At 38.7% G+C, this 47,233-nt stretch carries 47 protein-coding genes and 2 pseudogenes; 37 read left to right on the top strand and 12 right to left on the bottom strand.

Annotated elements, in window-relative coordinates:
* The first annotated feature begins 645 nt into the window (after positions 1 to 645).
* Both C3945_RS08600 and C3945_RS08605 read left to right on the top strand, forming a co-directional pair.
* Complete coding sequence (locus C3945_RS08600; RefSeq protein WP_161879292.1) at positions 646 to 975, top strand: type II toxin-antitoxin system Phd/YefM family antitoxin; 330 nt, start codon at positions 646 to 648, stop codon at positions 973 to 975.
* Entirely contained in the window at positions 962 to 1,261 is a 300-nt protein-coding gene (locus tag C3945_RS08605; RefSeq protein WP_161879293.1) for a type II toxin-antitoxin system RelE family toxin, read from the top strand. The genes C3945_RS08600 and C3945_RS08605 overlap by 14 nt, the downstream gene beginning before the upstream one ends.
* A gap of 74 nt (positions 1,262 to 1,335) precedes the next feature.
* Here C3945_RS08605 and C3945_RS08610 read toward each other — a convergent pair whose 3' ends face one another.
* Entirely contained in the window at positions 1,336 to 1,704 is a 369-nt protein-coding gene (locus C3945_RS08610; protein ID WP_161879294.1) for a type II toxin-antitoxin system PemK/MazF family toxin, read from the bottom strand.
* Entirely contained in the window at positions 1,704 to 1,925 is a 222-nt protein-coding gene (mazE, locus tag C3945_RS08615) for a type II toxin-antitoxin system PemI/MazE family antitoxin (RefSeq protein ID WP_161879295.1), read from the bottom strand. Before mazE ends, C3945_RS08610 begins: the two co-directional genes overlap by 1 nt.
* Before the next feature lie 285 nt (positions 1,926 to 2,210).
* Between mazE and C3945_RS08620 the strand changes: the two genes are divergently transcribed.
* The 6 genes from C3945_RS08620 to C3945_RS08645 all read left to right on the top strand — a co-directional run bounded on the left by C3945_RS08620 (position 2,211) and on the right by C3945_RS08645 (position 9,785).
* Entirely contained in the window at positions 2,211 to 3,332 is a 1,122-nt protein-coding gene (locus C3945_RS08620; protein WP_161879296.1) for a plasmid pRiA4b ORF-3 family protein, read from the top strand.
* 817 nt (positions 3,333 to 4,149) lie between these two features.
* Positions 4,150 to 5,175 carry an ABC transporter ATP-binding protein gene (locus C3945_RS08625; protein WP_442862172.1) on the top strand — a complete coding sequence of 342 codons (1,026 nt, stop codon included), beginning with the start codon at positions 4,150 to 4,152 and terminating at the stop codon, positions 5,173 to 5,175.
* Positions 5,168 to 6,058, top strand: a complete 891-nt coding sequence (locus C3945_RS08630; RefSeq protein ID WP_161879298.1) for a carbohydrate ABC transporter permease — start codon at positions 5,168 to 5,170, stop codon at positions 6,056 to 6,058. The genes C3945_RS08625 and C3945_RS08630 overlap by 8 nt, the downstream gene beginning before the upstream one ends.
* A gap of 159 nt (positions 6,059 to 6,217) precedes the next feature.
* The gene (locus C3945_RS08635; protein ID WP_237585526.1) at positions 6,218 to 6,979 is read left to right on the top strand and encodes a carbohydrate ABC transporter permease; all 762 of its coding nucleotides are present in this window, start codon (positions 6,218 to 6,220) and stop codon (positions 6,977 to 6,979) included.
* A gap of 66 nt (positions 6,980 to 7,045) precedes the next feature.
* Positions 7,046 to 8,425, top strand: a complete 1,380-nt coding sequence (locus C3945_RS08640) for an ABC transporter substrate-binding protein (protein WP_161879300.1) — start codon at positions 7,046 to 7,048, stop codon at positions 8,423 to 8,425.
* Positions 8,426 to 8,450: 25 nt separating this feature from the next.
* Entirely contained in the window at positions 8,451 to 9,785 is a 1,335-nt protein-coding gene (locus tag C3945_RS08645) for an MBL fold metallo-hydrolase (RefSeq protein WP_161879301.1), read from the top strand.
* 111 nt (positions 9,786 to 9,896) lie between these two features.
* On the opposite strand, the gene C3945_RS08650 is transcribed toward C3945_RS08645, so the two are convergent.
* A complete protein-coding gene (locus C3945_RS08650) occupies positions 9,897 to 10,694 on the bottom strand; it encodes an SDR family NAD(P)-dependent oxidoreductase (protein ID WP_161879302.1) in 798 nt (265 codons plus the stop codon).
* Between the two features lie 399 nt (positions 10,695 to 11,093).
* On the opposite strand from C3945_RS08650, the gene C3945_RS08655 reads away from it, so the two are divergent.
* From C3945_RS08655 to C3945_RS08665, 3 genes are all read left to right on the top strand, one after another.
* The gene (locus tag C3945_RS08655; protein ID WP_161879303.1) at positions 11,094 to 11,984 is read left to right on the top strand and encodes a metallophosphoesterase; all 891 of its coding nucleotides are present in this window, start codon (positions 11,094 to 11,096) and stop codon (positions 11,982 to 11,984) included.
* Between the two features lie 208 nt (positions 11,985 to 12,192).
* Entirely contained in the window at positions 12,193 to 12,855 is a 663-nt protein-coding gene (locus C3945_RS08660; RefSeq protein WP_161879304.1) for a CpsD/CapB family tyrosine-protein kinase, read from the top strand.
* A gap of 256 nt (positions 12,856 to 13,111) precedes the next feature.
* Positions 13,112 to 14,017 (top strand): nuclease-related domain-containing protein, encoded by a 906-nt coding sequence (locus tag C3945_RS08665; RefSeq protein ID WP_161879305.1) that lies wholly within the window; start codon positions 13,112 to 13,114, stop codon positions 14,015 to 14,017.
* Between the two features lie 217 nt (positions 14,018 to 14,234).
* Here C3945_RS08665 and C3945_RS08670 read toward each other — a convergent pair whose 3' ends face one another.
* Complete coding sequence (locus tag C3945_RS08670) at positions 14,235 to 15,344, bottom strand: CdaR family transcriptional regulator (protein ID WP_161879306.1); 1,110 nt, start codon at positions 15,342 to 15,344, stop codon at positions 14,235 to 14,237.
* Positions 15,345 to 15,502: 158 nt separating this feature from the next.
* Between C3945_RS08670 and C3945_RS08675 the strand changes: the two genes are divergently transcribed.
* From C3945_RS08675 to C3945_RS08690, 4 genes are all read left to right on the top strand, one after another.
* Positions 15,503 to 16,774 (top strand): GntP family permease, encoded by a 1,272-nt coding sequence (locus C3945_RS08675; protein ID WP_161879307.1) that lies wholly within the window; start codon positions 15,503 to 15,505, stop codon positions 16,772 to 16,774.
* A 34-nt stretch (positions 16,775 to 16,808) separates the two neighbouring features.
* Positions 16,809 to 17,945 carry a glycerate kinase gene (locus C3945_RS08680; protein WP_161879308.1) on the top strand — a complete coding sequence of 379 codons (1,137 nt, stop codon included), beginning with the start codon at positions 16,809 to 16,811 and terminating at the stop codon, positions 17,943 to 17,945.
* Between the two features lie 96 nt (positions 17,946 to 18,041).
* A complete protein-coding gene (locus C3945_RS08685) occupies positions 18,042 to 18,554 on the top strand; it encodes a ribonuclease domain-containing protein (RefSeq protein WP_161879309.1) in 513 nt (170 codons plus the stop codon).
* 3 nt (positions 18,555 to 18,557) lie between these two features.
* A complete protein-coding gene (locus tag C3945_RS08690; RefSeq protein WP_161879310.1) occupies positions 18,558 to 18,827 on the top strand; it encodes a barstar family protein in 270 nt (89 codons plus the stop codon).
* Between the two features lie 212 nt (positions 18,828 to 19,039).
* Here the strand turns inward: C3945_RS08690 and C3945_RS08695 are convergent, their stop codons facing one another.
* Positions 19,040 to 19,912 carry an acetamidase/formamidase family protein gene (locus tag C3945_RS08695; protein WP_161879311.1) on the bottom strand — a complete coding sequence of 291 codons (873 nt, stop codon included), beginning with the start codon at positions 19,910 to 19,912 and terminating at the stop codon, positions 19,040 to 19,042.
* Positions 19,913 to 20,137: 225 nt separating this feature from the next.
* On the opposite strand from C3945_RS08695, the gene C3945_RS08700 reads away from it, so the two are divergent.
* The 14 genes and pseudogenes from C3945_RS08700 (at position 20,138) to C3945_RS08765 (ending at position 33,941) form a co-directional block, all read left to right on the top strand.
* Positions 20,138 to 21,472 (top strand): ABC transporter substrate-binding protein, encoded by a 1,335-nt coding sequence (locus C3945_RS08700; RefSeq protein WP_161879312.1) that lies wholly within the window; start codon positions 20,138 to 20,140, stop codon positions 21,470 to 21,472.
* Positions 21,473 to 21,560: 88 nt separating this feature from the next.
* The gene (locus tag C3945_RS08705) at positions 21,561 to 22,421 is read left to right on the top strand and encodes a carbohydrate ABC transporter permease (RefSeq protein ID WP_161879313.1); all 861 of its coding nucleotides are present in this window, start codon (positions 21,561 to 21,563) and stop codon (positions 22,419 to 22,421) included.
* Complete coding sequence (locus tag C3945_RS08710; RefSeq protein WP_161879314.1) at positions 22,421 to 23,236, top strand: carbohydrate ABC transporter permease; 816 nt, start codon at positions 22,421 to 22,423, stop codon at positions 23,234 to 23,236. Before C3945_RS08705 ends, C3945_RS08710 begins: the two co-directional genes overlap by 1 nt.
* 24 nt (positions 23,237 to 23,260) lie before the next feature.
* Positions 23,261 to 23,974 carry a DUF624 domain-containing protein gene (locus C3945_RS08715; protein ID WP_161879315.1) on the top strand — a complete coding sequence of 238 codons (714 nt, stop codon included), beginning with the start codon at positions 23,261 to 23,263 and terminating at the stop codon, positions 23,972 to 23,974.
* Positions 23,974 to 26,298 (top strand): glycoside hydrolase family 31 protein, encoded by a 2,325-nt coding sequence (locus C3945_RS08720; protein ID WP_161879316.1) that lies wholly within the window; start codon positions 23,974 to 23,976, stop codon positions 26,296 to 26,298. Before C3945_RS08715 ends, C3945_RS08720 begins: the two co-directional genes overlap by 1 nt.
* 207 nt (positions 26,299 to 26,505) lie before the next feature.
* A complete protein-coding gene (locus tag C3945_RS08725; RefSeq protein WP_161879317.1) occupies positions 26,506 to 27,474 on the top strand; it encodes a hypothetical protein in 969 nt (322 codons plus the stop codon).
* A gap of 140 nt (positions 27,475 to 27,614) precedes the next feature.
* On the top strand, positions 27,615 to 28,628 hold the full coding sequence (locus C3945_RS08730) for an ATP-binding protein (protein ID WP_161879318.1): 1,014 nt from the start codon (positions 27,615 to 27,617) through the stop codon (positions 28,626 to 28,628).
* Between the two features lie 121 nt (positions 28,629 to 28,749).
* On the top strand, positions 28,750 to 29,439 hold the full coding sequence (locus C3945_RS08735; RefSeq protein ID WP_161879319.1) for an ATP-binding protein: 690 nt from the start codon (positions 28,750 to 28,752) through the stop codon (positions 29,437 to 29,439).
* Positions 29,436 to 29,789 (top strand): hypothetical protein, encoded by a 354-nt coding sequence (locus C3945_RS08740; RefSeq protein WP_161879320.1) that lies wholly within the window; start codon positions 29,436 to 29,438, stop codon positions 29,787 to 29,789. The genes C3945_RS08735 and C3945_RS08740 overlap by 4 nt, the downstream gene beginning before the upstream one ends.
* A 103-nt stretch (positions 29,790 to 29,892) precedes the next feature.
* Complete coding sequence (locus C3945_RS08745) at positions 29,893 to 31,119, top strand: MFS transporter (RefSeq protein ID WP_161879321.1); 1,227 nt, start codon at positions 29,893 to 29,895, stop codon at positions 31,117 to 31,119.
* Between the two features lie 42 nt (positions 31,120 to 31,161).
* A pseudogene (locus tag C3945_RS08750) lies at positions 31,162 to 32,007 on the top strand (aldo/keto reductase).
* Positions 32,008 to 32,140: 133 nt separating this feature from the next.
* Entirely contained in the window at positions 32,141 to 32,764 is a 624-nt protein-coding gene (locus C3945_RS11970) for a DUF6933 domain-containing protein (protein WP_237585525.1), read from the top strand.
* A gap of 22 nt (positions 32,765 to 32,786) precedes the next feature.
* Positions 32,787 to 33,002, top strand: coding sequence for a hypothetical protein (locus C3945_RS08760; RefSeq protein ID WP_161879322.1), 216 nt, complete (start codon positions 32,787 to 32,789; stop codon positions 33,000 to 33,002).
* Between the two features lie 114 nt (positions 33,003 to 33,116).
* Positions 33,117 to 33,941, top strand: coding sequence for a class I SAM-dependent methyltransferase (locus C3945_RS08765; protein WP_161879323.1), 825 nt, complete (start codon positions 33,117 to 33,119; stop codon positions 33,939 to 33,941).
* 316 nt (positions 33,942 to 34,257) lie between these two features.
* Here the strand turns inward: C3945_RS08765 and C3945_RS08770 are convergent, their stop codons facing one another.
* Positions 34,258 to 34,446: a hypothetical protein gene (locus C3945_RS08770; RefSeq protein WP_161879324.1), complete on the bottom strand. Its 189-nt coding sequence runs from the start codon at positions 34,444 to 34,446 to the stop codon at positions 34,258 to 34,260.
* 251 nt (positions 34,447 to 34,697) lie between these two features.
* Here C3945_RS08770 and mobV point away from each other — a divergent pair, with 251 nt between their 5' ends.
* Positions 34,698 to 35,474, top strand: coding sequence for a MobV family relaxase (mobV, locus tag C3945_RS08775; RefSeq protein ID WP_442862170.1), 777 nt, complete (start codon positions 34,698 to 34,700; stop codon positions 35,472 to 35,474).
* A 63-nt stretch (positions 35,475 to 35,537) separates the two neighbouring features.
* Complete coding sequence (locus C3945_RS12135) at positions 35,538 to 35,915, top strand: hypothetical protein (protein WP_442862171.1); 378 nt, start codon at positions 35,538 to 35,540, stop codon at positions 35,913 to 35,915.
* A gap of 468 nt (positions 35,916 to 36,383) precedes the next feature.
* On the opposite strand, the gene C3945_RS08780 is transcribed toward C3945_RS12135, so the two are convergent.
* Together C3945_RS08780 and C3945_RS08785 are read right to left on the bottom strand one after the other, a co-directional pair.
* Positions 36,384 to 37,205, bottom strand: a complete 822-nt coding sequence (locus C3945_RS08780; protein WP_161879335.1) for a DDE-type integrase/transposase/recombinase — start codon at positions 37,203 to 37,205, stop codon at positions 36,384 to 36,386.
* Between the two features lie 98 nt (positions 37,206 to 37,303).
* Positions 37,304 to 37,825 (bottom strand): hypothetical protein, encoded by a 522-nt coding sequence (locus C3945_RS08785; RefSeq protein ID WP_161879325.1) that lies wholly within the window; start codon positions 37,823 to 37,825, stop codon positions 37,304 to 37,306.
* A gap of 175 nt (positions 37,826 to 38,000) precedes the next feature.
* On the opposite strand from C3945_RS08785, the gene C3945_RS08790 reads away from it, so the two are divergent.
* Both C3945_RS08790 and C3945_RS08795 read left to right on the top strand, forming a co-directional pair.
* Positions 38,001 to 38,150, top strand: a complete 150-nt coding sequence (locus C3945_RS08790) for a CopG family transcriptional regulator (protein WP_061385309.1) — start codon at positions 38,001 to 38,003, stop codon at positions 38,148 to 38,150.
* 31 nt (positions 38,151 to 38,181) lie between these two features.
* Entirely contained in the window at positions 38,182 to 39,324 is a 1,143-nt protein-coding gene (locus C3945_RS08795; RefSeq protein WP_161879326.1) for a plasmid pRiA4b ORF-3 family protein, read from the top strand.
* A gap of 920 nt (positions 39,325 to 40,244) precedes the next feature.
* Here the strand turns inward: C3945_RS08795 and C3945_RS08800 are convergent.
* Positions 40,245 to 40,961: a GntR family transcriptional regulator gene (locus C3945_RS08800; protein WP_161879327.1), complete on the bottom strand. Its 717-nt coding sequence runs from the start codon at positions 40,959 to 40,961 to the stop codon at positions 40,245 to 40,247.
* 238 nt (positions 40,962 to 41,199) lie between these two features.
* Between C3945_RS08800 and C3945_RS08805 the strand changes: the two genes are divergently transcribed.
* From C3945_RS08805 to C3945_RS08815, 3 genes are read left to right on the top strand one after another with little or no spacing between them, the layout of a single operon-like run.
* Positions 41,200 to 41,553, top strand: a complete 354-nt coding sequence (locus C3945_RS08805; protein WP_161879328.1) for an SDR family NAD(P)-dependent oxidoreductase — start codon at positions 41,200 to 41,202, stop codon at positions 41,551 to 41,553.
* 12 nt (positions 41,554 to 41,565) lie between these two features.
* Positions 41,566 to 41,748, top strand: coding sequence for a hypothetical protein (locus tag C3945_RS08810; RefSeq protein ID WP_161879329.1), 183 nt, complete (start codon positions 41,566 to 41,568; stop codon positions 41,746 to 41,748).
* 54 nt (positions 41,749 to 41,802) lie between these two features.
* Positions 41,803 to 42,054: a hypothetical protein gene (locus tag C3945_RS08815; RefSeq protein WP_161879330.1), complete on the top strand. Its 252-nt coding sequence runs from the start codon at positions 41,803 to 41,805 to the stop codon at positions 42,052 to 42,054.
* 105 nt (positions 42,055 to 42,159) lie between these two features.
* On the opposite strand, the gene C3945_RS08820 is transcribed toward C3945_RS08815, so the two are convergent.
* From C3945_RS08820 to C3945_RS08830, 3 genes and pseudogenes are all read right to left on the bottom strand, one after another.
* Positions 42,160 to 42,972, bottom strand: coding sequence for an aldo/keto reductase (locus C3945_RS08820; RefSeq protein ID WP_161879331.1), 813 nt, complete (start codon positions 42,970 to 42,972; stop codon positions 42,160 to 42,162).
* A 79-nt stretch (positions 42,973 to 43,051) separates the two neighbouring features.
* Positions 43,052 to 44,821 carry a DUF4153 domain-containing protein gene (locus C3945_RS08825; protein WP_161879332.1) on the bottom strand — a complete coding sequence of 590 codons (1,770 nt, stop codon included), beginning with the start codon at positions 44,819 to 44,821 and terminating at the stop codon, positions 43,052 to 43,054.
* Positions 44,822 to 45,046: 225 nt separating this feature from the next.
* Positions 45,047 to 45,583 (bottom strand): annotated as a pseudogene (locus tag C3945_RS08830) (SDR family NAD(P)-dependent oxidoreductase); the annotation flags it as partial.
* A gap of 294 nt (positions 45,584 to 45,877) precedes the next feature.
* On the opposite strand from C3945_RS08830, the gene C3945_RS08835 reads away from it, so the two are divergent.
* On the top strand, positions 45,878 to 46,972 hold the full coding sequence (locus tag C3945_RS08835; RefSeq protein ID WP_161879333.1) for a glycerol dehydrogenase: 1,095 nt from the start codon (positions 45,878 to 45,880) through the stop codon (positions 46,970 to 46,972).
* Positions 46,973 to 47,233: the final 261 nt, after the last annotated feature.

The raw sequence follows: 47,233 nt of genomic DNA on the forward strand, positions 1-47,233 counted from the left end.
TAATGCCAGTAAGAACTTACTCAATTTAGTAAGGTAAAAAACAACGGGGAGGGTTCACCCCTTTGAGCTTGGTATATTTGGTCAGCTAGTAAAAGTGACTACGACCCAAGAAGCCCGTCACTTTAGTGATGGGAGGTTCACAATGAGTAATGAAATAGAAGAGTGGTTCGAGAACGAAGAATATGACTATGAATGAACTACCCCCACTTCAAGCTTGGATAAGTTAGGGTAGTTTAGCAACTTAATCTATACTATTAGTTGAGAGTTCAAAAATATCCTCTATGAAATGTAACACTTTAAACAACTCTATATCTTGAAGCTCTTCCGCAAAAGTGACCTTTCTGGCAGAATCAACAAAATCAAATCTTTTTTTGGACAAAGGATAGCAAAGGTAGCGATGGCATTACTCACCATTAAATCTTTTCTCTTCCAGTCGGTTGATTACCCCACCCCAAACTTTTTAGGTATTGCTATTACCACCGAATTCTCTTGTTTTCTTGCTTTCATAAGAAAAACTTCCTTGTCGTATGACTATAATTTTATTGTGATAAACAAAAGTGGATTAGATTAAAAAACCTTACAAAAACTTGAAAAAGACTTTTAAAAGAATTATAATGAAATAAAGATAGAATAGGAGTTGATACTATGAGTACTCATATGATTGGTAATATACCTACCAGCTCAATAACAGAAATGAAGAAGAATCCAATGCATATAATAGAGGAGTCAAGAGAATTAAACGAGCCGATTTATTTGCTCAACAGAAACCGTCCAGTAGCAGTCGTAATGGATAAAGAGAGGTATGAAGCAATGCAATATTTAATTGAAGAGTTAGAAGATAAATTGCTTGAAGCCAAAGCTTTAAAAAGAATAAATGACATTGATTCAGGGATAGCGACTCTCATACCTGATAAAGATGTTCGTAGCGAAGAATCCAGAAATGTGGAATGGTCTCTAGACGATGGATGGGAATAGATATGCATTAGATTGGCACGAACAAGCTAAAAAAGAATACGATAAATTAGACGGATCAAGTAGAAATTTGATTGATAAGTCCCTAAACAGAATCGAAAAAATTGGGATGGAGGCAGGAGAAGCTCTCAGAGGAAACTTAGTGGGCTGTCGAAAATTGAAGCACAGAAAAGCAGGACTCAGAGTGATTTTTAGAGAATCAGAAAAAGGGATAGAAATTGTCGAAATAATTGCGATTGGAAAAAGAAGCGACTTGGAAGTTTATAAAGATGCTGAAAAAAGGATATAATTTTTGCCTCTAGGAGTTGTAAAAGCTCTTAGAGGCATTTGATTGTCAGTATTCAAGATTGCACTCTTAACAACTTAATCTATACTACTAGTTGAGAGTTCAAAAATATCCTCAATGACTTGTAACACTTTAAATAACTCTACATCTTGAAGCTCTTCCGCAAAAGTTACCTTTCTGGCAGGATCAACAAAATCAAATCCTTTTATTTGAAGTGGATTGATATATCCTTTAATTTTCTGATTTTCTTCAAGTTCTAGAAATTCTTTTCTATGTGTAGAAGTTATCGGACAAACAATAACAAATCCAGTGGTGGCGTTATACTTATAAGAACTTAATACGACTGAAGGTTTAATCTTTTTAATTTCTCTACCGATGGATGGGTCAAATTCTATCCAAATAATATCCCCTTGTTTAGGTGTATATCCCTTAGTGTTATACACCATTAAATCATCTCTCTTCCAGTTGGCTGATCACCTTCAAAAGCATCTTCGAATCTTAAACTTTCTCCTTTTTCCAAAGCTTCCTCAAAGATGTTCCTTTCTTTAGGCAGAAAAATGATTGCGCCGTCTCTACCTCGATACGCACGGAACTCTTGCCCCTCTCTTACTTCAAACTTTTTAGGTATTGTTATCGCCATCGAATTTCCTTGCTTTCTAGCTTTCATAAGAAAAACCTCCTTGTAGTGTTACTCAAATTATACCATAAATGAATACGCGGTAATAACATATTGTATTTTTTATGTGTGCTAGTAGCTTTTTGATTTAAAATTTTATTATTTTTAGTTAAGCAGCAAAATGATCTAATCCATCGAATGGGTAACGGATAGTGTCCTTCCTATTAAATAAAGTTACTGAAAAATTAGAAAAAGACAACAAACTATCCATTTTTTGCAAACTATTATTGATGACTGTGTTATGCTGAATAAAATTAAACCGTTGGGGGACTGCATATGTTCGTTTTTGGAACAGATAAATTCATTACTGATATTGCTAAAGCTAAAGAATCGCCATTTCCATTATCACCAGTAGAACCGAGTGAAGGAGACAGTCGTTGGTTTGCTGATTCAGTTATATTAAACAGGCGGAAAGCTGTTGTACTCATACATGAAGAAAGTCTATTGACTTTAGTCATGTGGCCACTTAAAAAGCAGGAACTGAGTCAAGTCGAAAATATTATTCAATATGCTAAACAGAATTATTATAACTACTTGGGACTTAACTGGATGAAACAAATGGAAATTGAGAAAAAAGTAGAAGAAAGAGAGGTTCATTTAAAAAGAGCAGTTGGTTCTTCACCTGTTGAGGAACTGATTGATGACACCATCAGTTATTTGAAATGGCGAGTGAGAGGTTACGATGAAGAGGACATTGTTCAGCTAAAAGTTATGGAAAAAGTGAATAATCGGCTGATTCACTATAGTGATGGTTCTAAGCAAACGCCTTTGACTAAGTGGGAAGATTATTTAAATGAAAAAGGACTGGGCAAGAACTTAATATTTACGCCACCGGTCGCTGAATTAAAGGTGACATTGAATCTTGATTTGGAAAATGATGTGAGTCGAACGATTCAAGTCCCACTGACTTATACGTTTAACCAGCTTCACGATATCCTTCAACGTGCGTTCATGTGGGATAATTATCACCTTCACCAGTTTACCTTTGAAAAGAGCAAAGGTATGACTGTCCGACTAGTGGATGATGAAGAATCCCTTTTTTATAAAGAGGCCAATGAAATCATTAAGTTTGATAGAGAGGTACAATTGATTGAATACCTTAATCAGGGAGATACCTTTACCTATGAATATGATTTTGGAGATGACTGGACTCATACGATTGAAGTGACAAACATTTTGGAAAATTCGATGCTCCGTTCAGCCAAGCTAATGAATATGACAGGGGATCCGGTCCCAGAAGATGTGGGTGGTCCAAATGGGTTCGCAGAATTTAAGAACGTTATGAATGACCCATCACATGAAAATTACGAACACTTTGCTAGTTGGAGTGAAAAGTACCGATACCGACTCAAACATTACACAAAAGACTGGATAAATCAGAGGTTAGATGATTTATAAGAATGTTGGAAAATTGGCAGGCTAGTGATTAATGATAAAAGGAAATAATATCTGGATTAACTTTGACCAGCCTGCGGAAAAAAGAATCAAAATAGATGACTTAGACTAGTTGTATCTTCCTACTGCTTCTCAGTAAACCAATCGCTAAATAAGCTCTCACTAACTGACCCAATCAGTTACGTGAGAGCTTATTTATTAGATTAGAAACCTCTTTTTAAGAAGGACAAATCTGGCCTGGCCAGATTTTACCCCTTTTAAAAAGAATTTTAGAAGGTAGACACGTTTATTAGTCTAATGAAGTATAAATTTTTATTCTACAGACTAATAAACTGTCTTTAATAGTCTAATCAACCAGTTACATGCATTGTAAAAACTAATAAACCAGATTTATTAGTTTAATCGAGACTGTTCTCGCCCTGTACAGACTAATAAATGGAGTCCACCTGAACAAATCCTTACAAATAGTATGGAAATCTGATATTTCTTCGGAGCATATCATTAGTTTTAAATATGAGAGCGCTTAAAGACATGAAAAAAATTGTGAAAATGTAATAAACACGAACATTAGAAAACTCTAATGTCTATTTGTAACTGTTTTTATATCCTAAAAGATTAATTTGAATTATACTTCTTCTATAAGAAAGCAAGTAGCGTATTTCTTTGATAAGAGAGGGCGATGCAAAACATTTACATTATCTTTACACAAGCTTGATAGATGGCCATGTCTTTATCATGCTATACTCAAAAAGTGGTCAAGTTTAGTAATTAAATTAAACAAGGAGTGACTATTGTGCAGGTTAAGTTTCAGGATGTAACAATGTCTTATGGAGATAAAAATGTACTGAATAATATAGATTTTGAGATACCAGAAGGTAAATTAGTTTCAATATTAGGGCCTAGTGGATGTGGAAAGTCAACGACGCTTATGCTGATTTCTGGTTTAACATTTCCTTCCGGCGGGAAAATTTTCTTTGGAGATGAAGAAGTCACGAAGTCAGATGCTGTAAAACGTAAAGTAGGAATGGTTTTTCAAAATTATGCTTTATACCCGCACTTATCTGTACTAGAAAACATCATGTTTCCATTGAAGATGGAAAAGAGACCGAAGAAAGAGCGGGAGCGTCGCGCCCTTGAATTAGCAAGACTCGTTCAAATCGAGGAACACATACATAAAAAACCGAAGCAATTATCTGGTGGTCAACAACAGCGTGTGGCGATTGCTCGTGCCTTAGCTAAAGAGCCGTCAATCCTTCTGATGGATGAACCTTTATCAAACTTGGATGCTAGGCTGCGTATTGAAATGCGTGAAGAAATTAGACGTATCCAACAAGAAACAGGTGTAACCACTGTATTTGTAACCCACGATCAGGAAGAAGCCTTAAGTATTTCTGATGAAGTTATGGTGTTAAATGATGGAGCCATTCAGCAATACAGTGACCCTATTACCCTATATAAGAAGCCAGACAATTTGTTTGTAGCGAAATTCTTAGGCACACCGGTCATCAATGAAATTAAGGTCACGAGAGACTCACTTATTCAAAATAGATTACCTATTCCAGAAGCACTTAAAGAAGATATCACAACAATAGGGTTACGAGCAGAGGATATAATAGTCACTTCCGTTCCCGAAGAAGCGTTGTTTACTGGCATTGTCAGTCATGTGGCCAGAGTTGGGAAGGATACAACTGTTCATGTGGTTAATGGGGACGCTGAATGTGTGGCGACCGATTTGGCGATGATTCCTCAAGAGGGAGAAGACATTTATTTGACGGCAGCGATGGAGGACATCCACTTCTTTAACAAACAAAACGACGTGATCAGAATGGAGGCCACTCATGCTTGAAAAGCCGACATTGAAAAGCAGTGTTAAAGCTTTTTTGTATATGGCGCCGATGCTGCTGATTATTTTAACATTCAACATTTATCCGATAGTCAGGTCTTTTGCAATGAGTTTTTATGCTGAATATAATTTTTTTCAAGATATTGTCGGTCGATATGGAATAGATAATTTCCAACAGATTTTTTCGGATTCAGAATTTTGGCTGGCGATTAGAAACACCTTTGTTTTCGTATTAGGCGTCGTTCCGGCATCTATTGTTATCTCATTGTTTATCGCTATTTTATTGAACAAAATTAAATTCATGTCAGGCTTTTTCCGTTCGATTTACTTTCTTCCGTTTGTAACGAGTACAGTTGCTATTTCCATTGTTTGGAACTGGATTTATCACAGTCGATACGGTTTAATGAACTACGCCTTAGGTCAAATTGGATTTGATCCGATTGCCTTTATTACCGATCCTGACTATGCGATGCTGGCACTTGTCATCATGGCAATCTGGAGAGGCTTAGGCTTTAATATTATTTTGTTTTTAGTTGGCTTAAATAATATCGATGACAGTTATTACTCAGCCGCAAAAATAGATGGTGCCAAAGAGTGGAATAGATTTACTCATATCACGTTGCCACTCTTGGGACCAACGATGTTCCTCGTCTCAGTTATGGGCGTAATTAACAGCTTCAAAGTCTTTGACGAAGTGTACGCATTGTTCCAGAGTCGGCCGGGACCAGCCCGTGAAGCATTAACCGTTGTGTACTATATCTTCCAGAAGTTTTATGAAGAACACCAGTATGGTGTCGCTGCAGCTGCCGGTATTGTCTTGTTCTTGATTATCTTAGTGTTTACTTTAATTCAAATGGCGTTCAATAAAAAATTCGTTCACCACTAGGAAAGGAGAGAGTAAAAAATGGAAGAAATTCGCGAAAGGGATATTCCCTTCATTCTTAAAAAATCTGAAAAAGATAAGCCGCAAAAAGAAATCACGTCAACTGGAGAGAAAGTGTTGCGCGGGATAGCTTATGTGCTTTTGACTATTGGAGCGGTAACTATGCTCATCCCCTTTATTTGGATGGTGATGACGTCACTCAAATCTCCTGCAGAAGCTGTGGCGATGCCTCCTGTTTGGTGGCCAAGTGTCTTACGCTTTGAAAACTATGCTCGTGCATTTGAAGTGGCCCCTTTTGGCCGATATTTCCTGAACAGTGTACTCATCACCTCGCTATCGACTTTAGGAGAGCTGATTACTACTATACTGGCTGCTTTCGCTTTTGCTAGGCTAAATTTTTATGGCAAAAATATCTTATTTACTATTTTAATTGCGACTATGATGGTGCCGAGTGAATTATTAATTATTCCAAACTACTTAACTATATCTAATTTTGGACTGATTAATACATATTCAGCCATGATTGTGCCTTATTTAGCGAGTGTATTCTCAGTCTTTATGTTAAAACAGAACTTTGAATCTGTTCCCAATGAATTATATTATGCGGCAAAAGTGGATGGCAGTAGTGACTGGAACTTTTTGTGGAGAATTATGGTTCCTCTTTCCAAATCAGCAATCGTTGCGGTGACGATTTTGAAAATTATCGGGAGCTGGAATGCTTTTATGTGGCCGTTAATCGTAACGAATGATCGGTTGCTTCGTCCATTACCAGTCGGACTACAAGCTTTTACAACTGAAGCAGGCACGCAATTTGAATTGCTCATGGCGGCTTCAACCATTGTGGTTGCGCCTATGATTATTATTTACCTATTCCTCCAGCGCTACATCATTATGGGCGTATCCAAAGCAGGTATTAAAGGATAAGAGAGTGTTTAGGCAAGCATTAAGTCAGGTGTTAAACTTTATAGATAAAAAGGAGAAGATTGACTAATGGACATGCAAAGCAAATGGGTAAGATTTGGTACAGGACTGTTAACTGCAAGTGCGTTATTTTTAGCAGCTTGTGGAAACGGTGAGGAAACTGAAGACGAAACGGCTGATCAGACACCAGAACAAGCTACTGAACAAGATGATACGTCAAGCGAAGAAACCACAGACGATGAAACAGCCAGTGGTGAAACGGTTGAAATCACGTTTTGGCATGCGATGAATGGCCCACACCAGGAAGCAATCACTGCTTTAACTGAAGCTTTTAACGAATCACAAGATCAATATGTTGTAAATGAACAAGGGCAAGGTGGCTACCCAGAATTACGTCAGTCCATTATGGGAGCGGCTGTATCGGGTGATTTGCCAACGATGTCTCAGCTAACGGCCACAGATGTTCCAGAATTAGCTTCAAACGATTTGCTAGCTCCTTTATCTGAGGAATTCTTAGTAGCAAATGGCTTTGATGAAGATGCGCTGAACGATATTTATGAAGGCTTCTTATCCAGTTCTACTTATGAAGGCGAGATGTACGCCATGCCTTTCTCAAAATCAACCCGAGTGATGTATTATAATCAAGGCGTATTGGATGAGTTTGGTGTAGAATTACCAACTACTTGGGATGAAGTCGAATCGTTAGGCGAATTAATGGTAGAAGCTGGAGATGACCGTGTCGCAATGGGTCTTGAAAACGGCTTTGAAATGGAATTCGAAACAATGGCTCGACAAAATGGTGCCGACTTTATTAACGCCGACACGTTGGAAGCCAGTATTAATGCACCAGAAAGTGTTGAAGCTTTAGAGTTTCTAACGAATCTATTTGAATCAGGTTATGCTCGTACAGCAGGCGAAGACGGTTTCTTCTCAGGACCATTCGGTAGAGGCGAGTCTGCTTTATATATCGGATCTTCTGCAGGGGTTGCCCACGTTGAACCTGTCGCTGAAGAAAACGGCTTGGACTGGGGAACAGCTCCAATCCCAACATTTAATGATACTGAATTAACTCTATTTGCTGGAAATGATTTAGGATTATTCTCGTCTGCCTCAGAAGAAGAACAAAGAGGCTTTGTTGAATACATTAATTTCTTATTGCAACCTGAAAATACAGCTGAATGGGCTATGCTTTCTGGTTATGTTCCGATTCGTGAGTCAGCTCTTGAAGATCCTGATTACGTTGCCTTCTTAGAAGAAAACCCTCAACAAGAAGCTGCTACGACTATGTTGAGTTACGGCATGTCTTCACCCACTTTTGTAGGTTACGGAGAATTTAGAAATGCTTTAATCGATGCAATGGATGACGTCGCTGTTTCAGGAATGGCACCACAAGAGGTTCTTGATAATTTACAAGCAGAGGCTGAATCGATTATTGAATCAAATAACTAAACAGGATTGTAGAAAGGATTAGTATATGACGACTTACCGCATTTGGAGTGGCATCACAACCATTGGCGGGAATATTGTCGAAGTACGTACAGAAAAAGCCAGAGTCTATTGTGACTTTGGCTTATCTGTTGCTTCCGACCTTCCCGAAGACGAACAAACGCAATCGGAATTGGAAAACTTAATTCTGATCCAGGCGTTTCCTGCTATTCCTGAATTGCTAGAAACGGATGATTTTGAAAAATTAGACTTACCGGGTTTTCATTTGAACACATTAAAAACAGCTGTTTTCATTTCCCATCTTCATTTGGATCACATGGGGGCTTTGAAGTTTTTGCCAAAAGAAGTGGACGTGTATTTATCGGAAGACTCTTTAAAACTCTATCATTTACTCTTAGAAGTGGGAGAAGAAGAGCCGGTGAAATGCCAGCTACATGCGTATAAACCGAATGAAAAAGTTGTCGTTGGTGACATTACAGTCGAAGCTCAAGAAAGTGATCACGATGAAAAAGGTGCTCACGCATTATTTATCCAAACTGAAGACTTGAAGCTAATCCATTCAGGGGACTTCCGCTTCAATGGGTATAAGCCTGAAAAGGTAAAGGCTTGGGCTGAAAAAGCACGAATGTGGGAGACTGATGTTCTTTTGATTGAAGGAACGAGTTACAGTTTCGACGATGTAGAGTCTGAACAAATGGAATTGTTGGATAATGAATTTGTAGAAGAAGTCGAAGCACCGTTGACAGAAGAGATGTTGCTGGACGAATTAACTTATTTGTTTAGAGCAAACGAAACAGAACTGCTTATCTATAATCCCTATATCAGAAACGTCGAAAGAATAGTCCAGGTTGACAAAGTTGCCAAAGATAGTGGACGGACGATGGTATGGGAAGAGGCCTATGCCTATGTATTAGCAGCCTTTTATCCAGAAAAACAGTTTACTGTTTTAGAAGAAACCTTCAACGGAAAACTCTCTGATTCTGCTTTGAAGGAGCTGGTGTCTCTTGACCAGTTAAAAGAAGAGCCTGGCAAATACGTTTTGCAAAGTAGCTATAAAAATATAGCATTCTTGGAAGACTTTGGAATTGGTATTTATATTCACAGCAATGGCGAACCATTGGGAGATTACGATTTAAGGTATGGTTTACTGTTGGACAGCTTAGACGAATATGGGTTTGATTTTTTGTCACTAGGCCCAAGCGGACATGCCGGCCGAGATGACATCATCGAAGTCGCAAAAACAGTTTCAGCAAAGAATACCTTGCCATGGCACTCATTTAAACCAGAAGCCCTGCATAAAGCGTTGACTGAAAACGGCGTTCAATCCTTCTTACCGGAGCTGGGTAAAGAATACAGAGGTTAATCTTAGTTATTAGTCTAATGGACCAGGAAAAAGCGGCTACAAATGAATAACCCTACCAACAAAATAAGCTCTCACTAACTGACTTAATCAGTTGAGTGAGAGCTTTATTTATTACATTACAGATCCACCGGATAGCTTCACAGATTCTCCAACAATATTCTCAGCGGCGTCTGACAGTAAAAACGCAATCGTATTAGCGACTTCCTTGGCAGTCGTAATTCGACCAGAAGGTAACTTGTCGCTTTCAATTTTATACTGTTCTTCAAAGGTGCTGTTCTCGCGTTCAGCTTTCCTTCCAATCGAATCTAGTCCCATCTTCGTTTCAACATAACCTGGGCAGACGGCATTCACTCGGATATTGTGCTGAATAGCTTCTAAGGCAAATGATTGTGTAAAGCCATTTAGCGCAAACTTCGATCCGACGTAGGCAGTGCCAGCGAAGGTTCCTCTTATCCCAGAAAGAGAAGAGACATTGACAATAGCGCCATCTTTATTGTCCTTCATCGATTCATATAGGCGTTGCGTCAACAGGATGGGAACAGTGAAGTTCAGATGCATAATGCGTTCTAGTTCATCTTGAGTCAAGTCCTCTATCACACCGCCACCGGTTATACCCGCTGAGTTGACGAGTAAAGAGACGGGACCCATTTTTTCTTCAGAGGCTTGAATGAGTTGTTCCCTTTCATCAGCATTCGCTAAGTCAGCCAGGTAATAAAATACCTTCGCATGTGGCGTTTCATTTTCAATGTCAGCTTTCAATTCTTTTAACACATTTTCTTTCCGCCCGGTTATCGTGACCGCTGCACCCATAGAAGCGACAACCTTAGCTGTTTCATAGCCGATACCACCAGTCGCACCCGTGATTAAAGCGCGTTTCCCTTTTAACGTCGTTGATGAAAAAATAGACATGCTAATCCTCCTTGATAATCGTTGATTAGGTAAATTGTTCCATAAACATTACTTATAATCCACTGATTCACACTGATATAAGGACAAATCTGGCCTAGCCAGATTTTACATCACGAAGAGCTTGACTGAGTTGCATAGAAGGTGCTTCTCTACGGAACTCGCTACAATAATATGCTTCGAGTTGCTTAGAGACTGGCTCTCTACGGATTTTAAATAAAAATGAGTAGCAGAGCTGCTTAGACGAAGGCTCTCTAAGCAACTCGCCCAAAACATTCACCAGGAATAGGAGGAGAATCATGTAGTTTGTTTCGTTTCTCTTACACTATGACTATCCGCTTTATCAATGGGATTAATCGTGCTACACTAATCACTAGTTTAGATGACAGGAGAGACAGAAGCATGAAAAATAATCGAGTTAAAAAGAATACAAATAGAAATAAACCAGGTAAAAAGTTAGCTATCGGGTTGGTCATTTTGCTACTCATCGCTGGGTGGTTGTACTGGGGAAATAATTCCATTGAAACGACTCATCACACCTACCAGCACGAAGCGATTCCTGATTCCTTTGATGGGTATACCATTGTTCAAGTGTCTGATTTGCACAATAAAGAGTATAACGGGAGGCTGACAAGTGAAGTACAGGAGCAAGATCCGGATTTGATTGTGGTGACGGGAGATCAAGTTGACCGTAACCGAACGAATATAGAAGTAGCTGTCAAAGCGCTTGAAGAGTTAGTAGACATTGCGCCTGTTTATTTTGTGTCTGGGAATCATGAAATTGCTTCTCAGCAATACGATACCTTAGCTGAGGAACTCGATAATATTGGAGTCATCAATCTCGATAATGAGACAGCTGTGATTACGGAAAACGGAGAAGAGTTGGGCATGATAGGGATTGAAGATCCATTATTGATGCTCTTAGATGACGTGGAAGAAGCGGGATCAGCTGAATTGTATCTAGAAGGAGTCATTAATGAGTTGATTGAAGAAGTCAACACAGACTTTGTTCTGCTCCTCTCACACCGAGTGGAGTTATTCGATGTGTATAAAGAAACAGAGGTTGATTTGGCATTAACCGGTCATGCACATGGGGGACAGATTCGCTTGCCATTTACAGATGGGTTGTATGCTCCGTCTCAAGGCTTTTTCCCTGAGGTAACCAGTGGCGTGACAGAAGAAAACGGCACGACGATGATTGCAAGTCGCGGCTTAGGAAACAGTATTTTTCCCTTTCGTATAAATAATCGTCCGGAATTAGTCGTTATTACATTACGGTCGGGGGGTGAGTAAGGATAGCTTTACAGACTAAATCAACCCTTCAACCGCCTTCCGTAACAAATGTAACAATGTGTAGTGAGAACGTAAACTTGAAAGAATTATCAATGTCGACAATGTATCGATTTTATCACCTGCTAAAGAAGTCAGTGACCCCATTTCTCCACGACTAACTATCAATTTAGTTATCGGTTTGTTATTTGGACTCATATCCGGTATTCTCTTGGCGTTATTAATTTATGTCTTTGATAAGAAAGTTAACGAAGAAGAAGACGTAACAGAATTGATGCAGTGGAATAATATTGGCTCAACCATTATGGTCACCTCTTCTGTACAAGGAGAAGGCAAGTCTGTCATTGCTTCTAATTTGGCCTTAGTCTTTGCTTCTCAAGGGAAACGGGTGCTCTTGGTGGATGCGGATTTAAGAAGACCCACGCTACACAAGAAGTTTAATTTACCAAATAATAACGGACTCAGTTCTTTCCTAATAGGAACTATACCGGCTCTATCAGTTATCTTAGATAAGCCATACAATAAGAATTTATATATATTGACAAGTGGCGTCATCCCGCCTAACCCAGCAGAACTACTAGCTTCTCAAAGAATGGAAGACTTGATGGTGAAATTGAAAGCCCAATTCGACTTGATTATTATTGATTCACCGCCCGTCACAGCCGTCTCTGATGCACAAATACTAGCGAGTCGAGTGGACGGCACCTTGTTTGTTGTTAGAAAAGGAGTTGCCAAAAAACACAATCTTCTGAGATCAAAGGAACTCATGGAAAATGTTCAAGCGAGAGTCATAGGCACTGTCTTTAACGGTAAAAAATCCGAAAAAGAAAGTGACTATACCTTATACAGAGAGAAGCAGCACACGTATTCGTAGAAACACAGGTGAGTGGTTTTTGGATGAGTTGCGTAGAGAGGCGCTCTCTACGCAGTTCAGTTAAATAGTTAGAGTCGAGTTGCTTAGAGACTGAATGTCTAAGCAACTCGACTCTTTTTTGTGTGCTGAGTTAGGTAGAGAGGGCGTCGCTAAGCAGTTCGAATAATTTTTTTCAAATAGTCAAAAGAAAATAGTTCTTTTCGCACTTAAAAAGACAATATATATAGTATAGGGATTTTTAAAGGAGGATATTAAAATGAATGCAAACACGAGAGAACGATCAACAGTGAGTAACATTATGAGGAGCTTGCATAATCGGTCAAGGTTAACGTTAGCCGATAGATATTATCACGAGGCATTGGAGAAAGGGTATAGAGGCGAGCTGCAATTCGATGCATTAGTGGAATCCTTGACGTGCGACCATATTTATTTAAAAGATTTACGACTGAAGTATTACCGTAAGACCTTTCAAATTGATTCGCTCTTACTCGTCGGAAATAAGGCTTACATATATGAGGTTAAAAATTATGAAGGGGAATATGAAATCAAGGGTGATCGACTGTTGCTGAGTTCGACAAAGGTGGAAGTTCCAGATCCGATGGTTCAGTTGCAACGAAGCATGTCCCTATTTCGTCAATTATTACACCATTTCCAATTGCCTATAGACGTCGAGGGGTACGTCATCTTTATAAATGAAAAAATGGCATTGCATAACATGCCCAAATCACAATACTTGCTAAAAAGTATGACCGTGAAGCAATTAGGGGCTATCAATAAGACGACTGAAAAAGTAAGTCAAAAGAATAAACGGTTGGCTAAACATTTACTTGCTAGTTTACAGGAAGAAAAACCTTATGACGATTTACCTGACTATTCATTTGAAACCATGAAAAAAGGCATGTTATGTAAGCATTGTTTTGGCCACCTTGAAAGGTTGTCAATGAGACGGTCTTTTTGTCAAAGGTGTCGCCAAACGGAAGACTTATCTGAAAGTATTTATAGAAGCATAGTGGAATTTAGAGACTTATTTCCAGAGAAGAAACTAACCACTAAGATCATTCATGAGTGGTGTGGGTCTATCCCATCAACTTATATGGTCACCCAAGTCCTGAAAAAGCACTACAATAGGCATAAACGTCATCGATGGACCTACTTTGAGTAATTTTAGGCAGAGTATTCTGGCTGAAGCCAGAATATCCCCTTATTCAGATCCTTGAAAGAGGGGTTGATTTGATGAGTTGCTTAGAGAAGGCCTCTGTGAGCAACTCAGCGACGATTCAGGTAACGAGTTGCTTAGAGAAAGCGCCTCTAAGCAAGTCAGCTCGACTAATTGACTTGAGTTGCCTAGATAGACCTCTTCTACGCAACTCGTTATATGTCTACAAGTCATGAACGTCCTTTATCAAAAAAGCCATATAAAGGAGAAGGTAATCCGTCACTTGAAGAGGATCATAGCCAGTGTACTTTTTTAGTTTGTTTAAATTATATTGGATGGAGTTTTTATGAATGAATAACTTATCAGCAGCCTTCGATATACTTTTGTTCATATTCCCATAAGTCAGGCAAATGTCTTTAAGAACACCGTACTCATTTTGAGGAATACCGCTTAAAATTTTCTCGACAAAAACGGAAGCATGACTCTTTTTCATTCCGGAAGCTAAAATGCTATAGTCCATGTTCTCAAATGTGTCGACAGGCACTTTAGAAAAGCGAGTATTCCAGTCCAGCGTTTCCAAAGCGAAAACAAAGGCATGTCTTGCTTCTGCTTCCGATTGACTGAGTGGACCCGTCGCAAAGTAAAAGGATTCTCCGAAAGCCTCTTTGATTTTCTCGGCTAACACATGTAGATAGTGACTAACGACATTTACAGATGAATGCTGCATAAAGACATAAAGCTTGTCGTCCACTATCATATAAAAGACATCAGAGGAAGGAAAGGAAAAATAATCCAGAATAGTGTATAACTCGTCTGAGTTTAACTCAATGCCATCTTTGAACTGTCCAACTGCACACAGGTGATTAGCGTCATAGTTATAATTGAAGCTAGTTAATTGCGCGTAATCACTATGATTTCCACCAAAAGGCAAGATGTGTTCCAAAATATATCTCGATCGGTTTCTTCGTTTCATACTAATATCTTTGGTAACATTTTCTTTAATCAGTATTTCAGTCATTTTCTTAATAATTTGACCATACTTTCCAACTGATTCAATGGTTCCAGTAATACCAATGACTCCCACAACGTCGTCTTCCAGTTGAATCGGCATATTTATGCCCTTTTTACTTCCTATGAATTGATCGTCGTATTCGATGATAAATGGCTTTTTATTCTTAATGACTTTTTCAGCACCGCCATGGAAATCACCAATACGTGTCTTATCCGTGCTGGCAATGATCACCGCTTGCTTATTCATAAAGTTAATCTCTTGAAAAATAATATCTTTCATTTGAACAACTATTTCTTGTGCAGTCGTCGCTGTTATATCCATATGCATACTCCTTCATGACCCTTAGTCTTCAAAACTTATTATAGTTGGTCTGTAGACCAAAAACAATAGAGTCATAATTGGTTTCCACGTCATGGAAAACGCATTCAATAACTAGTAATATAATAGATGCAAACACCAATAATTAGAGGAGGAAAAACATGGAGATTCAAGTGTCCGCTTTAGGAGCAGTTATAGGTTTACTTATATCAATCGGTCTTATTTTTATCAAAACGCCGCCATTTTACGGTTTATTAGTCGGTGCATTAGCAGGAGGACTAATCGGTGGAGCCAACTTGGCAGAAACGATTCAGTTAATGATCGGCGGAGCGCAAGGCATGATGACAGCTATTTTAAGAATATTAGCTGCCGGAATATTAGCGGGGGTCCTGATTGAGTCAGGTGCTGCCGAATCCATAGCCAGAACAATTATTAGTAAAATAGGAGAGACGCGAGCTTTATTTGCTTTAGCATTGGCTACCTTATTATTAACAGCTGTTGGTGTATTTATTGATATCGCTGTTATTACTGTAGCACCGATCGCTTTAATTATTGCTAAAAACGCAAAAATCAGCAAGACGGCAATTCTTTTAGCTATGATCGGTGGAGGTAAGGCAGGAAACATCATGTCACCTAACCCGAATGCTATTGCTGTGTCAGATGCATTCTCAGTCCCTTTGACATCTGTCATGTTAGCAGGAGTCATACCGGGTATTGTAGCCCTCTTTGTTACTTATTTTCTAGCCAAACGACTATCTTCAAAAGGGGTATTCATTGAAACAGATGATTTATCAGTCAGTGAAGATGTTGAAAAAGACTTACCAAGTTTCTTGACTTCAATAGCAGGACCGTTAGTTGCAGTGATCTTACTGTCATTGAGACCATTATTTGATATCGTCATTGATCCGATGGTTGCTTTACCAGTTGGTGGGATTTTAGGATCCATTATTATGGGCAAAGGGAAAGACATTATTAATCAAGTGAATTTCGGTTTAAGTAAAATGTCTAATGTTGCTGTGTTATTAATTGGTACCGGTTTAATTGCAGGTATTATTACAAATTCAACATTGGGTGACGTACTCATTGATGCTATTTCTGCATCTGGTTTGCCCGTTTATTTACTCGCTCCTATTTCAGGTATCGTGATGTCAGCTGCTACAGCTTCAACAACATCAGGATCCATTGTAGCTAGTTCAGTATTCAGCTCAGCTTTAATCGAATCGGGAACTGCAGCTTTAGGCGGAGCAGCTATGATTCACGCGGGAGCGACTGTACTCGATCACTTACCACACGGTTCGTTTTACCACGCAACAGGTGGAAGTGTGTTGATGGACTTTAAAGACAGACTGAAAATCATTCCTTATGAATCTTTAGTTGGTTTAGTCATTACGATTGTATCGGTTATTATTTTCGGCTTGTTCAATATAGGGTAAACACTTATTAATTGTTTCATGAAAGGATGTTAGTATGAATATTGTGATTGCTCCAGATTCATTTAAAGAAAGCATGACAGCGCTAGAAGCAGCGAACGCTATTGAAGAAGGGTTTAAAGCTATTTTGCCAGAAGCCACCTACGTCAAAGTACCTATGGCGGATGGGGGAGAAGGTACCGTTCAGTCGATTATTGATGCGACGGGAGGAGAAATGAAAAAAATGACGGTTACTGGGCCACTAAATACACCAGTCGAAGCCTTTTACGGTTTGTCAGGAGACAAAAAAATAGCCGTTATTGAAATGGCAGCATCTTCTGGTCTGGATAAAGTGAACCCGACCGATCGAAATCCGCTTAAAACAACAACCCTTGGATTTGGAGAATTAATTAAAGGCGCCCTAGATGAAGGGGTAAACGAAATTCTTTTAGGCATTGGAGGCAGTGCAACCAATGATGCAGGTGCTGGAATGATTATCAGTCTTGGCGGCAAATTATTGGATAAAAATGGTGAGTCAATCGAACCAACCGGTGAAGGTTTAGCAGAGTTAGAAACCATTGATGTCAGCGGCATGCATCCACGGATTAAAGAGGTTTCTTTCCGAGTGGCTTGTGATGTGGATAATCCATTAACAGGAGAAAACGGTGCATCATACATTTATGGCCCTCAAAAAGGCGGAACAGAAGAACAATTGGAACACCTTGATCAAAACTTGGCTCATTTTGCAAAAAAAGTGACGGAGTATTTAGAAAAAGATATTGAAAACGTACCTGGTGCAGGAGCAGCAGGTGGACTCGGTGGAGGCTTAATGGCCTTCTTGGATGCTCAACTTCAAAGAGGGGGAGACCTACTTGTTGAGATGCTCGACTTGGAAAACAAAATTAAAGAAGCCGATCTCGTCATTACTGGAGAAGGCGGCATCAATCACCAAACGATATTTGGGAAAACGCCCATCGCCGTCTCGAGAGTATCGAAGAAATATTCGGTACCCACTATAGCTCTGGCCGGTTGTCTAAATCAGGGATACGAAAACATCTATAATGAAGGGATTGCCGCTGCGTTTAGTATCATACCAGAATTCACACCCTTAGAAACAGCTTTGGAAAACGGCTATGAAAATTTAAGAGCAGTGGCGAAAAACGTTGCTTCGGTATATAAGTTATCGCATAACTAACTGTATATAACTCCCCTTTAACTGATTAAAGGGGAGTTTTTATGATAGAATGAGTCGAGAAATATGGAGTAGAATATAACGCAATGGAGAGTGAGTATGAATAAAAGTAAATGTGTTAGATTGTTGATGTTGATTTTTGCACTGACTTTAACAGGGTGTACGGCATTAGATGTTTTGCTTGAAGAAAATGTAAGCAACCAGGATAGTTACACTGAAGAACCTATATATAATGAAGAAAGTCAACAAGATGTCAAAGAAATAGAAGAAGATGAATTCTACTTTACACCTGAGGACGTCGCTCTTTATTTGTATACTTTTGATGAGCTGCCTTTGAATTACTTAACGAAAGAGGAAGCTAGAGAACTAGGTTGGGTAGCGAGCGAAGGGAATTTATGGGATGTCGCTGATGGCATGGTTATTGGAGGAGACTATTTTGGTAATAGAGAAGGTCTACTGCCAGAAGAACAAGGCAGAGATTACTATGAAGCTGACGTCAACTACTTTGGTGGATTCAGAGGTGCTGAGCGATTAGTCTATTCCGATGATGGCTTGATTTATTATACGGATGATCATTATGACAGCTTTACTTTGTTGTATGGGGAGGAGTAGAGAATGAGACTCATTAGATTAGATGGTAGTCAGATGACTGATAAAAAAGCCGCTCACACGTATTTACAGAAGCAATTGAATCTTAAGGGCTATGTCGGGCATAATTTGGATGCCTTGTTTGATGTACTGACAACGGTTAACGAACCAATGGAAATCATGATCATTCATAAAAAAGACATGACCAAGCAGTTGGGTGGGTATGCTGATAAAGTAATCAGAACATTTAAAGAGGCTACTACTCAAAACAGTTTGATTGTTTTCAAAATAATTTAAAAAGATCAATCATTCATTGGAGTGAATGATTGATCTTTTTTACTAACTCGCGTTGTTTAATCGGCTGAGTTGATAAACAAATGGATTTCTTTACTAACTCGCATTAATTAATCGACGGAGTTGGTAAACAAATGGTTTTCTATATCTACTTACCGACAATTATATATTGAGTTGGCAATAAAATAGCCTTAAGATTCTGATTTATCTGTCTCTTATTGGAGTATTTTTTTACTGAGTTCCATACGCATGGTTTTATTCGGATTTACCACTTGGCAAGTGTGTAAATCGCCAGCTAGCGACAATAACATGCCCGCTTGATTCATCGTTAAGGATGATGATTGAGTAATTAACTCCACCATGTTGTCTATAGCGACTTGGCTCGCATCTTCCATAGTTTCTCGTGAACCGAGCGTGACCCACAAGTCGTCGGTTTCAATTAAAGGTGTTGGAAAATTAAACTGTTTCACGACGTCTACGGTAACCTCGATTTCTCCAGCGACTTCCAAACCACTCCCCATGATTTCACCGTCGCCCATGGCAGCGTGCATATCGCCCATCGCCAAAAGAGCACCTTCTACATTGACCGGTAAATATAAAGTAGCGCCTTCTGTGACGCGAAGACAGTCCATATTTCCCCCGTGATCATGTGGTGTCCCGGTATTCACCCCTTCTCCAGGAGCTGCCGTCCCAATGACTCCGATCATTTTTTTCAAAGGTAGGGTGAGCCCTTTATAGGTTACCGAATCGTCGTGAATATCACATATAACCGTTTCTTCTTTTTCGATTCTATCAGATAACATGCCCAAACCAGGAGCAGTAACCACGACCCCCGTTTTTTCTAACGTTATCTTATTAATGGTGACCTTTAGTGTATCGCCAGGCTGAGCCCCTTTGACAAAAAGAGGACCGGTAGCCGGGTTGACTTTACTGAAGTCAATTGAACTAACCACGTCTTCACTTGATTTAACTGTATTGGAAAAACAATCCATTGTTTCAAAGACAACGGTTGACCCACTGTCAACGGTTAATACCGGCTCGTTCTTTCCGCTCATATTAAAAACAACTTTATCTTTTGCTAATCTCATCTTCTCTTTCTCCCCTCATGATTGATTAATTTCAATTATGGCCTTAAATAGTATGGATGTCAAAGGGTGGCTTTCGGGCCTTTTCAAGAGAATATAAAAGCTTCGATAAAATGATACCGTTAACATCGCTGTAAGATTTGAAAGATTTGAAATATTTGGCAATTTGGAATATAGTGAGAGTGTAACCACTTACAAGTGGTCTACATATTAAAAGGAGGAAGAAAAATGTCTGATAAGAAAAACTTTTTCTACAAAGGTTTACTGATGGTTTCTGCAGCAGGGTTACTGGCAGCTTGTGGTAATGAGGGCGATATACCGGGAACAGATGGGACAGCGGACAACGGTGGCGACACAAACGGTAACGGCGGCAGAGAAGAGGTCAACTTATCGATTATGCAGGGTAAAGTTGAATTTAACAGTCAATTTAATGATTTGGCTCAAATGTATATGGACGAGAATCCTAATGTTAATATCGAAATTACCTCAGTAGGTGGGGGAACGGATTACTTTACACAATTAACAACACGTTTTGGTGCAGGCGATGAACCAGCCATTTTTAGTGTGGCTGGACCGAATGAGATGGAACAAATGTCTGAATACATGGCGGACTTATCTGATACGGATGCGGCCGAAGCTGCACTTGAAGGGATGCTTGACTCCGTTACTCAAGACGATGGATCAGTATCTGCTTTACCATATAACTTAGAAGGTTACGGCTATATTTATAATAAAGAAGTTTTTGATGCTGCTGGCATCGACGCAGAGGCGATTTCAACCTACGAAGATTTGGAAGAAGCGGTTCAAACAATTGATAGCCAACTGGATGATTTAGGTATTCGAGCCGTCTTTGCTTTACCAGGAGCAGAAGGTTGGGTTATGGGTGACCATTTAGCTAACGTCTATTTAACGACTGAATTTAATGAAGATGTTATGGAAGCATACCAAGCAGAAACATTAACATTTGAAAACGGGGATGAATTCCAAAGAATGCTTGATTTACAGGCAGAGTACTCTATTACGCCTATTTTGAGTTTGGATTATTCTCAACAAGTTGAAGAATACTTCTCACTTGGACAAGTGGCGATGATTCAGCAGGGGAACTGGGTGTATCCAACCTTGGAACAAATGGATCCAGAATTTGCTGAAAATGGTGTGGGTATGATTCCTATTCCACTTGAAGGCCATGAAGGCAAACTACCTGTTGGTATCCCTAATTACTGGGCAGTCAATAGCAACAATGATGATGCAACCGTACAGGCTGCTAAAGACTTCTTAGACTGGATGTATCTTTCAGATGAAGGAAAAGAGTTCGTTATTAATGAATTCAACTTCATTCCTGCTTATGAAGGGTATGAAGATATGGAAATCGGTGACCCATTATCTCAAGTGGTCTATGACTACTCTCAAAGTGGAGACACACTAGGATGGGTATTTAACGGTTATCCAACAGGCTTTACAAATAATGAATTTGGACCTAATCTCCAAGCTTACTTGGGTGGAGAAATGACTTGGGATGAAATGATTGAAAATTCCATTCAAGCATGGGAATCACTTCAATAATAATGTCTAAGGAACAGGGCCCTATTCAGTTAGATGAAAAGGCCCTGTTTTATCTTTTAAATAGGTCTAATAGAAAGGAAAGAGGTTTATGAAGAACAAAGAATTGAGTTTCTGGTTGTTTATCACGCCAGTTCTCCTCAGTTTAGCCATTGTTGTTTTAATTCCGGGCGTCATGGGATTATTCTATTCTTTCACTGACTGGAACGGTTTAACTTTTAACAACTTTATCGGTTTAGAGCATTACAGACGCATCTTTCAGGACACGCAATTTGGGCGATCCTTACTCTTTACATTTGTTTTCGCTTTAGTCTGTATTGTGGCATTAAACGTTATCGGACTAGGACTCGCATTACTCGTGACCAGCAAATTAAAGTCTAGAAATATTTTGCGGACCATTTTCTTCATGCCTAACTTAATTGGTGGGTTGATTCTTGGGTTCATTTGGCAGTTTATTTTTATTCGAGTGTTCTCCAACTTAGGAACCTTAATTGGTGTGGAAGCATTGATGGGATGGCTGTCGACTCCTGCGACAGGCTTTTGGGGCTTAGTTATCTTAACGGTTTGGCAGCAAGCCGGTTACATTATGATTATTTACATCGCTTATTTACAAGGGATTCCAAAAGAATTATTGGAGTCGGCAGATATTGACGGGGCAACACCTGGTCAAAAATTCCGACACATTATTTTCCCTTTGTTAGCGCCGGGCTTTACGGTGTCTATGTTCTTGACCTTGTCTAGTTCGTTTAAAATTTACGATCAGAACTTGTCATTAACTGGTGGCGGACCCTATAATTCCACGCAAATGGTTGCGATGAATATTGTGGATACAGCCTTCTCAAGTAACCAGATGGCTTATGGTCAATCGAAAGCCGTTATATTCTTTATCATCGTCGCCACATTCTCGCTTTCACAAGTGTATTTTAATAAGAAAAGAGAGGTGGATTTATAATGAAACGTAACAAATCCACTATTGTTTTAGAAATATTTGCCATTTTACTCGCTTTATTTTGGCTATCTCCTTTTTACTTGATGTTGGTGAACAGTTTTAAAACGCCACGTGAGATTTTTGCCAGCGTGTTAACTCCTCCGACTCAATTGAACTGGGCCAACTACCAACAGGCTTTTGAAGATTTGAACTTCATACGGTCATTTTTTAACTCAATCATTATTACGTTGGCCAGTGTGTTAATTATTATTTTATTTTCATCCATGGCCGGTTATGCTTTAGCTAGAAATAAGAGTCGATTGAGTAACTTCTTACTCTTATTATTCGTGGCAGCCATGTTGATTCCCTTCCAGTCAGTTATGATTCCAGTGACCTCCTTATTCGGACAGGCCCAAATGCTGAACCGAATTGGCTTGATGATTATGTATTTAGGATTCGGCTGTAGTTTGGCTATCTTCCTTTATCATGGAGCGATGACGAGGGTATCGATTTCGATGGATGAAGCGGCGATTATGGATGGAGCCAACAAGTTCCAAATCTTTTGGAAAATTGTCTTCCCATTATTAAGTCCGATTTCAGTGACTGTAGCTATTTTAAACGTCATTTGGATTTGGAATGACTACTTGCTGCCGTCACTTGTGTTAAGCAGACGTAGCGAAACGATTCCTATTCGTATGTTTTATTTCTTCGGGCAATACACGCGTCAATGGCACTTGGCTTTGGCAGGCTTGACCATTGCCATTATTCCGGTTATCATTTTCTACTTTAGTGCCCAAAAGAGTATTGTAGAAGGGGTAACGGAAGGTGCGGTTAAATAAATGTAGTAAAGGAGAGTCACAAGGGTGAGTGAAAAACTGTATACCTATTTAATAGACGGATCTAAAATCATTCTTAACTTTCTACTATTTAATGCCTTGTGGCTCTTATTAACTAGTCCAGTGCTTGTAGTCGGATTGCAAATCATACTTTCTGAATCTTTTGATAGTTTATACGTACTGCTTCCGCTATTCATACTAGTGTTACCATTATTCTTCTTTCCAGCTACGCAAGCGCTGTTTAATACGATGAGAGAATTAATCGTACAGGACGAATGGATGCCAGTCTCCTTGTTTTTCAAGGAATATAAAAGTCGTTTTAAAGACAGTCTGCTGTCAGGTGTGCTAGCGACAGGATGGTTCGTTGGTCTAGGCTTATTGCTGTATGTCTGTTGGCAAATGAGTCTGATATTCAGCGTGGTCGTTTTAGTATTCATTTTATATTGTCTACTTGTTCTGATGTGTTATTTCTTTATAGCAGCTCACTACCGGATGAATTTGAAATGGATTTGGAAGCAGTCCTTTGTCTTTTGTGCAGCTCATCCAGTTCTCAGCTTCGTAATATTTATGACTAATGTGCTTTTACTCTATATCATTTGGGATATACAACCACTACTATTTACTTTATTTGCAGCTACTGTCAGCACCTATGTGACTGTTTATGTCTTAATCAAAAAAGTGAATCAACTGAAAAAGAAGAGAACAGCCTACAAACCAGTAAAGGATAAGGATGGGATCTGATGAAACAGAATGGGAATTGTATCCAAGGTGACCGTTACCGATTTATAGTGATAAAAGAGTCAATTTTAAGAATGGAATATTCAGAGACTGGTCACTTTGAAGATAGACCAACTCGAGTCATAAAAAATAGAGACCTTGGAGAAACGGCATTTGAGATAAAAGAAACGGCAGATACCGTAGAAATTATAACAGATACCTTTCATATGCTTTATACGAAGGAAGAACCTTTTTCACCAAAGACCCTTCATATAGATGTTAGATACAACTTTTCAAATTACACTAACCGATGGTACTTTGGGCAACACATTGATACGTTGAAAGGGTCGTTAAGAACATTGGATAGAGTGAATGGGGAGGCGCCGCTCGAAGAAAGTATCATCTCCCGATTTGGCTATGCCACTTTAAATGACTCGAAATCCTTTGTATTTGATGAAGAAGACAACATTATAGTGAAAGAAGACACCCATACAGATGTTTACTTTTTTGCTCACGGGCGTAACTATAGGGAAGCAATCAAAGATTTTTATCGACTATCTGGTTTCCCGCCGAAACTGCCTCGATTTGCTTTAGGAAATTGGTGGAGCCGTTATTGGGCTTATACTGAGGAAAGCTACTTGACTCTCATGGACCGATTCAAGCAGGAAAATCTTCCACTCGCAGTCAGTGTTATTGATATGGATTGGCACTTAACTAATATTCCGTCCACTTATGGTAGTGGGTGGACCGGTTATACATGGAACCGTGATCTCTTTCCTGACCCGAAAAGTTTCTTGAAACAGTTAGAGGAACGAGGACTAGCTATTACATTAAATGTCCACCCAGCTGATGGGATTCGTGGTTTTGAAGAGCAGTACGAAAGGGTAGCAGAACGGTTGAATCTGAATCAGAATATTGAAGAGCCTGCGCAATTTGATTTGATGAATACAGCGTTTCGTGAGGCGTACTTTGAAGAGGTCCATCACCCGCTTGAAGAGATGGGCGTTGACTTCTGGTGGATTGACTGGCAACAAGGTGAATTTAGTCGAAGTGACATTGATTCCTTGTGGTTACTCAATCACTATCATTTTAAAGATAATGAAAAACGACATACGGATGGTTTAATTTTATCAAGATATGCTGGACCAGGAAGTCACCGCTACCCCATAGGCTTTTCTGGGGACGCCATGACTACATGGGAATCCTTAGCATTTCAACCTTATTTGACAGCGACTTCATCTAATATAGGCTACACTTGGTGGAGCCATGATATAGGTGGGCATTATAAAGGCAGTAAAGATGAAGAATTGGTTTTACGCTGGTTTCAGTTTGGCGTATTTAGTCCAATCAATCGCTTGCACAGTACGAAAAACTCGTTTTCCAGTAAAGAACCTTGGCTTTATAGTGATTCAATAAGGAAAAATATGGGGGACTTCTTAAGATTGAGACATGCGCTAATCCCTTACTTGTATACGGCAAATATATTGACTCACGAAGAAGGCATCCCATTGGTACAGCCAATCTATTACGAGCATCCTTTTGAGGAGAAGGCTTACGAAATAAGGAACGAATATTACTTTGGTAATGAATTACTCGTTCTACCTATTACTAGAAAAAAAGACAATGAAACCTTATATGGGAGTGAATTGATTTACTTACCAGAAGGGAATTGGTTTGATGTGTTCACTAATTTCCGTTATAAAGGCGGATCGGTCCTTCAAATTTTCAGAGAAGAAACGGCTATGCCTGTTTTTGCAAAAGAAGGAAGTATTATTCCTTTAGATGCTCAACCAACTAAGACGAAGGCAACTGAATTACCAGAAGTTTTGGAGTGGCATCTTTATCCAGGAGCCTCTCATTCTTATGACTTGATAGAAGATAGAGGAGAAGATAGGGTAACGACAACGTTAACCATCGATAGAGATAATAAAAAAGTGTCGATAAAACTAGATGGGGATAAGAGTGTCTTACCTGAGAACCGAAGTCACATCATTCATTTTGATGCATCGACTCTAGTAAAATTGACGGATACTAACAATGTAACCATTGTAGATGAAGTATTTGACCCGTCTCTCAACCGAACCAGCATCACTCTTCAACCCAAACAGTCAGTTGAAACGATTAGCTTGGAGTTTGATAACTTTGATATCATCGAAAAACAAGATATCACTCAAGAAGTATTTAAGAGGTTGGATAAAGCGCAAGTCGAGTATGAATTAAAAGAAGATATATTTGCAACTTTTATCAGATCAAAATCTGAACTCAGTTTGATGGCTATGATTAATGAATTAAATGTCGAACAATTAAGTCGCTCACTGTTTGAACTGCTTTATATCAAGCATAGTTAAAGGTTTTCAGACACCTGTCAGGAACTCGATGATAGGTGTCTTTATTTTGTTCAAATTTAGAGTAAAAATAGTCGTTATTTTAAAAGTTTTAATGTCAAGTCAGTCGTCCTTTGGTATAATTGCCTTAGAATGTATAAATATTAAATTAAATCAACATAATAGTGACTTTATTAAATGAGGATAATAGTCTGATGGAGAGGACAACGTATGAAAGCAGATAAGAATATTAGTCGCAAATGGACACTGTTTCTGAGTTTTTTGCTTGTTATCGTTGTTCTGTCTGGATGCTCAGTGGAAACAGATGAGGAGTATTCTGAGACGATTCAAAGTGGATTAGAAGCAATAGTGAATGAAGACTATGCTGAAGCAAAAGAGTATTTTGAATTAGCTGTTGAACAGTGGCCGGATAGAGATGAAGCTCATTTACTTTTGGAGCAATCAAAAACATTTAACAAAGCATTTGTCTTACATAAAATCGGTGATTTTACCGAAGCCAGACAAGAAGCAGAGCTGGCAGCCAAGTTTAAAGGTGGAACAGAATTGTTAAAAGATAGGGCTTGGGAATTGATGGTCACTATAGAAACGACCTATCAAGAGGCCAGCTATTATCAAGAACTTTATAATGAAGCTAAACAACTCTTAGAACAGAATAATGTAGAAGAAGCACAAGAACGTGTGTCAGAATTACTAGCAAATAAACAGTTAAATCACCCTTTTTTCACTAGCTTGAAAGAAGCAACCGCCTCTTTACAGACATCTATCGAAAACTCTCTGGGCGTGTCTTCTATGACTGTATCAGTTATGGACGAGGAATTAAGTGGATCCGTTGAAGAGGACTCATCTATCTTAAATACCTCACCGGCAGATAGAATGATTATTCCTCCTTTAACGATGAGCATCAATGAATACCGCGAGCAAGCCTGGTTTGGGAAGGACGAGGATCCTGATTATTCATATGAGAAGGCCTTATCTATCCTATCTGAAGTGGTTGGGCCGGAAACAGAAGCCTTCGTTTATAGTGGAGATGGCCATGTGTATATCGATGAACATGCTCGGCGTTATTATGTCGTCTGGAGAGAAAGTAGCGCCAACACTTTCGAAACAACGAATGCATCGGACGAGAAACAGACTGCTTATTTAGTATTTGATGACTTCACTGTAGAAGAACAAGATTAAGAGAGTACCTAAAAAGGGTACTCTTTTTTGTTATTTAGTGTGCCTAACATGACTTAAAAGCTTAAATACCATGGCAGATGGTTAACTATGTTAAACTAAACGTAGTATTTAGGTTAATTAACGATGGAGGGTGAATAGGTATGAAGGAAGAATGGACGGAATTTGAAAAAAGGGAAGGGTTAAAATCTCAATTGTTAGAAGAAGAGGCTCGTAAAAGAGGGTACCCTGTTGAGCGATTGACTTTCGATAAACTAATCGTCATTATAAAAGGGAAACCGATGATGTTTAAAGATATGAATGGACCCTTTTCTTCTATAGCTATCAATGAGATTGTGGATGATAAACACTTAACGAGACAGTTACTTAAACAAACAGATGTCTCTGTTCCTGATTCAAAGTACATTAAGATTGATGACGTTGATTCGTTTATAACATTTGCCAACACCATAGTTTATCCGGTTGTATTGAAGCCAAATAACCTCTCCAGAGGACAAGGGGTCTATACTCATATTGATAGTGATGAAACATTAAAAGAAAAGTTAGCGTTACTAGAAGCGTTAATCGGAGACTCAAAAGCCAAACTACTAATAGAAAAGCAGTTTATCGGTTTTGACTTCCGTTTTTTCATCGTTGACGGTCAGGTTTTAGCTGTAACAAAACGAGCTAGAGCAAATGTTACAGGAGATGGTAAGAAAACGGTACTAGAATTAATTCATGAAAAAAATGAATTAAGAAAAAAAGATCGCGATCTTCAATTCTTCTTAATTCCCACCGATCCATCATCGCTAAAAAAATTATACAGAGAAGGCAATTCATTAGAATACGTTCCTGAAGCCGGTCAACAGCTTGACATTCGGGATGAGTCTAATATTGCTAGCGGGGGAGAAGGTATTGATTTTACTGATACGGCTCATGAAGAGTACAAACAATTAGCCATTAAAGCAGTAAATGCCATTCCGGGCATACATTATGCAGGGGTCGATGTCATCGCAAAAGATATTACTCAAAAACCAACTAAGGATAATTATGTTATCACCGAAGTGGAATTCAGCCCTGGACCGGTTAGTATGTTTCCTTGGAAAGGCCAACCACGAGATATGGCAGGACCCATTCTTGACTTTTACGAGAAACACTTAAACCGACTTGATTTTTAACTAGAGAAGCTATCCAAATGGGTAGCTTTTTTGCTTTTAATGAGGGACTTAGCACCCTCCTTCAAACTGACAGTATGATAAAATTAATTAACGTTTAATCAAAAGGTGGGAGGTAGTCAATATGTTTGAAGAAAAAGTAGTGAGTGTAGAGGAATTTGAAGCAAAAAAACAAGCTTGGGAAGAAATAGAAGGATTGAAGTCCCGTGTCATCGAAGCAGAGGCAGAAAAAAGAGGGTATCAAACAAGACGCCTCAGTTTTGATACAATGATTATAACGATTAATAACAAAGACTTGTTGTTTCGAGATATGAATGGTCCCTTATCCTCTTCTGCCATGAACCTGCTTATAGATGACAAACACTTATGCCGTGTGTTAGTTAAAGAAGCGGGCCTTTCTGTTCCAGAATCCAAAGATACTCGACTCACAGAAGTGGCGCAATTCTTAGCGTTTGCCGAAACAGTGGGTTATCCCATTGTATTAAAACCAAATGACTTGTCCCGTGGCATGGGCGTCTTTACAAACATATTCAATGAAAAAGATTTAAGGAATCGTTTAAGAAAACTGACTAACCTCATTGGCATAGATACCGAAAAAGTATTGGTGGAAAAACAATTTATAGGTGAAGACTATCGCTTTTTCGTGGTAGATGAACAAGTTGTTGCCTGCACCAAACGTGCACGGGCCAATGTCGTTGGGGATGGCAAGCAGACGATTCGTCAACTCATAGACGAGAAAAATAAAGGCCGTTTAAAGAATATGGCAATGAAAATTACCCAATCCCTACTGATGTTAAGAGTCTTAATCGATTGACTCCTCAAGGGCTTACGTTAGAAGATGTGCCAAAAAAAGGAGTGAAAGTGATCTTAAGAGAGGAATCAAATATTGCTAATGGTGGAGAAAGTATTGATTACACGGAGAGTTGTCACCCAGGATTCAAAGACATTGCTTTAAAAGCAATAAAAGCCATCCCGGGCTTGCGTTACGCCGGACTCGATATAATTGCTGAAGATATTACGCAGGCACCTACTAATGACAACTATGTTCCTACGGAAATAGAGTTTAGTCCAGGACCAGTAAGCATGTTTCCTTGGATAGGGGAGCCTATCGACATGGCGGGTCCTATTTTAGATTTTTACAAGCAAGAATTAAAATACTTATGAGCAGCCTTACAATCGTCTGAGTAAAGCCGTATAATAGATATATTGATAAATAGAGTTTGCTTCAGTAAATATTTAGCTAAAAAGACAGTTAGGAGAATGAGTGTTGCAAAATAGGAGTAAGATGCACTGGATTGTTATGCTGACCTTGTGCGGGGTGGCAATTAGTGCAGTAGGTTTACCCGTTATGACCAATGGTGTTTTTATTCAACCCATAGCAGATGATCTAGGCGTTTACCGTGGAACGGTATCTATGCACAATACATTGACTTTGTTGCTCAAGGCAATTATGTCTTTATATGTCCCTGCGCTAATTAGACGGTTTACCTTTAAAAAGCTGATGACGGTAGGGGTTATCCTTGCTGGTGTGTCCAACTATTTACTTGGATGGACCGATCAGATATGGGTATTTAATATACTAGGGATCCTCCGAGGTATCGGAGCAGGTATGTTAGCCTGGGTCCCTTTAACGATTGTCATTAATGAGTGGTTCAGAGAAAAGCATGGGTTAGTCACTAGTATTGTATTAAGTTTCAGTAGTATTGCTGGAGCTGTTTTCTCTCCACTATTTACATCACTTATCCAAACAATGGGCTGGGCACCCGTTTATAGATTAATGGGAATCTTAATGATTCTTTTCTCACTGCCCATTATTTTGATTCCTTTTTCATTAGATCCAAGAGAAAGTGGCTATTTGCCTTATGGCGCACCAGATGAATCATCGGGGACCACAGAGAAGCAGCGTCAGGTGATTTCAAGACAAGAGGCGAAAGACGTTTCAGGATGGCTTTTCTCCCTTTTATTTATCTTCACTTTATTCCAAACGATGCTGATCGGCGTCCCTCAACATTTCCCTGGGTTTGCGGCTACTCTATCTCAACCAGCTGAAGTGGGAGCAACCATGTTATCCATTGCTATGGTAAGCAGTATTATCTTTAAATTAGGCCTAGGTTATATTAGTGACAAAGTAGGACCAGTCAAAAGTTCAATCATTATTTTATCATTAATAGGCTTGTCTAGTATTATTTTAGTAGCGACGACAAACGTCCCTATTTTATACGTGGGATCGGGTCTCTTTGGAGCTATTTATGCTATTCCATCCGTTAGTGTCACCTTACTAACGAAAGAGTTCTTTGGTCGTTATCATTTTATTCGTTTGTATCCGATACTGGCCTTCTCAACGAGTTTAGGCGGTGCCGTGTCACTATCGGTTGTTGGTTTCATTTACGACTTTACAGGCTCATATGTCCCAGCCTTTATCAGTGCCCTTATCATCAATGTGGCAAATATTATCATTTTACTTTATATGAAAAAGAAACTAGGTAGTCGTTAAGTTAACAAGTGTTTAAAAAGAAATAAAGAAGGAGCTATTCCAATGAAGAACAATCATTATTTTACAGCCAATGATGGATCCTTGTTGCCAGCCATTGCTTTGGGAACGGTCGGAATGAAAGGTGCAGCAGGAGTGAATGGTGTGCTGTAAGCTGTTCACAATGGTTACCGTTTAATTGATACGTCAACCAATTATAATAATGAAGGGATGGTAGGAGAAGCGATTAGGCGATCGTCTCTTCCCCGTGAGGAATTTCTTGTTAGTACAAAATTACCTGGTGCTGCTCATCAATATGATAAAACCATTTTAATGATTCAAGAATCTCTTTACCGTATGGGTCTTGACTACTTTGACAAGTATCTTATTCACTAGCCACTTCCAAAACAGGATCAATACGTTGAGGCTTGGCAGGCACTAGTCGATGCACAAAAATTTGGACTGATTAAAACAATTGGTGTGTCCAACTTTTTAGAAGAGCATTTAACACGCATCATTGATGAAACGGGCGTAACGCCGGCGACGAATCAAATCGAACGCCATCCATACTTTAACAACAAAGAGTTAGTGAAAACCAACCAAGAACTGGGAATCATTACGGAAGCATGGAGTCCTTTCGGTCGAAAAATTAACGACGTGATTAGTCATGAGACGATTCAAGAGATAGCCAACACGCACGGAAAAACTCCTGCACAAGTTATTTTAAGGTGGAATATCGAAAATGATGTCTTGAGTGTGGTGAAATCCTCAACGCCTAAACATCAAATAGACAATCTAAATGTATTTGACTTCGAGTTAACACAGGAAGATAGAGAACGAATCGATGCACTAGACAAACCAGATGGTCGTATTCAAGACCAACACCCGAATGAGTATGAAGAATTTGATTGATATTTAATAGACGTGAGATGAAGAAGGGAAGAGGTCGTACTAAAAATGACTTCAAACCAATCTTCATCTTTTCTTTTTTGTAGGGTATACTAAATGTACATAAAAAAGTGTGAGAGATGAAAGGTGTGAAGGAATGGATTTTTATTTAACCCAAAAGTTACGAAAAAGATTTATTAAAACTGAAAAAGTGATGGGGCAGTCAATTGAGGATGCTCAGTTAATTGAAAAGACTGAAACAAAGACAGATCCATTTTATCACTGGCATGGAACGCTATCAGAAATAGGGCACGATGAACTATTTATCTTTACGCACAACACGACAGGGATGACTCTCACGTTTTTAAATCTGGTTGAAGATGAATTAATTGAATTTATTGACTTATTCGAAGAAGGGTTGACCCAGTTGCTGTCGCGATTTGGTTTCCCTGAACACGCCATCAATCAATACACTCAATCGATTGCTGGTCATAGACTGACTAAAGCAACAGATATGAAAAAAATCGGGAAAAAATCAATCGTTCACGCTACATTAGGTCGGTTTACTCATCTGATTGATGAACATGGACTAGCAAACATTCGTGAGTTAAGGAGATTTGTCAGAACTCGTGGGGCTGAACATAATTTGCCTAGCATGAAGATAATAAACTCTGTTTTGCGGTCGCATACTGGATTGATTAGATTGTATTTCGATGCTGTTTATCAAGAAAGGAAATATGGTCGAGGCGATTTTGACAAAGAAACAGGCGAATTAAAATGACAAAAAAAAGGAGGTAGATTGAATGATTACTAGAGAAGATGAGGCGAATTTCCCCGATTTTAAAACAGTGTTGGAAGCAAAACAATATTTTAGAAAACGCTATGGTAAAAGTTATCGTGAAGGTGACCGTGAGCGATTAGACGAAAATCATATTTGCTATTTTGACGAAGTTGATTATCAACCCGTTCAAATTTCTGTTTTTGATGATGGATCGGTTTTAGTTCATGTGGTTTATTGAGATAAAAAAGATATTCAACAAACGGGCCATTTAGTTGAAGATGGAGATCTCTTAACTTAAATTAAGATAGTCTTGAAACATATTAAGGATAACCGTAAATCTGGAGGTATAACATTGAAACCAATAAAGTTAAACGATTCTACAACAACATTTTTATCTACCTATAAGCTTTTTGAAGGAGATGAAATTCAGCAAGTCCAATTACAGCATCGATTAGACTTAGTAAAGGAATTCGGGATAAAGAAAGGTATGAGTATATTAGAAATTGGCTGTGGTCAAGGCGATACAACGGTAGCATTAGCGGACGCAGTGGGGGAAGATGGAAAGGTTGTCGGAATTGATATTGCCAGTCGAAATTATGGAGAACCTTTGACTTTGGGACAGGCAACAGACTTGATTAAAAAGTCTGTATTGGGAGAACGCATTACATTTAATTTTGAAACGGATTTTGACGCATTTGATTCAAACGAAGTATTTGATATAGCAGTGTTATCCCACAGTTCTTGGTATTTCAAAAGTTCCGAGGAGTTATTCCGTTATTTTAAGAAACTGCGAAAAGTGGCTAAACGTATATGCTTTGCGGAATGGGATCTTGACTTTATAGACATAACCCAGCGTGCCCATTTTTGTGCAGCTTCCATTTTGGCCTTGTACTCTAACTTCGTAAACAATGATGGAAATATTCAAACCTTGTTTCACAAAGTACAAATTCAAGAGTTGCTTGAAAAGGCAAATTTCCATATCGAAAAGCAAAGTACCGTCAATGCTATGTATTTGCAGGATGCAGAGTGGGAAAAAGGTTATGCGAATAGTATTCGTAAAGAGTTCAACGAATCTCCCCAAAGAATACAATCAATGGTCAACTGTTACTATGAACTGATGAATGGCTCAAATGACAATGTGCAATCATTAAATAGTTTCATCATATGTGCAAGATGATTTAATTAATAAAAGCCTGTAAACTCAGGATTGATGCGACATTAAGTTGACTTCTACCTATTACACAAAAGGGCGCGATTGCGGAAGATCGGAAGGAGCTGGGAATAAACTATTAGGAGTACCTAAATAATCATAAAAACACGAACAGTCATCCTTAAAGAGCGGTGGGACCGTTCTGAGCCAAGGTCTCAGAACTAGCTTTACTACTCTCTTAGTACGCATCATAGATGCTACAAAGAGATGTACGTAAAGTCGTCCTTTTACACCGCTAATGATGATTGTTCGTGTTTTTTTAGCCTACTTGATTTAATGAGACTTATTTCCCAGTCCCTTTTTTATTTTTTCTTCGGCCAAAAGTGAAACTTGCTGCAGAAGAAAAAACGTGGCAATTGTCAACGGTAAATGTCTGACTGGAGCGCCAGCGGAAGGAATTTAAGGAGTTGACAATTTCGCTATACCCGAACCCTCTTGGCTCGTCAAAAGGCAACACCTTTTGACCTGCCAACCGGCGAGGGAGCCCCCTCAAAAAGTGAGGGGGTTGGGGGAGCTTTTTGGAGGGGGTTAAGGGAGAACTTCTCCCTTGCGGTGTGGCAGCGCCACGGTCTTTTCTTTTCATGCGAAAGCATGCGGCGGTAGCCGAATAGCCCCCTGGCAAGGCACACCTTTACGCATGTAAAGTATAGCGTGTTATACTTTACATGGAAGTTGACCGAAAACAGGTACACCTTTGTACCCGAAAAATTGGGGCTGATATAGATGAGTTTTGCTATCTGCAGAATGCAAAAAATGAAATCACATGACTTAAAAGGAATCCAATTTCACAATCAAAGAGAACGTGAAAGTAAAACGAATTCCGATATTGATAAAGAGCGTTCACATGAAAATTATGATTTCGTAAACGATGAAAATATTGATTATAACGAGCGAGTAAAAGAGATTATTGAATCGCAAAAAACAGGATCGAGGAAAACCCGAAAAGATGCAGTGCTGGTAAATGAGTTGCTCGTAACGTCGGACCGAGATTTTTTTGAGCGACTAGATCCAGTTGAGCAAAAACGATTTTTTGAAGAAAGTTTTAAATTATTTTCAGAGAGATATGGTGAGCAAAATATTGCTTATGCGACTGTTCATAATGACGAAAAAACGCCCCATTTACATATCGGAGTCGTGCCAATGCGTGACGGCAAACTTCAAGGGAAAAACGTTTTTAATCGTGCTGAATTACTTTGGATGCAGGATAAATTTCCAGAGCATATGCAGAAGCTTGGCTTTGATTTGGAACGTGGGGAAAAAGGTTCTGACCGTCAACATATCGAAACCACCAAATATAAAAAGCAGACATTGGAAAAAGAAATTGATTTTCTAGAAAAAAATATTGTGACCAAAAAAGATGAATTGACTGCATTCATCGGGAAAGTGGAATCTGATTTAACCGTTCCAGCGAAGCGGCAAACGAAAAATGTTGAAGTGTCAACTGGTAAAAAAAAATTTATTTGGCAAGGAAAAAACAAAAACGGTAAAAAAACCAACTGAAAATGTTATTATTTCGCGAACTGATTATAAAAATTTGTCGCTGCTGCACAGGATAATGAAAAGTTGAAAATCCATTTAAAACAGGTACTGAATACTGATATGGCTAAAGAAAATAGGGGTTTACGTGAAAACCATGAAGTGCTGAGAGGAAAATACAATGATCTTGTTCACCGATTCAATGGAATGGTGGAGGATCATAACGAGTTGGTTCAAGAAAATAAATCGTTAAAAGCTCGTGTGAGCGATTTGAAGCGAGAAATCGGTTTTGTATATAAAAGTGCTAAAGATTTTTTAGAAGAGCGTATAAGCGGTCTGAGCGCCTTCAGAAGCGCTTTTAAAGATTTAGTAGATAAAGTAAAGGAGAAAACTCCTGGAAGCGAATTTGAGCGGTTACACAAGCGTGAGCGACGTCTTGAACAGAATCGGGAAATGGAAAGATGAAAAATGCCTGTAAAGGTGTTTTTCATCTTTTTGTTTTGGGTTTTATTTTTGGGTTTTTGGGTCTTGGTTTTTGGGTGGGAGCGGAAAAAAGGGGGGACTACTACGACCCCCCCTTTAAGTGCCGAGTGCCAATTTCGGCGGAAAAGTCGCACGAAGCCAGGTGGGGCAAGGGTTTGTGGCGGCGAGTTTTCGGGTTTTGTATGGTTTTTGTTGCATTCAATGCGTAGTTTAGTTACACTCAAATTAAGCGATTGGGTAACTCCCAATAATCTATGAAAAACTATGTTTTTCAAAACTCTCGTTGCTCTTCTGATGATTCCTGTCGATCAAGGTAATATAATCCAATCAATGTCTGGATTAAATAGCTTTATAACAGACCCAGTAAAGCAACGAGAAGTATAAGAAGGCATGTTTAAAAAACTTCGTTTTTTGAAGTTTTTCGAGATATGTAAAATCAGTTATACAATATTAGTCCTGGTACTGTAGAACACTGTTCCCGAAAGATAATAAACGGATCCACTTGTCGGGCATTGTTTTCGCATCATCATGGACAAATGGGATCCTCACAGGAACTTCGCCATCTAATGACTGATGCGGACGCAGAAAGTTGAAACAGGCAGTAAAGCAGGCAACGTGAGCACGTGCACCGTTTTGCGATTTAAATCCATGGGTTCCACGGTAATTCCCTTTATAAGTCCGGTTCAAGCGTTCAATAATTTGTTTAAGTGGGCGATACTGTCTAGAGATCTCATCTTGGTTGGTTAAGCCTATGACCTGAGTGATATCGAAGTTCAAATCATGTTGGGCTAGGAAATGCTGCGCCAGTTTATAAATGGGGTTCCCATCAACGATGAGGTTCAAATCCTCAGGGATTTCACTGGCTATATAGTGGTCAAGCACATCATGAATGGCCCTGATTGCTAATTCAGTATTGCGTTTGTCAGACACTCTTTGGGATAAGATGATTTTATTCTTTGCATCGAAGAAGTAACAGATATAGTGCCATTTTTTCCCGACACGGATGTAGGTCTCGTCTCCACAAATCTGATCAGAAAGATCATAGGGGTAATGTTGCGTAAGGGTATAAAGTTGAGCCCCTGCTGCTGCCGCATAGTTTAATATCGTCTGTCTTCCAATCTTTACTCCATGTATGTCGTAGATTAACGCGGCTACCTTGGGTGCAGGCAGTCCGTAATTAACGTGGTAGGTCAGAATCTCACCTAATAATCGAGGTGAGGCATGAATGCGATTTAAGTCAACTGGCGATTCAATCAGTCCATAGGACTTGATGTCTTCGAGGTTAAGATGAAACTGGCGGTAGACATATCGTAACTTTAAGTAATACGGAGCGACGTTTTAAAGTTCCTTTTGCTCATCGCTCAACTGATTTAATGCCTGAAGATAATAAGGACAGGTGTTGTTTTTACACTTATAGATGTCGAATTCGGACCGTTGTTTAATCTTCTCAAGACACTTTTCACAGTGAGGACATTTGAGAATGACATCTTTAGAATAACGATTTTTTTCGCTAAATAAAGTAGAACAAATCTTACACTGGTACTGTCCGAGAGTCCCGTTATTCTTATAGAGATAGTCTTGGGGCGCATTACATTTGGCACAACGTATATTTTTGAAGAAGACTTGTATCGCCGAATGGGCTTGATCGGTTTACCTGAGTTTAAAGCTTGTTTTAGCAGACTTTTATAGTCCACCCGTTCAACTTTTACAACTTTCGGTGGATCATCAAGGGTCAATTTGTTGTAATCAAGATCTGTGATATCGGTCCCTTTAGATGGTCGATCTCCCTCATCTTCCAGCCAGGCAATATAATCATTCAAAAGTTGAATTAAATTGTTCTGCCACTTGATTTTATTAACTAAATACATGATAATCTGAAGTAGATTAGGCATCTCTTTTCACTCCTTAAGTGATGAATGTTTGTTTTGGTGAACTTCATTTTATCAGATTAAGGGGGGAAGAGGTGCCTTTTTGCATTTCAATTGATAGAGCAACGATAGTTGCATTAAAATAGCACGAAAAAACAAAAAAATTGGTAAGTACTAGCGATTGTTAGGAGGTTATGAAATGGAAAAAAAGAAAAAAAGATTAACGATTACTTTGGCGGAATCTGTACTAGATGACCTAGAAAAAATGGCTAAAGAAAAAGGTCTATCTAAATCCGCATTAATCACAATTGCTCTAGGAGAATATAAGAAAGGGCAAAAATGGGCATAAAAAAAGCGCGAGAGATGAGAGGTGTGAGGGAATGGATTTTTATTTAACCCAAAAGTTACGAAAAAGATTTTTTAAAACTGAAAAAGTGATGGGGCAGTCAATTGAAGATGCTCAGTTAATTGAAAAGACTGAAACAAAGACAGATCCATTTTATCACTGGCATGGAACGCTATCAGAAATAGGGCACGATGAACTATTTATCTTTACGCACAACACGACAGGGATGACTCTCACGTTTTTAAATCTGGTTGAAGATGAATTAATTGAATTTATTGACTTATTCGAAGAAGGGTTGACCCAGTTGCTGTCGCGATTTGGTTTCCCTGAACATATTATTAGTCAATATACTCAGTCGGTTAATGGCCATAGATTAACTAAAGCGACAGACATGAAAAAAATCGGAAAAAATTCAATTGTTCAAGCTGCATTAGGTCGTTTCACTGATTTGATTGATGAAGACTATCTTACTCAAGAGGCGTTATCTTATGCACTCTCTTCTCTAAAAAGCCATGCGGATGGTCACGATGAGTCAAGGTTAACTCATTTTTATAATGAATGGGTGAAGACATTTGGCCCTATACAGTTAACTATTCCAATGGCTGAATGTGAAATAAGATTGAAATTAGAGCATCAAAAAGACAGTATTCGATTAATCCACACGCCATTAAATCTTCCATTTGGAGCGTTACATGAGATTATTCAAACCGTATTTCTGTGGGAAAACAGTCATTTTTATCAATTTGTTTTAGACGATGGTTCGAGACTCACTAGTTCTAGGCAGATTGCCGAGATGGAATACTATGCCATAAGCGAGGACAGGCAGTTGTTTTCAGGAGACACGACCTTTCTCTCAGACGTTTTATCGACTGAAGATAATAGAAAACTGACTTATGTATATGACTTTGGCGATAATTGGGAACATTCGATTACCATTCGAAAAGTTTGGGTATCCTCTGAAGCCGTGCCTCCTAAATTACTTATGATGATGGGTAATCCGGTTCCAGAAAATAGTGGCGGACCTGATGGTTATAAGTATATGATGGACGTCATAAATGATCCAGAGCATGAGAATCATGAGCAATTAAAAGAATGGCTCAGCGACTACATTCCTCGCTTATACAGTCAGAATACTGTTGAAGCGATTAATTTGCAGCTTGACTATAAATTTAAATAAGAGTCAACCTTACTTTTTGACGGTAATGTCATTAAGTAAGGTTTTTTCTATTCCCACTATTTTAACTAAGCAATGATAGAGAAGTAATGTGTACACCCTTTAAAGTACCTGCTAAATGAAAGCATAAACGGGGAAACAATAGCTTGTATCCGATATTTATAAAGCATAAAATCTATTCTTTATGTCAATAATGGATATTCTATATTTTTATTCATTTAGAGAAACTAGAGGCTACATTTTTTAAACATTAGAGTAAATAAAATGCTAAATTTAGGTTAGTTTAAGCTGTACCAATGTAATATTAGTTATAATACGTAACGAAATTGTAAGATTTACCTTTTGAAGGGTCAGATTTAACTTTATATAGTTAAATAATATTTATATGATGTAAAATAATAGTGGAATATCGAAGTGAAGCGTTGATATTAAAGGGTTTAGTTAATATTAGAGTAATATCTTTACTTGATTAAAAATGAGATTCGGCTTAGAATGTCATTAATCAAAGATTATTTCACAAAGGTATCGATTATTTCTCAGTTAGGAGAATGCCAAATGGAGCCACCTTTTATAACTTTAATTCTGTATAATTTTATTTTTCCAAAAGCAGCATAAGAGGTCTTGTATAAAAATTGGACCTTATTAAACTTTATTCGCTTCACTAACCCTCTTGTTCAACAAGAATCAAGGTACCTCAATTGAGGATTAGCGACGATTGTCACGGTATTATTATTTCGATGATAGTCCTTGCATACTCTCATCCTCCACTCCTAAAGAAAAAGTCTCAGACCTTGTTTACTGGTAAGAGTCCTCTTTCATGCAAGGTCCCTTTTTCACCTGTTTTTAGCATGTATCAATAAAAAAAGTCACAGATTAGTCGGGAGACCATCCCAATTAATCTGTGACTTTTATTCGCTTGTTAATTATCGAGTGACAATCATTTCCGCTCTAAATTTATCATGACGGAAAAGAGAGAGTGAGTATTCCATTGCTTCCCCATCATCCAGGAAAACAATTTGCTCAGAGACCGCCACTGGAGCACCTACTGATATGTTTAACTTATCAGCTTCTTCCTCCTCGGCTGTCTTCACTGAGAAATAGCGGTGGGCACTTTGAAGATTAAGACTTAATTCATTTGTAATGTAATCATATATTGAACCTTTTACATGACTTTCTTCAAGTCCAGGAACAATATCAATCGGGTAATACGTTTTTTCAATAACGATAGGTTCGTTGTCAGTCGAGCGTAAACGCTGAATGTCGTAAACAAAACTACCAACATTAATATTTAACTTATCAGCTACATTGGCATCTGCCTGAACCACGCTAAAGTTTAAAAGTTCAGTGGAAACATTGTCACCCCATGATTGATAAAGGGATGTGAATCCTGGAGTAGGAGACGTTTGTGCGATACGCTGAATTTCACTCTTGCTTAAATCTTTCACGAATGTGCCAGAACCACGACGTTTGATAATTAAACCATCTTCGACAAGCATATCTAAGGCACGCTTAACTGTCATTTTACTTGTGTTGAATGTCTCACAAAGATCTTTCTCGAAGGGAAGCTGTTGCTTCGCTTTATAATCTTGAGTCAATATTTTTTCTTTAATCGTTTGATAAATTTCTTCGTACTTTTTCATCTTTATCCCACATTTCTATAATGACATTTTTACTCTTTATAAAATATAGTATAACATACTTTATTTTATAAAGAGAAGCAAAGAATACAAAAAAAAGGTAATTTATATCAAAAAGCATTTATATTAACTAATATTATAATACAGCAAATAAGAAGAATATACTACATGAATGTGAGTTGATGTGTGAGCAATCTTAAACGTTATTAAGTGATACAAGAGAGGGTAAAAGGGAGCAGAAGTGGTCTACATTAAAGCTGATATTTCCAATGAAGAAGACATTGCTTTGATAGAAGAGAAAGCGATTGAAGCGTTTGGTGGGTATGATACATGGGTGAATAATGCATCGGTTGCTTTATATAGTTATGCTGATGATGTGCCAATTGAAGACGTCAGACAGCTATTTGAGATTAACTTTTGGGGAACAGTGTATGGGACTCGTAAGGCCGTCGCTTACTTTAAGGAAAAAGTGGAACCTGGAACCATCATTACTATTGGTAGTGTGACAGGGAACCGAGCGTTTCCTCTACAGACCTTTTATTCAGCCGCAAAAATGGCCATTCACGGATTCATAGATGGGTTACGAATGGAATAAGAAAAAGCTCATGTGCCTATTGTCATTACTCAAATTCACCCAGCTCGAATCGATACACCCTATACGGATCACGCTACGAGTTATATTGAAAGACATCCGGCTCACAACGTCATCGTCTACCCACCGGAAAGTGTGGCGGAAGCCATTTTATTGGCTACAGAAAAACCGAAGCGGGATAACTATGTGGGCACTTAATCAAAATTCTTCTCCATTGTCGGCCGAGCGTTGCCACGTCTAGTTGATTATATGATGGAAATAGACACGTTTAAAACAAACTATGATACGGATAGAAAGGCGAAAGCGCCAGAAGCAGGAATTTTATATGAGCCTAAAGAAGACCTGATGGAGCGAGGGAGCAATTTAGGGTGGAAACGACCACCTAGTTTAATGGTAAAAGCTAAAAAACGACCCGTACTATCCATCCTTGCGACAGCTGGGATTGGCTTAGCCGTATACAAAGCTTTAAAAAAAGTAAGCTCACCACAAAAGTGCCTCGAATGAGGCACTTTTTCTTTTAGATAAGGCGAATGTGAATCGACTAAGCGACTAGAATAAGCATAAAAAAACAGACCCAGAAGTTAATTCTGAGCCTGTCTATTAGATGAATTAGCCTCTTACATCATCAAAGCTATTCAATGTAGCCATATCTTCTTCAGAAATACTAAAGTCTACTTGGCTATTTTGAATAATGCGCTCTTCGTGTGTTGATTTAGGAAGAGGTAAGGTTCCTCTTTCTAAACAGTAGCGAATCAATAGTTGTGCTGGTGTCACGTCGTATTTATCGGCCATTGCTTTAATGTCTTCATTATCCAATAACTGTCCAGTCGCTAAAGGAGAGTATGCCTCAACTAAAATGTTGTGCTCTTTACAGAAGGCAAGCAAGTCTTCTTGATCTCGTCCAACATAAAATGGAATTTGGTTAGCCATTGGAACAATATCACAATTGTCTAGAAGAGCTTGAATATCAGAGATTTCAAAGTTAGACACGCCGATTGTTCTAATTTTACCATCATTGTACAATTTCTCCATGGCTTTCCAAGACTGAATATTTCCCTCAGTATGGTCTTCGCCTTTTTTATCCCAAGGCCAAGGTGCATGAATGAGGTATAAATCTAAATAGTCGACACCCAAGTTGGTAATGGTCTCGTTAAATGCATCAAGGGATTCTTGATACCCTTTAATTTGAGCAGGCAACTTGCTCGTGATGAAAATCTCTTCACGAGGTAAATCAAAATCTTTAACCGCTTTACCAACATTTTCTTCATTTCGATAAGCTAAGGCTGTGTCAATGTGCGTGTAACCATTTTTCAAGGCCATCATGGTTGAGTCGTAAGCTTCTTCATTTGGAATCTGCCATGTACCAAAACCGATAGCTGGTATAGTTACCCCATTGTGAAACGTAAACGTGTCTTTAATCATGTATAAAGTCCTCCTTAAAATATACTACTTCTCTAGTGTACACCACTATCTATGAAAATGCTTTAATTTTGTCTGAACCTTACTTTATCGTTATTAATACAAAGAAGTCACCACTAAAGTAACTGCCTTGTTCCATTTCAAATCGTTTAACCATAATAGTCAAATCTACCTGGTCGTTTTCTTTATGAAAAGTGAGGTCGTCTAACGTATAAGATGGATTTTCTGCATTGAGTTCCCAAATGGTTTCTTTCAAAAACGATAAATCATAATGAATTAATTCATTATCTCCATCTAAAACGGCAACTGAAAAATCATCATTTGTTGCGGAAAAATCAAGAGTATGCCCGGTAGATAAGGTAAAACTTTCCGCATAATTATTGTAAGTGGCCACTTCTACAAAGGCATCAATGTTACTCATGTCAAGAACCATTGGAGTGGACTCATCTAGTTGAATATAAGCGTATTGTCTAGAGTCCGGATTATACTCATTCATGTCATTATGAGCGTAACTGTAATAATAGGGATCAAAGCCAAAGACATAATCAAAGGTATTGTAATAGTTAAAATTATCAGGAAGCCAATCAAATCGGTTTAAAGCATCCTGTTCATTTAAATAATTAAAGCTGTAAGAAAGTTGAACTTTTTCATTTTCATTTAGGGACTGTGTGCCGGGTTGAAGGGTCTGTCCACTTGCCCAAGACATGCCTTCAGCAATGCGATTAACTTCATTCGTTTGGCTGAAAATACCAACAGAAACAGCATCGATAAAAGGTAAAATAGAAATGACACTAAGCAGTATTAAAATTCTTGGTATCCACTCTTGCTTGGTTCTAGAAAAGCTATACAAGACACTTGCAATAATGGAAAAGATACTGAAAAGAAGAACGAAATAACGACTGTGCGTCATTCCTAATTCAACTGTTTTAAAACTGGAAGCGAAGAGTTGGAATATCGCTATGCCTAGTAGAAGGAAGGGAAAGAGCCAACGGAACATCCGAGCTACTTGACGAGAGGATTTTTCTGATAGGGATAAAGTAACTAGACCACTGATAGAGTAGCCGATTAACATGGGTTCCATCATATTGCTTCGCCAGAAAATGGTATTTATATTTAAGATGATATAAATGATGAGTATGCCGGTAAAAATAAATAGTAATGGGATAGCGACAAAGGCGACAATACTTTCTAACAAAGGGGGTATAGCTGTCGATTGCTGATTAGGCTTAGATAGACTTTCAGGAGTATACACAGGCAGTCTCATCAAGAAATTTATGGGAAAGATAAGTAAAAAACTGATCACTCCCATTTGGCTGTACCAATGGTAACTGAGTGAATAGATGAGGGCACTGAAAGCACCGATGACCGCTGTCACACCTAAAAACAATATCAGTGATAGCAGGAGACTTGAGAAAATAGCTTTAATTAACTGAACAAGGGTGTCACTGATTCTAAGAGAGGATCTCAATGTGGGAACGGTAAGGAGTGACACTGTTATGATAAAGAAAAGGACCATTGTTCGAATGGAACCTGATTGGTTAGCTTCCATGGGGGCCTGTCTCAAGTAAATATAATAGAGTAGAGACAGAGAAATGGTTAAGGCGACAAAGATAGTCTGCATTCGTTTGTTAGCAGAGTAAAATCGTTCGACGATTACTTGAATGAGAATAAGGGCATAAGCACACAGTCCCGATGCGAGAGATTCAATATATAAGTCAGGACTTCCGTCTGTCTGAATGGTAACCATCGATAAAATTGCTGTGATAAAAATAAAAACAATCGGCCATGTAAAGCGAGATAAGGTTTCAGACCATTTCACCTTATTGTCTACAAGCCATTCTTTAATTGACATGCTTAACGCCTCCTAAAAGTTATACTTAAATAACATTCTTTATTTGACCTAAGCATACTCTCATAGTTTGCCTTTAGCAATAGTAATGAAAGCTAGTTTTCAACATATTTTTAACAAAAAAAATGCACGACCAATCATGTGAAAAAAGGGGATTTGACGACTCCTTTTTAATGATTAATCGTGAATCTCTATTTTGTTAGTCTGAACTCACTTAGCTTCACTTGTTTACATTTGAGCGCCCATACCTCCATCGATACGGTACTCTGAACCAGTAATAAATTTACTTTCATCTGAGCCAAGGAAAATAGCTAAGTTAGCAATGTCCACGGCCTCTGCATATTCACCCATAGGGATGGAATCTTGAAGAGTGTTTTGAGACCCTTCTCCAAGTCCCTCTTCAACTTCGTCCATCATCGATGTACCTACTGGAGATGGGTGTATAGAGTTAACACGGATTTTCTTTTCGGCATTTTCTAAAGCAGCTGTTTTAGTTAATCCGACCACAGCGTGTTTAGATGTTGAATAAGGGAATAAGCCAGGTGATCCTCTCAATCCGTCAACGGACGAGGTGTTAATGATACTTCCGCTACCTTGTTCACGCATGACTTTCAACACATGCTTCATACCTAAAAATACTCCACCAACGTTAATGGACAAGACATTTTGGAAATTCTTATAGGTTTGATCGTGAATGGTATTCACTTCACCAATAATTCCAGCATTATTGAAAAAGACGTCAATGGATCCAAAAGCATCCGTTGTTTCTTTAACATAACGCTAGACATCGTCTTCGTTGGATACGTCTGCTTCTACAATTCGAACACGGTTATCCTGATTAAGTTCTTTCTTCGTTTCTTCCAGAGCATCTTTGTCTAAATCAACTAGAACCACACGCGCCCCTTCTTCTAGGGCTCTATTAACCGTAACAAGGATGACATATATCGATCAATGATATGCTTACAAAAAATAAGAGGGATGTCATAGGGTTATCCTTTGTAAACGAATAAAACTTTATGTTACACTTATAGTGTACAACTAGTGAAAGGGAGGAATAACATGCAAAAGTATGTGTTTAAATCACCGAGTCGTTATGTTCAGGGAAAAGGAGTGATTGAGGAGCTAGGCAAAGAAATGGAGTCCATCTCCAACACGTCACTTCTCATATCAGATGAAGTTGTTTGGGGTATTGTAAAAGATGATATAGAAGGTAGTTTTAGCGATACAGAAAGTCAGTACCATTATGAAGAATTCAGTGGAGAATCATCGAATACGGAGATAGAACGATTAATCGATGTTGGAAAGGAAAATGAGGTTGAGGCAGTCATTGGTGTTGGTGGGGGGAAAACGCTCGATACAGCCAAGGCCGTGTCTGATGGCATTGGAGTACCCGTCGTAATTGTTCCAACTACTGCTTCTACAGATGCACCAACAAGCGCCTTGTCCGTTATTTATTCAGATGACGGTGTGTTTGAAGGGTATAAATTTTATGACAAGAACCCTGATCTCGTATTAGTGGACACGGGTATTATTGTCAATGCGCCACCGATACTATTTGCTTCAGGAATAGCAGATGCGATGGCAACATTAACTGAAGTTAAAGCAGCGATGAAGCGAAATGCGGATACGATGGCAGGAGGCAAAACCACTTTTACAGGTAGAGCAATAGCTGAAATGTCTGAAAAAGTTCTGTTTGAGCATGGAGTTGCTGCTTACAAAGCCGTTCAGCAAAAATTGGTAACACCAGCAGTCGATGCCGTAGTAGAAGCGAACACATTGTTATCCGGCTTAGGCTTTGAAAACGGGGGCTTAGCCGGTGCACATGCGATTCATAATGGCTTCACCGCAGTGGATGGGGATATTCATGACTTGTCTCATGGGCAAAAAGTAGCTTACGGGACCCTCGTTCAATTGGTCTTAGAAAGAAAGTCAGAAAAGGAAATCATGAAGTATGTCGATTTCTTTAAATCAGTTGATATGCCAACAACCTTAGAAGAGATGCATCTAAATGGTAAATCCTTTGAAGACTTGGTTGAAATAGGAAAAGTAGCTACAGCTGAAGGAGAAACGATGGAAAATCTTGATCCAGAAATCACTCCTGAACAAGTCGCTTACGCTATCCTAGCTGTTAACGAATACAGTACTAAGAATTAAGCCAGTTTATGAAAGCACGGACCTTCTTTGTCGAGGGGTCCGTGCTTTTTACTTTTTGATTATAAAAAAGCATATTGAAGAGTTTATGAGTTCATTCTCGTGACTTTAGTCGTGAGTAAGCGATTTTGCATGTTTTTTTGTTTCTACATATGATAAAATACATGTAGAGGTGATTATGGTGAAAAAAGCACTAAAAGGAAGAGGTTACGTCTACTATATTCAGTACCATATAGTATGGTGTGTAAAGTACAGAAAGCCGAT

Source organism: Alkalibacterium sp. MB6, from assembly GCF_009935905.1.
Classification (GTDB): Bacteria; Bacillota; Bacilli; order Lactobacillales; family Carnobacteriaceae_A; genus Alkalibacterium.

Excerpts from the sequence above, each read along its gene's own strand:
- C3945_RS08600 (WP_161879292.1), top strand. The coding sequence starts at position 646 with ATGAGTACTCATATGATTGGTAATATACCTACCAGCTCAATAACAGAA.
- C3945_RS08605 (WP_161879293.1), top strand. The coding sequence starts at position 962 with ATGGATGGGAATAGATATGCATTAGATTGGCACGAACAAGCTAAAAAA.
- C3945_RS08610 (WP_161879294.1), bottom strand. The coding sequence starts at position 1,704 with ATGGTGTATAACACTAAGGGATATACACCTAAACAAGGGGATATTATT.
- mazE (WP_161879295.1), bottom strand. The coding sequence starts at position 1,925 with ATGAAAGCTAGAAAGCAAGGAAATTCGATGGCGATAACAATACCTAAA.
- C3945_RS08620 (WP_161879296.1), top strand. The coding sequence starts at position 2,211 with ATGTTCGTTTTTGGAACAGATAAATTCATTACTGATATTGCTAAAGCT.
- C3945_RS08625 (WP_442862172.1), top strand. The coding sequence starts at position 4,150 with ATGTCTTATGGAGATAAAAATGTACTGAATAATATAGATTTTGAGATA.
- C3945_RS08630 (WP_161879298.1), top strand. The coding sequence starts at position 5,168 with ATGCTTGAAAAGCCGACATTGAAAAGCAGTGTTAAAGCTTTTTTGTAT.
- C3945_RS08635 (WP_237585526.1), top strand. The coding sequence starts at position 6,218 with ATGCTCATCCCCTTTATTTGGATGGTGATGACGTCACTCAAATCTCCT.
- C3945_RS08640 (WP_161879300.1), top strand. The coding sequence starts at position 7,046 with ATGGACATGCAAAGCAAATGGGTAAGATTTGGTACAGGACTGTTAACT.
- C3945_RS08645 (WP_161879301.1), top strand. The coding sequence starts at position 8,451 with ATGACGACTTACCGCATTTGGAGTGGCATCACAACCATTGGCGGGAAT.
- C3945_RS08650 (WP_161879302.1), bottom strand. The coding sequence starts at position 10,694 with ATGTCTATTTTTTCATCAACGACGTTAAAAGGGAAACGCGCTTTAATC.
- C3945_RS08655 (WP_161879303.1), top strand. The coding sequence starts at position 11,094 with ATGAAAAATAATCGAGTTAAAAAGAATACAAATAGAAATAAACCAGGT.
- C3945_RS08665 (WP_161879305.1), top strand. The coding sequence starts at position 13,112 with ATGAATGCAAACACGAGAGAACGATCAACAGTGAGTAACATTATGAGG.
- C3945_RS08670 (WP_161879306.1), bottom strand. The coding sequence starts at position 15,344 with ATGGATATAACAGCGACGACTGCACAAGAAATAGTTGTTCAAATGAAA.
- C3945_RS08675 (WP_161879307.1), top strand. The coding sequence starts at position 15,503 with ATGGAGATTCAAGTGTCCGCTTTAGGAGCAGTTATAGGTTTACTTATA.
- C3945_RS08680 (WP_161879308.1), top strand. The coding sequence starts at position 16,809 with ATGAATATTGTGATTGCTCCAGATTCATTTAAAGAAAGCATGACAGCG.
- C3945_RS08685 (WP_161879309.1), top strand. The coding sequence starts at position 18,042 with ATGAATAAAAGTAAATGTGTTAGATTGTTGATGTTGATTTTTGCACTG.
- C3945_RS08690 (WP_161879310.1), top strand. The coding sequence starts at position 18,558 with ATGAGACTCATTAGATTAGATGGTAGTCAGATGACTGATAAAAAAGCC.
- C3945_RS08695 (WP_161879311.1), bottom strand. The coding sequence starts at position 19,912 with ATGAGATTAGCAAAAGATAAAGTTGTTTTTAATATGAGCGGAAAGAAC.
- C3945_RS08700 (WP_161879312.1), top strand. The coding sequence starts at position 20,138 with ATGTCTGATAAGAAAAACTTTTTCTACAAAGGTTTACTGATGGTTTCT.
- C3945_RS08705 (WP_161879313.1), top strand. The coding sequence starts at position 21,561 with ATGAAGAACAAAGAATTGAGTTTCTGGTTGTTTATCACGCCAGTTCTC.
- C3945_RS08710 (WP_161879314.1), top strand. The coding sequence starts at position 22,421 with ATGAAACGTAACAAATCCACTATTGTTTTAGAAATATTTGCCATTTTA.
- C3945_RS08720 (WP_161879316.1), top strand. The coding sequence starts at position 23,974 with ATGAAACAGAATGGGAATTGTATCCAAGGTGACCGTTACCGATTTATA.
- C3945_RS08725 (WP_161879317.1), top strand. The coding sequence starts at position 26,506 with ATGAAAGCAGATAAGAATATTAGTCGCAAATGGACACTGTTTCTGAGT.
- C3945_RS08730 (WP_161879318.1), top strand. The coding sequence starts at position 27,615 with ATGAAGGAAGAATGGACGGAATTTGAAAAAAGGGAAGGGTTAAAATCT.
- C3945_RS08735 (WP_161879319.1), top strand. The coding sequence starts at position 28,750 with ATGTTTGAAGAAAAAGTAGTGAGTGTAGAGGAATTTGAAGCAAAAAAA.
- C3945_RS11970 (WP_237585525.1), top strand. The coding sequence starts at position 32,141 with ATGGATTTTTATTTAACCCAAAAGTTACGAAAAAGATTTATTAAAACT.
- C3945_RS08760 (WP_161879322.1), top strand. The coding sequence starts at position 32,787 with ATGATTACTAGAGAAGATGAGGCGAATTTCCCCGATTTTAAAACAGTG.
- mobV (WP_442862170.1), top strand. The coding sequence starts at position 34,698 with ATGAGTTTTGCTATCTGCAGAATGCAAAAAATGAAATCACATGACTTA.
- C3945_RS08785 (WP_161879325.1), bottom strand. The coding sequence starts at position 37,825 with ATGCCTAATCTACTTCAGATTATCATGTATTTAGTTAATAAAATCAAG.
- C3945_RS08790 (WP_061385309.1), top strand. The coding sequence starts at position 38,001 with ATGGAAAAAAAGAAAAAAAGATTAACGATTACTTTGGCGGAATCTGTA.
- C3945_RS08795 (WP_161879326.1), top strand. The coding sequence starts at position 38,182 with ATGGATTTTTATTTAACCCAAAAGTTACGAAAAAGATTTTTTAAAACT.
- C3945_RS08800 (WP_161879327.1), bottom strand. The coding sequence starts at position 40,961 with ATGAAAAAGTACGAAGAAATTTATCAAACGATTAAAGAAAAAATATTG.
- C3945_RS08815 (WP_161879330.1), top strand. The coding sequence starts at position 41,803 with ATGGAAATAGACACGTTTAAAACAAACTATGATACGGATAGAAAGGCG.
- C3945_RS08820 (WP_161879331.1), bottom strand. The coding sequence starts at position 42,972 with ATGATTAAAGACACGTTTACGTTTCACAATGGGGTAACTATACCAGCT.
- C3945_RS08825 (WP_161879332.1), bottom strand. The coding sequence starts at position 44,821 with ATGTCAATTAAAGAATGGCTTGTAGACAATAAGGTGAAATGGTCTGAA.
- C3945_RS08835 (WP_161879333.1), top strand. The coding sequence starts at position 45,878 with ATGCAAAAGTATGTGTTTAAATCACCGAGTCGTTATGTTCAGGGAAAA.